Here is a 43,632-nt window from a genome sequence, read left to right as displayed (position 1 = left end):
GTTCCGGCCGGCCGTCTCAGTGGCCGTCTGGTGATTTCGGCCTCCGGCCTGCTCGGGTGTGGTGGTTGCGGGCTCTTTTGAAGCCGGCCGGAACACCCGCCCACCTCCGCTGCACGCGCTCTGGCCGTATGTGGTGCGCGCCGTAGTCGCTCACTTTCGGTGGGCCGGGCTACGCGCCGTCGCTGAAGCGTTCCTTTGGAAGCCGTTCAGGGTGGGTCGCCGTAGCTGAAGCGCCCCCGCATGACCCAGCCCAGGGCCGGGGTCCTACCGGTTCGAGGTTGGGGACCGTTCAAGGCTGATCGCCGTAGCTGAAGCGCCCCCGCATGACCCAGCCCAGGGCCGGGGTCCTACCAGTTCGAGGTTGGGGACCGTTCAAGGCTGATCGCCGTAGCTGAAGCGCCCCCGCATGACACCCAGCCCAGGGCCGGGCGCCGTACCCCATCCAGGGCCGGGGGCCTACCGGTTCGAGGTTGGGCGTTGTAGCCAATCCGGGGTTGGGGTCCTATCAGTTCGAGGTTGGGCGTTGTAATCGGTCCGGGCTGGGGCTTTCAGGGGCAGTCGTTCATCGCGGTGCGTGTCTGGGAGGGGGGCATGGGTGGGGTGGGGAGGGGGTGGGCGGCAGTGACGTGTAGGCCGTCGAGGGTCAGGGCGAGGTGCCATCGCCAGACTCCGGGAGCGACGCGGAACGTCGCGCGTACGGTAGCCGCGACTCCCCAGATCACGAACGCCATGTCCTCAAGCGTGACGTCGTCCCGCAGGGCGCCCGACTCCTGGGCGCGCTCGATGATCTGCCGCATCAACGCGTAGCCCGTGTCCGTGCCGGCCGTTCCGCCGCGTATGGCGAGGTCGTTGTAGCCGAGGTCGGCCGCCTGCAGCTCGCACACGCCGGTGATGAACACGACGAACCCCTCCCAGGCGTCGTCCATCGCGAGCGACCACTCGGCCAGCTCCGCGACCGTCACCACCCGGTCCTCGAACACCGCCTCCACCAGCTCGCTGTTCGTGGCGACGGGGATGTTCAAGCCCTTCCGGCAACCGGTACGCGGCCTTGTCCGGCTGATGTCGGCGGTGTTCGCCCAACCGGTGGCCAGGGCCGTACCCCCGATCGCCGCCCTCATCGACCGTCCGCCGGTCGGCCCGCTCACCGCCTACCGGAAGGGCAGGCCCGTCGGGCTCACCGTGGACCGCGATCTGGCCCTGAGATTCGAGCAGACCGTCCACACGATGGCATCGTCATTCCCCGAATGATCCAGACATTCCGGGTTCTCGACCTCCCCACAACCGGCTACCGGCAGCCATTCGACGACGGCCGGTGCTCGTCGCCGAATAGCTGCCGGTAGCCGCCCTGTGCCGGTCAAGGGTCACAGGCTCCACAGCCCCTTACCTATCGTGGTGAACCCGCCCACCAGCGCGAGCAGCAGCACCAGCACCCGGGCCCGTCGCTCCGGCACTCGTTCCGCGAGTGCCTTCCCCAGCACGGCGCCTGCCGCTATCCCAGCCGCGACCAGCAGCCAGAGCGGCACCGTGAGCTTCGGCACGCCCTTGGCCGTAACGGAGAGCGCGTTCACCACCACCCCGTAGAACTGCGCGTTCGGCACGAACTCCCGTACCGTCCAGCCCGCGTTCACCGCATACAGGGAAACCGCCGGACCGCCCACCCCCGCGGAGGAGTTCATGAACCCGCTCGCCGCACCGGCGGCCACCGCACCTCCGGCCCCGCGCAGAGCGGGCACTCGGCTGCCCCACATCACGAGCAGTACGGCCACGCTCACCAGCACCCCCATGCCGACCAGCAGCATCGGTTCGGGCAACCAGGCGGCCACCCAGGCCCCGGCCGGCACGGTGCAGGCGGCCGCGGCGACCAACGGAACCATCGCGGTCAGGCGGACCTCCCGCCAGGTGCCGACCAGCCCGATCGCGCTGATGGCACCGGCCGCGCAGTTCGCCAGCACCACACCCTCGGCCGGGCCGAGAAGCAGCACCAGAGCGGGCACCGCCACAAGCGCGAACCCGATCCCCGCCAACCGCTGCACGGACGCGCCCAGCAGGACGATGCCCCCCAGCAGAAGACCGGCGGTCCAGTCATCCAGCACAGACGCTCCTCGCGGCTTCTCCCCATGAGCGATCCGCACAACACTCACCCACGCGGCAGGCACAATCATGCAGGCCGACGGGAGAGCGGGCAGCAGGTCACTCGAACGGAAAAGCCAGAACATGAACGCCTGCCCCCAAATCAACCCACCTGGAAGCCAAAACCCGCCCCCCAACCCCGGACCGTCACAACGCCCAACCCCGGACCATAAGACCCCCAGCCCTGGACCGGTCACGACACCCCGTCAACTTCTCGGCCGTAAACGACCGAGCTTGCAGCTCCTCGCCGTCGATGGGTTCGACGGTTCAGGCCGCGTCGTCGGCAGCGTGACTCACTGCCCAGCCCGCCACACCGCGCGAGGCGATGTTGCGGGCCGCGTTGACGTCGGCGTGCTCAGCGAAACCGCACGACGTACAGGCGAAGCCGGCCTGGTCGGGCCGGTTCTTCTTGTCCACATGCCCGCAGGCCGAGCAGGCCTGCGAGGTGTAGGCCGGGTCCACGTACACCAGAGCGACACCGGCACGGGCCGCCTTGTAGGCGATGAACCGGCCGAGCTGGTGAAAACTCCACGAATGCAACGTGACCCGCTGGGGCTTGCGGAGCCGTACCCGGTCACGGATGCCCTGGAGATCTTCCAGGGCGATGCCTTGCCCGGTGCGTGCAGCCTCGGTCACGATCTGCTTGGCGATGGTGTGGTTGGTGTTCGCGGCGAACCGGGCCTCGGCCCGGCGGCGCCGTTTCAACAGCCGTTTGGCGGACTTGGTCTGCTTGGCCTGCAGGCGGCGACGCAGCTCGCGGTGGCGGTGGCGGACCGCGTTCAGGCCCTTGCCGCTGTGGCGAACCCCGCCACTGGTGGTCGCGATGTTGGCGATCCCCAGGTCCACCCCCAGGAATCCGTCCGGGGCGGCGACCGGCCGGTCGGGAACGTCGCAGGTGGCGATGAGGAACCACATGCCATCGCGGTACAGCAGGTCCGATTCGCCCTTGCGGTAGGCGGCCAACGTCGTGAGCTGATCGGCCGAGGCGGTGAACGCCACGCTCTTCATTCGCCCGCGCGTGGTCCAGATGCTCACTGTGCGCGCGTCCATCCGCCAGGACAGACAGCGGTCGTCGAACGGCTGGGCCGCGCCGGGGCGAAAGACGATCGGCTTGGCCAAGGCCCGCTCGCGCCGCGCGGAGCCGGGTTTGCCCATATTGCCGTTGCGGAGATTGGCGTGCAACGTGGCGTAGGCGTCGGTGACCTTCTTGATGACATGCTGCGCGGCCTGAGCCGCCAGCCCGTAGGTGTCCTTGATCTGCCCATAGGCGTGCCTGCGCAGGTCGTAATTGCGGAATACCCGCTGGTGGTGGGCGAGTCCCGAGACCCAGGTGGCCGCGTCGTTGACCGCGCGCAGGGTCGCCTCCAGCGCCGCCGCCTGCTCGGGCGTCGGCAGGAGTCTCACCTGCACCACCAGCTTCACATCGCCCAAAATATCGTTTGGTCCATGTCACTGCGGTGGGAACCCAACTTTGACATCCGCCGGGGCCGAACCGTTGTCTACCCGCTGCACGCGCATTCGGTCTTCACACCCAGGTATTAGTGCGGGGTCTTCACCGACGAACTGCTGTGCCGCTGCGAAGACATCATGATCGAGGTGTGCGACAGCTTCGGCGCCCGGCTCGTCGAGTTCAACGGCGAGCACGACCATGTCCACCTGCTCGTCTGCTACCCGCCCAAGGGCGCCTTCTCGACCCTGGTCAATTCCCTCGAGGACGTCTCGGCCCGCCTGCGGGGCAAGGAGTACTCCGCTCACGTCCGCAAGTACCTGTGGGGCGGCCGTTTCCGGTCGCCGTCCCACTTCGCCGCCTCCTGTGGCGGCGCACCCTTGAGCATCATCAAGGAGTACATCGAAAACCAGAAACGCCCGGACCAACGACCAGACGTTCACAACCCCAGGACCGGGGAGCGATTCCTCCCGGGCGTGAACGCCCGGGGTTCCTCGCTAGATAACGCTGAAACGGCAGGACCTCCCGGACCGGCAGGACCCCCAACCTTGGACCGGTTACGGCGCCCGGCCCTGGACTGGGTCATGCGGGGGCGCTTCAGCTACGGCGACCCACCCTGAACGGCTTCCAAAGGAACGCTTCAGCGACGGCGCGTAACCCGGCCCACCGAAAGTGAGCGACTACGGCGCGCACCACGTACGGCCAGAGCGCGTGCAGCGGAGGTGGGCGGGTGTTCCGGCCGGCTTCAAAAAAGCCCGCAACCACCACGCCCGAGCAGGCCGGAGGCCGAAATCACCAGACGGCCACTGAGACGGCCGGCCGGAACACCCGCCCACCGCAGCGGGCACAGCGAACAACCCGCGCAGCACACAGCGCAAAACCCGCACCTGGAGAACCCCCAGGCCCTCGCCGAAAAGCTCCAGATCAGTCATTCACCGGGAAACCGGACACCCACCTGCGCGCGGACCTCATCCAGGATGCCCATCACGTCCAACGTCGCCTGCCACGGCACCAGCGGGCTCTCCAGCAGCCCCTCGCGCAGGCAGCGCATGGCCTCGGCCGCCTCGTGCAGCATGCCGGCCCCCTCGAAGGGGACGTGGAAGGTCTCCGGCTCAGCGCCCATGCGGTGCAGGACGAAGGTGTCGGGACGGAAGAACGGGTTCGGCAGCTCGATCCGGCCGAGCGGACCGGAGATCGACGCGGTGACCGGGCTGCTCGCGGTGATACCGCAGGAGAGCAGGGCGACGGCTCCGCTGTCGTAACCGAGCAGCACGCCGGTGTTCTCGTCCACGCCCTCGGGGGTCAGCCGCGCCCAGGACCGCACCCCGGCGGGGACACCGAGCACGAGGTGGGCGAAGGAGATCGGGTAGACGCCCAGGTCGAGCAGAGCGCCGCCACCCAGCTTCGGGTCGCGGAGCCGGTGGTCGGGCTCGACGGAGACGGAGATCGAGAAGTCGGCGTGCACGGAGTCGACCGGGCCGACGGCCCCGCCCTCGACCAGCTCCACGAGCTTGCGGATGCCCGGGACGCAGCGCATCCACATGGCCTCCATCAGGAACAGGCCCCGCTCCCTCGCGAGGTCGACCAGCCTGGCGGCCTCGGCCCGGTTCAGGGTGAACGCCTTCTCGCACAGTACGGCCTTGCCCGCCTCCAGACAGGTCCGTACCGCGGCGTAGTGGGCGTTCTGGGTGTTGGCCACGTAGATGATGTCCACGTCCGGGTCGGCGGCCAGCTCGGCCCAGCTACCGTGGGCTCGGGGGATGCCGTACCGGTCGGCGAAGGCCCGCGCGGACTCCTCCGACCTCGATCCGACCGCGACCACCTCGGCGTCCGGCAAAAGCTTCAGGTCTTCGGTGAAGGTGGCGGCGATGCCACCGGTCGCCAGGATTCCCCATCTAGTCGCACTCATGGCGACAAATTTCACCACAAATGGCAGGTAAACCAACCGGGTACGGCCGGTCAAAAGGCCGTACCCGAACCGGTCAGCCGCGAGTGTCGGCGAGCAGGGCGTTCAGCACCAGGTCAGGGTGGTCGCGCATGACGCCGCGCATCCGCCACTCGTCGGTGAACAGCGCCAGCAGGACCCCGTCCAGCGAGCGGGTGAAGACCTCCACCCCGCGCTGGCGGGCCAGGATCGGCGCCGACTCGGCGTCGGTGAGCCTGGCGATGCCGAAGTCGAGCCGGTCCATCAGGATCTCGGTGTTGAACTCGGTGGCCATCCGGTGCTTGACCACGTCGAACTGCATCGGACCCACTGCGGCGAGCACCGGCGACTGGTCGCCTCTGACATCGGAGCGGAGCACCTGGACCACGCCCTCGGCGTCGAGCTGCTCGATGCCCTTGCGGAACTGCTTGGAACGGCTGGAGTCGCGGACCCTTGCCGTGGAGAAGTGCTCGGGGGCGAAGCTCGGAATTCGGGGGAACTCGACGGGCGAGCCGTCGTACAGCGTGTCGCCCGGACGCAGGGCGCTGGCGTTCACCAGTCCGACCACGTCTCCGGGGTACGCCTCGTCGATCGTGGCGCGTTCCTGGCCGAAGACCGACTGGGCGTACTTGGTGGCGAACGGGCGGGCGGTGGCCGCGTGGACGAGCACCATGCCGCGCTCGAACCTGCCCGAGCAGACCCGGACGAAGGCGATCCGGTCGCGGTGCGAGGGGTCCATGTTGGCCTGCACCTTGAAGACCAGGCCGGAGAACGGCTCCTCCAGCGGGCGCGGGTCGTCGTCGACGTCCGGCCGGGGCGCGGGAGCGGGAGCGATGTCGACCATGGCGTCCAGCAGGCGGCCGACGCCGAAGTTGGACAGCGCGGCCCCGAACAGCACCGGGGTGGACTCGTGCGCCTCGAAGGTCTTCTGGTCGTGGTCGGCGCCGATCGCGGAGAGCAGGTCGATCTCGTCCTTGGCCCGCTCCCAGTCGCCGCCCAGCTCGATCAGGGCCTGCTCGGCGCTCAGGTCGGTCTCGATGGCCTTGGTGGCACCGCCGGGGGTGCGGGTGTAGCGGACGATCCGGTCGGCGGTGCGGTCGGCCACCCCGTGGAAGAAGCCGCCGGTGCCGATCGGCCAGGTGATCGGCGTGGGCTTCAGACCGGTCTTCTCCTCGATCTCGTCCAGCAGTTCCAGGGCCTCGCGGCCCGGCCGGTCCCACTTGTTGACGAACGTGATGACGGGGATGCGGCGGTGCCGGCACACCTCGAACAGCTTCAGCGTCTGCGGCTCCATGCCCTTGGCCGCGTCGAGCAGCATGACCGCGCAGTCGACGGCGGCCAGCACCCGGTAGGTGTCCTCGGAGAAGTCCGCGTGGCCGGGAGTGTCGACCAGGTTGAACATGTGGCCGCGGTATTCGAACCTGAGCGCGGCGGAGGTGATGGAGATGCCTCGGGCCTTCTCCATCTCCATCCAGTCGGAGGTCACCCCGCGCCGTCCGGACTTGCCGTGCACCGCGCCCGCCTGGCTGATCGCGGAGGCGTGCAGCGCCAGTGCCTCGGTCATGGTCGACTTGCCCGCGTCGGGGTGGCTGATCACCGCGAACGTGCGGCGACGTGCCGCCTCCTGCATGATCGCGGTCATTCCTGATCTCCTAGTGGTGCGTAAAGTGGGGAACTCCGGGCACAGTGCGGGGGCACTGAGGAGGCGCTGAGCGGCCACTGAAACAGCTTACGCGCCACTACCGGTGTCAACAGATGTGGCAACACTTCCCCAGGCCGCTTGCGCCACCATGGTGTTACGTGGATCGTGGAACATCTCGGTTCGCCATAGGCCCATCCCAACTGTCCGAAAGCGGCTCAGCTCGTGCAACTCGACGATCTAGTGATGTGCAGATGATCACGCTGCGCTATACGGCAGGGTCCGACGTCGGCCGGATCCGGCAAGGCAACGAGGACGCCGCCTACGCGGGTGCGCGGCTCCTGGCCGTCGCCGACGGAATGGGCGGTCACGTGGGTGGTGAGGTCGCCAGCTCGGCGGCCATCGCCACCGTGGCGTCCCTGGACCAGGAGTGCCCGGGCGACCTCGCCGCCGCCGCCGAGGCCGGGGTCCGCAAGGCCAACCAGCGTCTGCGCGAGCTGGTCGCCGAAGACCCGTCACTCACCGGCATGGGGACCACTCTGACCCTGATGCTCTGGAACGGCTCGCGCGTCGCCCTGGCCCACATCGGCGACTCCCGCGCCTACCTGCTCCGCAACGGCGATCTCTATCAGATCACCTACGACCACACCCTGGTCCAGACGCTGATGGACGACGGCCGGATCACCGCGGAGGAGGCCGCCCGCCACCCGCACCGGTCGATCCTGCTGCAGGTCCTCGACGGCAACGAGAACCTCGAACTCGACCTCTCCCTGCGGGACGCCGAGGTCGGTGACCGCTACCTGCTCTGTTCCGACGGGCTGTCGGGGGTGGTCGATGCCGAGCGGCTTCGCCAGGTGCTCGCCGAGGTCGACGACCTTCAGGAGGTCACCCGGCAGCTGATCGCGCTCGCCTGCGAGGCGGGAGGACCCGACAACATCACCTGCGTGGTCGCCGACGTGGTCGAGGGGGAGATCACCGACAATCCCGTGGTGGTCGGTTCGGCCGTCCCCTCATAAGCGCTCACAGAGGCCTACAGAGGCTCGCGGAAGCCGCCCGCTCGTGGTCGGTCACCGCTCATGCGGACAGGTCACGACACGCCGGGACGCCCCGGCCGCTGCCCGCTGCCCGGTGAGCCCTGGTCACAGCCGGGGGACAGCGGTTATCGTCGGAAACCCACGTTCCTCGCCGACCCACCTTTCGGAGGGATGCCCCCCGTGTACAAGGAATTCGCCATCGAGGCCGTCGTGTGGCTCATCCCCGTCGTGATTCTCGTCGGTCTCGCCTACATGATCACCCGGCCCGCCTGATCTCTCGGGATCACGCCGAGGACGCGAGGCCACGCCTGCGCTCCTCGGTTTCCTCATGCCCTCGGACGACCCCGCGCCGCCGCGCGCACAGCCCCCGGGAACCCGCAGGTGGAGCAGTTAATACGGATATTTTTCCAATTTGGGAACTATTCCCTTTAACCGATCTTTACCTGTATATAGTCACCAACACGCGCTCGGGGGAGCGCGATCCGGTACGCCAGCAGGGGGACCTCACACGCCAATGGGCCAGTTCGTCGACGCCACGCTGTCTTTTCCGACCGTCCTGTTCACGTTCCTGCTCCTGGTGATCATCGCGTACTGGGTGCTCGTCGTGTTCGGCGTGTTCGGGTTCGACGGTGACGGCGACGGCTCCGAAGCCTCGGGAGCCACCGGCTTCCTGAGCGGTCTGGGACTCGGCGGGGTCCCGGCCGCACTGGTCATCTCGCTGCTGGTCGTCGTCGCCTGGTTCGCGAGCCTCGTGGGCGGCACACTGTTCACCGGCACCCCCGCCCTGGTGGCGGTACTGGTCGCGGCGCTGGTCTGCGCCTGGGCGTGCACGCGCCTCATCGTGCTGCCGCTGCGACGTCTCATCCCGAAGGAGCGCGTCCCCTCCCGCGCCGACTTCGTGGGCCGTGCGTGCGTCATCCGCACAAGCCGGGTCGGCAGTGACTTCGGCCAGGCCGAGGTCACCGCTCCGGACGGCTCCTCCGCTCTCGTTCAAGTGCGTCAGACCGGCGACGACGTCTTCGCCGCCGGAAGCACCGCCCTGATATTCGCCTATGACTCCCCCGGCGAGTTCTTCTGGGTGATGCCGTACGCCGCGGAACTCGACCCTGATCGTCCTATTTAACCGAGGGACCATTTTGGACGTCATCTCCACCGGACTCGGCATTTTCCTCGCCGTCGTCCTCCTCGTCGTCGTCGGCCTGCTCATCATGATCAGCCGCCTGTTCAACAAGGTCGAGCAGGGTAAGGCCCTGATCATCTCAAAGATCAACAAGGTGGACGTCACCTTCACCGGGGCCATCGTGCTGCCCATCTTCCACAAGTCGGAGCTGATGGACATCTCGGTGAAGACCATCGAGATCGCCCGGACCGGCCGTGAGGGCCTGATCTGCCGCGACAACATCCGGGCCGACATCCGCATCACCTTCTTCGTCCGGGTCAACAAGACCGTCGAGGACGTGGTGAAGGTCGCCCAGGCCATCGGCACCGCCCGCGCGAGCGACCAGGAGACGCTGCAGGAGCTGTTCAACGCCAAGTTCTCCGAGGCGCTCAAGACGGTCGGCAAGCAGCTCGACTTCGTGGACCTCTACACCCAGCGTGACCGGTTCCGCGACCAGATCATCCAGGTCATCGGCACCGACCTCAACGGCTACAGCCTTGAGGACGCGGCCATCGACTACCTCGAGCAGACCTCGCTGATGTCCCTCGACCGGAACAACATCCTCGACGCGCAGGGCATCAGGAAGATCACCGAGCTGACCGCCATCGAGCACGTACGGACCAACGAGTTCCAGCGTCGCGAGGAGAAGGAGATCACCCGCCAGAACGTGGACGCGCGGGAGGCCATCCTGGAACTTGAGCGCCGCCAGGCCGACGCGGAGATCAAGCAGAAGCGCGAGGTCGAGACCATGCGTGCCCGCGAGGAGGCGGAGACCGCCAAGGTCCAGGCCGAGGAGCGGCTCAAGGCGCACGCCGCGAATCTCCGTACCGACGAGCAGCTCGGCATCCAGCAGGAGAACCAGGCCCGCGAGATCGCGGTGGCGGCGAAGAACCGTGAGCGGGTCCTCGCCATCGAGACCGAGCGGATCGAGAAGGACCGTCTGCTGGAGGTCATCGCCCGCGAGCGCGAGACCGAGCTGTCGCGCATCTCCAAGGACAAGGAGGTGGAGGGCGAGAAGCGCTCCATCGCCGAGGTGATCCGCGAGCGGATCGTGGTGGAGAAGACCGTCGCCGAGCAGGAGGAGAGCATCAAGCGCCTGCGGGTGGTCGAGGAGGCCGAGCGGACCCGCCAGGCCGTGATCATCCAGGCCGAGGCCGAGGCGCAGGAGAGCCTGGTCAAGGACATCAAGGCGGCCGAGGCCTCCGAGGCGGCGTCCAAGCACCGGGCCCGCGAGGCGCTGGTGCTGGCCGAGTCCCGGCAGCAGGCCGCCGAGCTCGACGCCCGCGCCAAGATCCGTCTGGCCGAGGGCATCCAGGCCGAGACCGCCGCCCCCGGCCTGGCCGAGGTGCAGGTGCGCGAGCGGGACGCCGCGGCGATCGAGAAGGTCGGCCGCGCCGAGGCCTCCGTCGAGCGGGAGAAGGCGCTGGCCGTCGCCGAGGGCGAGCAGGCCAAGGCGCACGCCGTGGCCACCGCGGTGCGCGAGAAGCTGAAGGCGGAGGCCGAGGGCGAGCAGGCCATGGCACTGGCCGCCGCCGCGACGGTCGGCGAGAAGCTCAAGGCCGAGGCCGAGGGTCTCACCGAGAAGGCCGCGGCGATGGCCGCGCTCACCGACGCGACCCGCGCCCACGAGGAGTACCGCCTGCGACTGGAGGCCGAGAAGGAGATCCGCCTCGCCGGGGTGAACGTGCAGCTCAAGATCGCCGAGGCACAGGCCTCCGTGGTCTCCGCCGGCCTGTCCAAGGCCAACATCGACATCGTCGGCGGCGACAGCGTGTTCTTCGACAAGCTGATGAGCTCGATCACCATGGGCAAGGCGGTGGACGGCTTCATGGAGCACTCCGACGTCGCCCGCACGCTGGCCGAGCCCTACCTGAACGGCTCGTCGAGCCTCCCCGCCGACCTGAGCAGGGTCCTCGGCTCGATCGACACCGCCGACGTGCGGAACCTCTCGCTGTCCGCGCTGCTGGTGAAACTGATCAAGGACGGCGGCCCCGACGCCGACCGGCTCCGCGGCCTGCTGAGCGAGGCCCAGGCCGCGGCCACCACCACCGAGGTCCCGGTCGCCGCGCTCAACTCCGCCGGCAAGTGACGTCCTCCACGGCGGAGGCCGTCACCGACGCCCCCGGCGCGGAGGGGGCCGGGCTGGACGCGGGCACCTACGAGGTGCTCCGCGCCCGGCTGGCCGAACAGGCCGCCGAGCTGGCCAGGCGGTCCGACGCGCTCAACGCCGAACGCCTGGCGGTGTTCGGCGGAGCCGAGCTGCGCCTGATCGGCACCGAGCGGATACGCACCGAGAACAACTGCGTGCCGCGCGACATCGTCTCGGTCGGCGGGCTCATGCTCTTCGGCTACAACGTGTTCATCGGGCTGAAGCCGGAGACGGCCGTCGCGGACGTCTTCTCCATGCACACGTTCGTACGGGACACGGCGGACGCGTTCCGGTTCGACCCGGCGCCGATGTTCCGTGACCCGCGCTTCGAGCGGGACTTCGCCGAGCTCTACCGGTACTACCGGGAGACCCGGCTGCTCCAGCTCCGCCGGGTCGAGGGCAAGCTGCTGGCCGTCTTCCAGACCGGCCCGCAGGACACCCGGGTGCTGCGCTGGCAGGTCGGGGTGGACGGCACGCTCACCTACATCGACGACCGGGGGGAGCGCGACCACACGTTCCCGCCCTCGCACGACTTCGAGTGGACCCCCGCCACCCGCGACGACCACGTGCTCGGCCGCCACCCGCACATCTCGATTCAGGGCGAGGTGTTCGTCGAGACCGTCGGCGGCGACCTCACCATCAAGATCGAGAACAACACCGAGTCCGGTGAGGGCATCTACCGCGAGCCCGTCACCGAGCCGCTGCAGAGCCTCGCCGACGCGGAGGTCCAGCACGCCAGGATCGGCCCGCTGATCCTGCTCCGGATCCGGCCGTACAAGGAGCCCGAGTGGCGGTACCTGGTCTTCAACACCCGGACCAAGGGCGTGGTCCGCCTCGACGGCATCGGGCAGGCCTGCCAGCGCTTGCCCGAGGACCAGGGGATCATCTTCCCCGGCGGCTACTACCTGTCCACCGGGGTCAGCAAGACCTTCGACACCGACGTGTCCGAGCTGGAGTTCGAGCGGGTCATCCGCTCCCCCAACGGCGAGGACGTGCTGTACGTCTTCCACGCCCGCGCCGAGGGGCGCTCGCTGCTGCTGCCGTACAACGTGATCCGCAAGCAGGTGGCGAATCCGCTCTCCTGCCACGGCTACTCGCTGTTCGACGACGGCACGCTGGTCGTCTTCAGGGCCACCTCCGAAGAGCCCACCCGCGTCCACCCGATGCAGGTCTGGCAGACGGCGTACCAGTCGGACCTCTACGCCGCCGGCCGCCCGGTCGGCACCGGCCCGCTGGAGCGGATCGGCAACGCGGAGCTGGTCCGGGGCATCTCCGACTGCCTCTCGGTGGCCGGGATGGTCGACGAGATGGCGCCGTCGATCCCGGTCTTCGAGGCGCTGATCGCCTCCTGCGTCCGGGTCTTCGACCACTACCACTGGCTGGGCGAGCACGGGTTGCGCGGCCCGCTCGCCGACGTGCGGGCCACCGCCGAGCAGGTGCTGGACGAGTTCGAGAACGTCCAGTCGCTCACCCGGCAGGCCGCCGAGGCGCTGGAGGCCACCGCCGCCGACATCACCGCGCTGGTACGGCACGCGCGGAGCGAGGCGCCCAGGTCCGCCCAGGGCTGGGTGGACCGGCTCTCGCAGCTGCGCCAGTCGCAGGGGCACCTGGTGACCCTGCGCGAGCTGCGCCACGTCGACGTCGCCAGGATCGACGCGCTCGACGCGGAGCTGGCGGCCGAGCTGGACAGCACCGCGCAGCGCGCCGCGGGTTTCCTGCGCGGCGACGACGCCTTCGCCGGCTACCACGCGGAGGTCGAGTCGCTGGTCTCCGAGGCGGGCGCCATCGCGACCGTGGCCGAGGCCGGGCCGATCGGCGAACGGCTGGAGCGGCAGGCGCGGGGCCTGGAGATCGTGGTCGAGGTGGTCGGCACGCTCGACATCGCCGACGCCACCGTACGGACCGCCATCCTGGAACGGGTCGGCGAGGTGCTCGGCGGCGTCAACCGCGCCCGCGCCACGCTGGACGCCCGGCGCGGGGAGCTGCTGGCCGGTGAGGGCAGGGCCGCCTTCGCCGCCGAGTACGCCCTGCTGGGGCAGGCGATCACCGGGGCGCTGGCGATGTCCGACACCCCCGAGCGCTGCGACGAGCAGCTGGGCCGGCTGATGCTCCAGCTGGAGAACCTGGAGTCGCGCTTCGCCGAGTTCGACGACTTCCTGGGGCAGCTGTCCTCGAAGCGGGAGGACGTCTATGAGGCGTTCTCCTCGCGCCGCCAGGCGCTGCTCGACGAACGGGCCCGCCGCGCCGACCGGCTGGCCGACTCCGCGACCCGGATCCTGTCGAGCGTACGACGCCGCCTGGCCGGGCTGAGGTCACTGGACGAGGTCAACACCTACTTCGGGTCCGACCCGATGGTGCTCAAGCTCAAGAGCGTGGCCGGGGAGCTGCGCGCACTGGGCGACCAGGTCCGCGCCGAGGAGCTCGAAGGCCGGGTCAAGTCCGCCCGCCAGGAGGCGGGCCGCGCCCTGCGCGACCGGCTCGACCTCTACACCGACGGCGGCGAGACCATCCGGCTCGGCCGCCACCTGTTCGCGGTCAACACCCAGCCGGCCGACCTGACCCTGGTCCCGCACGAAGGCCGGATGGCGTTCGCCGTCACCGGGACCGACTACCGTTCCCCGGTGCTTGACGCGGCCTTCGAGGAGACCCGGCCGTTCTGGAACCAGCTGACGGTCTCGGAGTCGCCGGAGGTCTACCGGGGCGAGCACCTGGCCGCCGCCATCCTCGCCGCCGCCGAGTCCGGCACCCTGACCCTGGGCGAGCGGCAGGTCTCCCTGGACGCGCTGCACGAGGCGGCGGTGGCCGACGGGGAACTGCTGGAGATCGTCCGCCGGGTGGCGGAGACCCGCTACGACGAGGGCTACGAGCGGGGCGTCCACGACCACGACGCCACCGCGATCCTGCAGGCGGCGCTCCGCCTGCACGCGGGCGCGGGCCTGCTCCGCTATCCGCCGGCGGCGCGGGCCGCCGCCCAGCTCTTCTGGACCTACGGCACCGACGAGGCCGCCCGCGCGACCTGGACCACCCGGGCGACGTCGCTGGCCCGGGCCCGGACCCTGTTCGGCCAGGTGGAGGCGGTACGGGAGACCCGTGCCGCCCTCGGCTCCGCGATCGCGTCCTTCAGCCGGGGTCTCCACGGCCGGCCGGAGAGCCCGGCGGGCGCGCTCGCCGTGGCCGCCGCGAGCACGTCCGGGGCGCCCCGGGCGACCGGGACCCGCGCACAGGAAGACGATGGCGTCTTCGAACTGGCCGGGGAGTATCTCTTCGAGGAACTGGCGGGCAAGCCGTTCGGGTTCGTGACGAGCGCGGGGGCACGGTCGCTGCTCGACCGGTTCGACCGGGCGCTCGGCCCCGCGCGCCAGGAGTTCGAGGACGACCTGCGAGCGCTCGGCGACGACCTCTCCGGGCGTCACCGCCTGGCTGAGGCATGGCTGTCCGCCTTTGACGTCTCGACGCCGGGCTCCGGGCTGGGCTCGGCATCGGCCTCCGGATCGGCGGAGCTGGTGGAGGCGGTTGCCGTACTGCTCTGCGAGGTGGCGCGGCACGACTCGTCCGCGGCGCTGACCGCCACGGTCGAGGGGCTGCTCGGCGCGCACCCCCGGATCTCCGGGCGCGCGCTCCAGCTGCGGCTGGACGAGTTCCTGGCCAGGACCCGGCACTTCCGCGACCACCGCGTCCCCGCGTACCGCGCCTACCAGAAGCGGCGCAACGAGTTGGTCGCGGCCGAGCGTGAGCGGCTGCGTCTTGAGGAGTTCCAGCCGAAGGTGATGACCGCCTTCGTCCGCAACCAGCTGCTCGACGAGGTCTACCTGCCGCTGATCGGCGACAACCTGGCCAAGCAGCTCGGCGCGGCCGGGGATGCCAAGCGGACCGACCAGATGGGCATGCTGCTGCTCATCTCCCCGCCCGGCTACGGCAAGACCACCCTGATGGAGTACGTGGCCAACCGGCTGGGGCTGATCTTCGTCAAGGTCAACGGCCCTGCCCTGGGCCACCTGGTGACCTCGGTGGACCCGGCGCAGGCACCCGACGCGACGGCACGGCAGGAGATCGAGAAGATCTCCTTCGCGCTGGAGATGGGCAACAACGTGCTGCTCTACCTGGACGACATCCAGCACACCTCCCCGGAGCTGCTGCAGAAGTTCATCTCGCTCTGCGACGGCCAGCGCCGGATGGAGGGTGTCTGGGAGGGCAGGACCCGCACCTACGACCTGCGCGGCAAGCGCTTCGCGGTCTGCATGGCGGGCAACCCGTACACCGAGTCGGGCAAGCGCTTCCGCATCCCCGACATGCTCGCCAACCGCGCCGACGTGTGGAACCTCGGTGACGTGCTGTCCGGCCGGGACGAGCTGTTCGCGCTGAGCTACATCGACAACGCGCTGACCTCCAACCCGGTCCTGTCCCCGCTCTCCACCCGCGACCGCGACGACATCCGCCTGCTGGTACGGCTGGCGCGGGGCGACTCGGGGGTCCGGGCCGACCAGCTCTCCCACCCGTACTCCTCGGTGGAGCTGGAACAGGTCCTCGCGGTGCTCCGCAAGCTGCTCCGGATCCAGAAGGTGGTGCTGGCCAACAACCAGGCGTACATCGCCTCGGCCGCCCAGTCGGACGCCTCGCGGACCGAGCCGCCCTACCAGCTCCAGGGCTCGTACCGGAACATGAACAAGCTCGCGGCCCGGGTCGTCCCGGTGATGAACGACGCCGAACTGGAGGCGGTGATCGACGATCACTACCTCGGCGAGGCCCAGACCCTCACCTCAGGGGCCGAGGCCAACCTGCTCAAACTCGCCGAACTACGCGGCACCCTGACCGCCGAGCAGGCCGCCCGATGGACCGAGGTGAAGACCGCCTACCTCCGCTCCCAGGCCCTCGGCGGCGCCGAGGACGACCCGATGACCCGCGCGGTCGGCGCGGTCGGCCTCCTCGCCGACCGAGTGAGCACCGCCATCGAACACGCCGCCGACCGGCTCTCCCCCGAACCGTGAAACCCGCTCACGGGGACAGGGCGGGAAGGGCCGCAAAAGTGTCCTTCCTGTCTTGCCCCCGTGGCCGGTTCTCCGCTCGACCCGCCCGGGGCGCCGGCGCCGGGCGATCAGGCCGTCAGGCCATCAGGCCGGATTCAAGGGAGTGAAGCCGGCACCGGGCCGTCGAGGTCCTTGGAGTCACGGACCAGGAGACGCTCGGGGGCGGACCGGTCGCCCGCGGCGTAGCGGGTGGTCGCCCGGCCGGGACCTCCAACTGATCCACAAGCTGATCCCCAATACCGCCTCCTAACGTCATCGTCAACCTTCGCTCCTGGAGCGGCGCGACAAGACGGCGCATGCCGGCAAGGGCAGATCCAGGCGCGTGCACGACGACGGAGAGGAAGATCTTGACCAGGTCCAAGGACGATCAGCCGATGGAATGCCGCTCGCCGCGCAGCAGCCGCTTTCCACAATTTCGGAAGAAACGCTCTGATGTCGGGTCGGGCGATGTTATTCATCGGGGGGACGGGGGCGCCTTTTCCTTCGGACACCCCGAAACCGGGACCAGTATCCGGCCGGACGACGATCCGCCGATGAGCCGCAATCTTCTAGTGCTCGGTTTCGGCGTAGCCCTGTTCAGCCTGGTTCTCACCGCCTTACCCGCGCAGGCCGGCACCGGCCCCGTTACGGTCTCCCTTACCTCCGGCACCACCCAGGCTCAGCAGGTGGCGAACTTCTGGCTCGGCGACTCCAGGAAAAACCTGCTCCAGGCCACGCCGTACGGGGTGCAGACCGTGATCTCCGGAAGGAGGCAGACCACCGCGGCGAAGCCCCTGGCCGCAGAGCCCACGGCGGTGGAGCCGGTGGGCCGCGCGCGGAAGGCCGCCGGGCTTTCGGAGAACGTCAACCTGCCCACCACCACGGGCAAGGTGTTCTTCGTCGGCGCGGACGGCCGACCGCACTGGTGCAGCGGCACGTCGATGAACTCGGCCCAGCGCAACCTGGTCCTCACCGCCGCGCACTGCGTGTACGACACCGCCGGCAGCGCCACCACGCTGGCCAACTGGGCTTTCGTCCCCGGCTACACCGACGACGCGCTGCCGTGGGGCCTCTACGTGGGCAAGAGCGCCGTCGCTCACCACGCGTTCGACACCTACACCGACCATGACTACGACTACGCGTTCGCCGTCGTCTACAACGGCGTGTCTCAGCCGCCCACCGGCGGGCTGGCCGACACGGGCAGGCTCGGCGACAACGTCGGCGGACAGGGCATCGCCTGGAACCAGCAGCCCAACCGTACGGTCAACATCTTTGGCTATCCCGCCGGATCCCACCCGGACAACACCGCGCCCTACACCGGCAAAACCCTCGAAAACTCTCAGGGCCTGACGTTCCCTTTCCAACCCATCGATTTCTCCGCCAACAACCTCGTCGGGGCCACCTCCCCCTTCACCGACAAAGGCTCCCTCGGCTCGCCCTGGGTGTCGTCGTACCGGCCGGACCGCGGCCTCGGTTACGTCATCGGCGTCACCATGAGCGTCTCCGACATCGACCTCGACAACCGCTACGACACCGCCGTGTCCTCCACCTTCGACGGTGATGTGTCACCCGTCTACTCCAGCGCCACGCAGCTGTGGTCCGGATCCATAGCCGGTTAGCCGATTCGGCCGGCCACTCGGCCCCGGACCGTCACCGGTCCGGGGCCGAGTGGCATACATCGACGGACCGACTCCACCCGGTGGCTGCCATTACCGCCATCTGGGAATGACCACGGCATGGCTAACGAACCAAAAGTACGGGTGCGCCGGGTCTACGAGGAGCCGGAGGCGCAGGACGGTGCCCGGGTGCTGGTCGATCGGGTCTGGCCGCGCGGGCTGTCCAAGGAAAAGGCGCACCTGCAGGAGTGGTGCAAGGCGGTGGCGCCCTCGACCGAGTTGCGCAAGTGGTACGGCCACGATCCGGCTCGGTTCGAGGAGTTCGGCCGCCGCTACCGGGCCGAGCTGAAGGACCCCGAGCGGGCCACCGCGCTGGAGCACCTGCGAGAGCTGGCGAAGCAGCGAACGCTGACGCTCCTGACCGCGACCAGGCAGGCCGACATCAGCGAGGCCGTGGTCCTCGCCGACCTGCTGCGGAGTTGACCGCGGTGTCCTACGTGAGCTCGGCACCGAGGGGAGCGCGCGGCCGACCGGGTGAGTATCGCCGTCGAGTCCCCCGAACCATGAAGGCCGAGGTCGGCGACCGCCTTACCCCCGTGAGCTGTCAGCCAGGAGCGAGCAGGGTGAAGTCGGTGCGGCCGGAGGCGACTCCGTTGACCTGGAGTTCAACCGCGTGGGTGCCGGGGTGGTAGCGCCTGGTGGTGATCTCGCGGAACGAGTGGTCGCGCGAGAGATCGATGGTGTCGCCGGGTGCGAGGGTCCTGGTAGTGAGCTTGAAGGTCTTGCCGCTCTGGCTCCCGTTCGCTCTCCTGTGGTGAACGATGTAGTCGATTGCGAGCCGCACCGGCTCCTGTCCGGGGTTGGTGACGGAGACGGCGAATCTCAGCGTACCGCCGAACGGTACGGTGGTGCCGGCGAGCTTCGGCCCCACGATCTCGACAACCGTGCCCGGAGTGAACCCCATCAGTTCCAGTGCGCCGGGGTGGCCTTTCTTGATCAGTGTCCGCAGTCCGTGCTGGACGAGCCTCCGCGTGTTGCCGTCCGGATCGGCCAGCCAGGCGGCGGCGGTCTCGATCACCAGGTCGGGCTGCTCCCTGCTGAGGTCGTTGAGATGGTTGGCGACCGAGCGTCGTACGTACTCGCTCTCGTCCCGATACAGGGCGCTGATGATCGGCACGGTCGAGTGGGGATTCGCGAGGATGGCCGGAACCCGCTTGGCCCAGGGCAGGAAAGCCCGGGTCCCCTCGGTCGCGAGGCGGCGGACGTGCTCACTGGGATGAACGGTCCAGTCGATGATCTGTGCCATCGCGCGATCGAGATCGCGTTCCAGCAGCAGGCGGATGGCGAACTCGGAGGTCAGGCGTGGAGTGAGCTCCGCGAGCGCGTCAAGGGCGTCATCGAATGCCTCGCCGCTCCCATCCTCGATCGCCTTGGTGGCAACAGCACTGCTCACCGGCCAGATCAGCCAGCCGCTGAAGGGATGTCCCCCGTTCAGCGCGGCCCGGACGGTGCCCGCGAAGGCCCCGTAGTCTCCGGGCAGGTCCCGCAGCAGGGCGTCACGCAGCAGGTCGGCACGCTCGCGCAAGGACAGGGAGCCGAGTTCGGAGGTCGCCGCCCGAAGTGCCGTGAGCCGGGTGTCCGGCACGACCGCCCCGATCGCCTGGGCCAGTGTGCGGGCGGTGTCGGGTCCGATGAGCTCGTCGGCGAAGGGCATGCGTGTTCTCCAATGGAACGTCGCGGCGGCGTGCCCGCCGCCGCGATGGGGTGCGGAGGTCCCTCCTGCTCATCGCGCGGCCCGGCACGCGGCAGGAGAGGCCAGGTCTTCCCGCGTGCGACGCTCCCGGGAACCGCCGCGAGTCGTAGACATGATGACACGACCGTCTTCGGGGCGGGCGCCCGGCGCCGGTCGGCTCATCTGCCGGAGGGGCGGGCGCGGACGTGCAGGCGTTCGCCCTGGGGGCCGAACAGGCTGAGTGCCTCGGCGGGTTCCGGGCCGGGATTGCTGAAGGCGTGCGGGATGTGGGTGTCGAACTCCGCCACCTCTCCGGGCATCAGGACGATCTCCTTCTCGCCGAGCGACAGGCGCAGCCGCCCGGACAGCACGTAGAGCCACTCGTAGCCCTCGTGGACCCGCTGTTCCGGCCCGCAGGCGGGCCGGCTCATCGGAATGATCATTTTATACGCCTGGAGCCCGCCGGGCCGGCGGGTCAGCGGGACGAACGTCATGCCGTTGTGGGTGATCGGGCGCTGGCGGACGCGCGGGTCGCCGGTCTCCGGCGCGCCGACGAGCTCGTCCAGGGGGAGCTGGTGGGCTCGGGCCAGCAGGAGCATGAGTTCCAGGGTGGGACGGCGCTGACCGGACTCAAGGCGGGACAGGGTGCTGACCGAGATCCCGGTGGCCTCGGAGAGCTGCGACAGGGTCGCGCCGCGCTGCTGGCGCAGTGCCCGCAGGCGCGGGCCTACCGCGTCGATGACCCCGTCGAGGGCTTCGTCTGGGGTGAGAGCATCGTCGTTCATGCCACCCATTTGCCATCCCGGCAAAGGCATTTGTCAAATCTGCCGCCGTGCGCGGATAGTTCAGCGACGAGACGGCCGCCGTGATCCCACTCCGGCCGTACGACGAGCAGAGGAGAGCACGCGGTGGAGGAGAAGTACGACGTGGTGGTCGTCGGTGGCGGCGCGGCCGGGCTCAGCGGGGCCCTGACCCTGAGCCGGGCACGCCGCTCGGTGCTGGTGGTCGACGCCGGTGCCCCGCGCAACGCCCCGGCCGGGCATGTGCACAACTACCTGGGCCGCGAGGGCACACCCCCCGGCGAACTGCTGGCCGCCGGCCGCGCCGAGGTGACCGGTTACGGCGGTGAGATCGTGACCGGCACCGCCACCTCGGCCCATCGGCTGGAGGACGGCGAGGGCTTTCGCGTACTGCTCGCCGACGGCCGGGAGGTGCGGGCCCGGCGGCTGCTGGTGACCACCGGCCTGGTGGACGAGCTGCCCGACGTTCCAGGACTGGCCGAGCGGTGGGGGCGCGACGTCCTGCACTGCCCGTACTGTCACGGCTGGGAGGTCCGCGACCAGGCGATCGGCGTCCTGGCCGACAGCCCGATGGCCGCGCACCAGGCCCTGATGTTCCGGCAGTGGAGCCCGCGGGTGACCCTGTTCCTGCACACCGCCCCCAAACCCACCGATGAGGAGTACGAGCAGCTGGCCGCCCGGGGCGTCACCCTCGTGGAGGGCGAGGTCGCCGCCCTGGAGACGACCGGCGACCGGCTCGGTGGCGTCCGGATGCGCTCGGGAGAGCTCGTCCCCTGCCAGGCCGTGGTGGTCGCGCCGCGCTTCACCGCCCGGGCCGGCGTGCTCGCCTCCCTCGGGCTGGAGCCGGTCGAACAACTGACCGGCGGCCACGTCATCGGCAGCTACGTGCCCGCCGACCCCACCGGGGCCACCTCGGTGCCCGGGGTGTGGGTGGCCGGCAACGTCGCGGACCTGCGCGCCCAGGTGATCGTCTCCGCCGCCTCGGCGCTGAACACCGCCGCGGCCATCAACGCCGACCTCATCGCCGAGGACACCCGCCACGCCGTCGCCGCTCACCGCGGCGGGCCCGAACCCCGCTCCGACCACGCCGAGCGGACGCCCGGCGACCACCACCACGCCCCGGCCGAGAGCACCGCGAACATGTTCAGCGAGCAGGCGTGGGAGGAGCGCTACCGTTCCCGTGACGCGATCTGGAGTGGCCGGCCCAACCCCCAGCTCGTGACCGAAACCACCGACCTGTCACCCGGCACGGCGCTCGACGTCGGTTGCGGCGAGGGGGCCGACGCCCTCTGGCTGGCCGAACGCGGCTGGCGGGTCACCGCGGCGGACTTCGCCACCGTCGCCCTGCGGCGCGGCGCCGAACGCGCCGACGCCCTCGGCGCGGAGGTGGCCGGGCGGATCGACTGGGTACACGCCGACCTGACCAGCTGGGCACCCGATGAGGGCTACTTCAACCTGGTCTCCGCCCATTTCATGCACCTGCCGGGGGAGCAGCGCGAGGCACTGCACACCCGGCTGGCCGCCGCGGTGGCCCCCGGCGGGACTTTGCTCATCGTCGGCCACCACTTCTCGGACCTGGAGACCACGATGCCCCGGCCCAATGTGCCCGACCTGTTCTTCACCGCCGAGGAGATCGCGCACTCCCTCGACCCCGATCTGTGGGACATCCTCGTCACCGACACCAGACCGCGCCTCGCCGACGACCCCGAAGGCCGCCAGGTCACCATCCACGACGCCGTCCTGCGAGCCCGCAGGCGCCCGTGACCTGCCACATCTCCCCCGACTTTGGCGGAGTCGGCGTGCCCGGCTGCCAGGTCGCCGCCGGATGTCGAATACGGTGAGCAGGTGTCGGTCAGCGACCGGGTCGAGCGAGAGCAAGGAAAGCCGTGAAGCTTCTTCATTCAGGGAAGGTCCGCGACGTCTACGAGGACCGCGGGGACATCATCCTCGTGGCGTCCGACCGGGTGTCGGTGTACGACGTGATCCTGCCCACGCCCATCCCCGACAAGGGGAGGATCCTCACGCAGCTCTCGCTCTGGTGGTTCGAGCAACTCGCCGACATCGTGCCCAACCACGTGATCTCGGCGACCGACGTACCCGCCGAGTTCGCGGGCCGTGCGGTGCGGTGCAGGAAGCTGGAGATGGCGAAGGTCGAGTGCGTCGCGCGCGGCTACCTGACCGGCGGCGGGCTGAAGGAGTACCAGGCGCACGGGTCGGTCTCGGGCGTGCCGCTGCCGCCCGGCCTGCTGGACGGCTCCAAGCTCCCCGAGCCGATCTTCACCCCGTCCACCAAGGCACCGCTCGGGCAGCACGACGAGCCCATCTCCTTCGACGAGGTGGTCGCCCTGGAGGGGGCCGAGGTCGCCGAGGAGTTCCGGCGGATCACACTGGAGATCTACCTGCGAGGCTCCGAACTCGCCGCGGAGCGGGGCGTCATCATCGCCGACACCAAGATCGAGCTGGGCTGGGACTCCGAGGGCACGCTCGTGCTCGGCGACGAGGTGCTGACCTCGGACTCCTCCCGCTTCTGGCCCGCCGACCGGTGGGAGCCCGGCCACGCGCAGTTCTCCTTCGACAAGCAGTACGTGCGTGACTGGGCGACCAGCACGGGCTGGGACAAGAAGGAACCCGCTCCGGAGGTCCCCGCCGAGGTCGTGGAGGTCACCCGGGCGCGCTACATCGAGGCGTACGAACGCATCACCGGCAGAACCTGGTAAGAACACCTGGAGATCCCCGCCAAGGCCGTGGAGGTCACCCGAGCACGCCGGTGCTTCCCCGACGTTCGGGGAGGCAGCGGGGTCCCTACAGGGAGAGTTTCCTCTCGACCGCGGCGCCCACGATGGTCGGTTCCACCGGGGCGGAGCCGGTGGGCGCCCCGAAGTCGGCCACGATGCAGGTGATGTTGTCGGGGCCGCCACCCCGGTTGGCCAGGTCGATGAGCCAGCGGGCCGCCTCGTCGGGGTCGGAGATCTCGGTCAGCGTGTTGAACAGGGTCTCGGGACCGACCACGGCGGTCAGGCCGTCGGAGCAGAGCAGGTAGCGGTCCTCCGGGTAGGCCTCGCGCAGTGACAGGTCCAGCTCACCGTCGCCAGTGCCCTCAAGGACCCGCAGCACCATTGACCGGCGCGGGTGCTCGGCGGCCTGCTCAGGGGTGATCCGACCCTCGTCCACCAGCGACTGGACCAGGGTGTGGTCATGGGTGATCTGGTAGAGGGCGCCGTCGCGCAGCATGTAGGCCCGGGAGTCTCCGACATGGGCCAGGGCGAAGGTGGCGCCGTCCCAGAGCATCGCGGTCAGGGTGGTGCCCATGCCGCGGAGCGTGGGATCCTGCTCGCTCATGTCGCGCAGTGTGTGGTTGACGTCCCTGGCGGCGCCCTTGAGCGCGGCGAGCAGGTCGACACCACCGGTGGGAAGGGTGTCGTCCAGCGCCGCCATGGCGGTGACGGCAAGTGAGCTGGCGACCTCTCCACCCGCATGACCACCCATGCCGTCCGCTATGGCGAGCAGGCGCGCGCTCGCGTAGCCCGAATCCTCGTTCGCCTCACGGCGGACCCCCACGTCGGAGCGGGCCGCGTAGCGCAGTGCCAGTGGTTGGTTCAGTGCCATGAAGGCAGTAAATCATTGGTTGAAGCACTTCACAAGCAAAGACGTTGTAGACCGTTGCGGCACAGTCAACTACTGTGGCCCAACATGGAGGAGCGCCAGGAGATCACCGTGAACGCGGGCGACATCGCCCGGCTTGCCGGGGTCGGCAGGGCAGCGGTGAGCAACTGGCGCCGCCGCCACGAGGACTTTCCCCAGCCGGTGGGCGGCACCACCTCCAGCCCGCTGTTCTCGCTGCCGGAGATCGCCGTGTGGCTGCGCGCGAACGGCAAATCCTTCGAGGTCTCGCTCGGCGACCTGGTCTGGCAGCGGATGCGCACCTCGGTCGACGACCTCAGGCTGGGCGAACTGGTGGCCAAGGTCGGCGCGTTCCTGCTGTTCCTGCGCCGCGAGCCCACCGCCTGGCGTGATCATGGAACGAAGTCTCTCACCCGCATGGCCGAGGTGACGACCGATCTCCCCGGCTCCGCCGATCTTCGCCTGGACGATCTGGCCCTCGTCCGGCTGGTCGCCGAACTGGCCACCGAACGCGACCCGCTGGAGGTCTTCGAGTTCCTGTGCGAGCGCTACGTCGAGGCGCACTCCCGCCAGCTCTCGGTCACCAGGGACGATGTGGCCGAGCTCATGGTCCGGCTGGTGGTGCGGGAGGGGGACGTCGTCCTGGACCCGGCATGCGGTGTCGGAACGCTGCTGCTGGGCGCGGACACCTTGACGGCCCGGCGGGGAGGCGCTTCGACCGGCGGGAAGACCGTCCTGATGGGGCAGGAGGTCAACGAGACGAACGCGCTGCTCAGCGCGGTTCGGGTGCTGCTGCGCGGGACCGAGGCGCGGATCGTCGCCGGTGACTCGCTCCGCGAGGACGGCCTGGCCGGTGACGTGGCCGACGCCGTGGTCTGCGACCCGCCGTTCAACGAGCGGGTCTGGGGTCACGAGGAGCTCGCCGGCGACCCGCGCTGGGAGTACGGCCTGCCGCCGCGCGGTGAGTCCGAGCTCGCCTGGGTGCAGCACTGCCTCGCCCGCGTGCGGCCGGGCGGCCTGGTGGCGATCCTGATGCCCACCGCCGCCGCCAGCCGGCGTCCGGGCAAGCGGATCCGCGGCAACCTGCTCCGGGCGGGAGCGCTGCGGGCCGTGGTGACGCTGGCGCCCGGCGGCCCCGACCTGTGGATACTCCGCAGGCCCGACGGCGGGCGCCCGCCGTCCCAGCTGCTGGTGGTGGACGCCGGCGAGGACCTGTCGGTCGTGGAGCCCTCCTGGCGCGCGTACCTGGAGAACCCCGAGGCCGAGCTGTCCGGCGAGAGCCGCACGGTGCGCATCATCGACCTGCTCGACGACGAGGTCGACCTCGCCCCGGCCAGGCACCGCCCGCAGCACAGCGGCCTCGACTTCCCGCGCGACTTCACCGAGGCCCTGGCCAGGTTCATGGAGACCTCGGCCACGCTGTCGGAGGCCACTCCCGCCCTGGAGCTGCTCGCCGAGCGGCAGGACCTGCCGACCACCACGGTCGGCGAGCTGGCCAAGGCGGGACTGATCACGATCCTGCAGGCGCCGCCGAGGATGTCGGCGGACGAGGGCCCTCTCCCGGTGCTGACCGCCGACGACACCGCGGCGGGCGCCTCACCCTCCGGCCGTACCACCCTCGACCCGGCACTGATCATGATCAGGCCCGGCGACGTGGTGACCACGGTGCTCGGCGCGGTCAGGGTGATCACCCAGAGCGGAGCGGCGCTCGGCCCGCAGCTCACGCTGTACCGGGTCGACCCGCAGCGGCTCGACTCCGGGTTCCTGGCCGGTTTCCTGCGCTCGGCCGACGCGGCCAGGGTCCATCCCAGTTCCAGCCGCCTCGATGTGCGGCGGGCGAGGGTGCCCATGCTGCCCCTGTCCGACCAGCGGATGTACGGCACGGCCTTCCGCGAGCTGTTCGAACTGGAGGACAGACTGCGCGCGACGAGGGCGCTGGGGGAAACGCTGATCCGGCTAGGCTTTGACGGACTGGTCGACGGCCATCTCCGGCCGTGCGACCAAGGGGCGTGATGCCCGCACGTCCAGGGGAGGGTCGATGGTCATCGGCGACCGATACGTGCTCGACGACCTCCCTCTCGGCCAGGGGGGCATGGGGGCCGTCTACGGCGGCCATGACAGGCATCTCGACCGCAGGGTGGCCGTCAAGTTCCTGAGGTTCCTCACCGGCCCCGACGAGGAGCTGAAGCGGCGTTTCCTGCGCGAGGCCCGCATCCTGGCCAGACTGGAGCATCCCGGCGCACCGGTCCTGTACGACTTCGGCACCTTCGACCAGCGGCTGTTCCAGGTGATGCAGTTCATCGAGGGCGTCACCGTGGCCGACGTGGTCAGCGAGCACGGCCCGCTCCCCGTGCCGTGGGCCGCGGCGATCGCCGCCCAGGCCTGCGCGGTGCTGACCGCGGCCCACGCGCTGTCCGTCTGCCATCGCGACCTGAAGCCGACCAACCTGATGCTCTGCCCCGACGGGAGCGTCAAGGTCCTCGACTTCGGCCTGGCGGTGCTCCGCGAGGCGGACTCGACGCAGTTCACCCGGGTCGGCCAGATTCTCGGCACCCCGTCGTACATGGCACCCGAGCAGATCCAGCGCGGCCTGTCCGGTCCCCGCAGCGACCTCTACGCCCTCGGATGCGTGCTCCACGAGATGCTGACGGGCCGCCAGCTGTTCACCGGTCCCACCGAGTACGCCGTGTTCGAGCGCCAAGTGAAGGAGCGCCCGCCCGAGGTCCCGGGGGTTCCCGCCGAGCTGAACCGCCTCGTCGCCGACCTGCTGGAGAAGGATCCCGACAACCGTCCCGCGGGCGCCGACGTCCTCTACGAGCGGCTGCAGCCCTTCGCGGTGGACCTGCCGATGCTCCCTGGCTTCCTGCACCCGTCGTCGGTGCCGAGCCCCGGCCGGATGTACGCACGGATGGTCGGCCGGGTCCTGGCCTGACGGTCCTGCCGAACCGTCCCCGCGAAAGCGTGTCCCGGCGGTCTGCGGTCTCCCGGCCCGTCCGGGCCATCGCCGCGCCGGGTGCCCACCGGCTTCCACGGCTCCTGGTTCGCCGACACCGAGCGGGCCGGGTGGGTCGGTCACGAACGGCGCGAGCGGGACCCGGTCCCGGGGAACCCTCAGGGAGGCGGGAGAACGGGGACCGTCGGTCTGCGGCACACGTACGCCACTCCGGGGGGCAGGTTGCGCCAGATGGGCCCGGTGGTCAGCACCTCGTCGAAGGCCGACCGCAACCGCAGGCGCAGGGCCCTGGCCCCGGCGAGCGGCAGGGCCGACAGGTAGGTGACGGTCGTGAACGCCCCGGACGGCGCGAGCGCCCGGCCGACGCCCGCCAGGATCCGCTCCTGCTGCTCGCCGGGGAACAACGACCAGGGCAGCGTGCTGACGACCGCGTCCACCCGGTCGACCCCGGCACCGGCCAGGAGCGCGCCGAGGTCGGCGGCGTCGCCCTCGATCGTCTCCATCCAGGGTTTCGTCCGGCGCAGGTGCGCGGCCATGCCGGGGTCGATCTCCACGGCCAGCTGGCGGGACCCCGGGGCCAGCCTCGCCCGGATGGCCTCGCTGATCGGACCGGTGCCGGCCCCCAGCTCCACGACCACCGACGGGCCCAGCGCGGGGACCACCGCGCTGAGCGCCCTGCCCAGCGCCGGGGAACTCGGGGCGATCGCGCCCACCACGCGCTGCCTGCGTACCGCCGCCGTCAGGAATGCCCGCAGGTCCGCGGGCGCCGCCGTCTTGTTCATGGTCCCCATCAGACCGCCGCGGGGGCGCGGCCCACAGGGCACCGGAGCCTAGTCTTCCGGGTATGGCCGGCCATACCGTCGGAGTAGGCCAGGCCCGGTAGAGGCCATGCCCGCACGGACCGTACTGTCGGTTGATGCGATCGCGGGCGGCCTGGCAGGCACTCACCCGATGGAACCTGCTCGCCACGTGGTGGCCGTGGCGCTCGTTGGCGTACCTGCTGACGAGCATCCTCGTCGGCGCGGTCATCCTCGTGGTGGTCCTGGTCTGCCTGGCCGGCGGCGCGGTGCTGGCGCTGGTGGTGGTGGGCATCCCGTTCCTGGTGGTGCTGGGGCTCAGTGGCATACCGGTCGCCGCGCTGGAGCGCCGCCGCCTGCGGATCATCGACTCGGAGCCGGTGGAGTCGCCCCACCGCGAGCCCGACCGGCCGGGCCTGCGCGCGTGGGCGCGGCTGCGCTTCAGCGAGCAGGCCACCTGGCGGGAGCTCGCCTACACCGGCCTGCTGGTCATCGTGCTCTGGCCGATGGAACTGATCTCCCTGGCGTACGGGATCGCCGGGCCGGTGCTGGCCATGTGCGCGCCCATCATCCTGGAGGAGGTCGGGCAGGTGCGGCTGTTCAAGTTCTGGCTGATCGACAGCCGTCCCGAGGCGTTCCTCGTGGCGCTGCTCGGGGCCGTCCTGCTCGTGCTGTTCACGTACCCGCTGACGGCACTCGCGGTGCTGCACGGGCTGGTGGCCCGCGCGCTGCTCAGCCCCCGGCAGAGCGACGAGGCCAGGCGGGTCGTCGAGCTCACCCGGTCCAGGTCCCGGCTGGTATCGGCCTTCGAGGCAGAACGCCGAAGGATCGAGCGGGACCTGCACGACGGCGCCCAGCAGCGGCTGGTCTCGCTGACCATGACGCTCGGCCTGGCCAAGCTCACCCGGGGGGACGAGACGGCCGAGCTCGTCGGCAGGGCGCACGAGCAGGCGAAACTCGCGCTGGCCGAGATCCGCGACCTGATCAGAGGGATCCACCCGCAGATCCTCACCGACCGGGGACTGCCCGCCGCCGTGGCCGACGTCGCCGACCGCTCGCCGGTGCCCGTGGAGGTCACCATGGCGCTGCCCGCGCGGCTGCCCGAGGTGGTGGAGTCCACCGCGTACTTCGTGGTGTGCGAGGCGCTGGCCAACGTGGCCCGGCACAGCGAGGCCCGGCGGGCCTCGGTCACCGGGCGGCTGGACGGCGCCCGCCTCGTCGTGGAGATCGGCGACGACGGCGTGGGCGGCGCCGACGCCGCGGAGGGGAGCGGGCTGGCCGGGCTGGCCGACCGTGTCTCGGTCGTCGACGGGAGACTGGTACTTTCCAGCCCGGCCGGTGGGCCGACCCTGCTACGCGTGGAGATACCGTGCACTCCGATCGATCCCTCAAGGTAGTCATCGCCGAGGACGGCGTGCTGCTCCGCGAAGGGCTGGCCGGGCTGCTCGCCCGGTTCGGGCACCGGGTGGTGGCCACGGCGGGTGACGCCGTACGGCTCGTGGAGGCGGTGCGCGAGCACACCCCCGACATCGTCGTGACCGACGTGCGGATGCCGCCCGGCTTCACCGACGAGGGCCTCAGGGCCGCGGTCGCGCTCCGCGCGGCGGACCCGCGCCTGCCCGTGCTGGTGCTGAGCCAGTACGTCGAGCAGACCTACGCGGCCGAACTGCTGGACTCCGGTGACGGCACCGGGGTCGGCTACCTGCTCAAGGACCGGGTCGGCGATGTGGAGGAGTTCGTCGACGCGCTGTGCGGCGTGGCCGGCGGCGGGACGATCGTGGACCCCGAGGTGGTCAGGCAGCTGCTGCGCCGCCGCCGCGATCCGCTGGAGCGGCTGTCCCCCCGCGAGCGGGAGGTGCTGGCCCTGATGGCCGAGGGCAGGTCCAACGCGGCGATCGCCAGGGCCCTGGTGGTGTCGGAGGCCGCGGTCGGCAAGCACATCGGCAACATCCTGACCAAACTCGACCTGCCCCCGGCCGAGGACGACCATCGCCGGGTACTGGCGGTGGTGACGTACCTGCGCGGTTGAGCGCTCCTCCGGGGAAGGAACCTCCCCGCCGGGTCGCGGGTTCTGCCCATGGAGGGCACCGGCCGGATTTCCCGCCAGGGCGCGGCGTGGAAAACCGGCTTCCGCCACGGGTGAGGATCGACGCCGCGAGGATCGCGACCGGAGAGAATACGACCCGTGGAAGGTCGATGGGTCGAGGTGGCGGACCGGGTGCTGGTGCGGCGATACGCCGAGCTGGACCTGTCGGTGGGGCTGGTCGTGGGCGACGGCGGTTGCCTGGTGGTCGACACCCGGGGAGACGAGCGGCAGGGGGCCGAGCTGGTCTCGGAGGTCAGGCGGGTGACATCCGCCCCGTGGGCGGTGGCGATCACCCACTCGCACTTCGACCACAGCTTCGGTACCCGGCCGTTCCTCGACTGCCCCGTCTGGGCGCACGAGGACTGCCGGACCGACCTGGCCGAGAACGGCGGCCGGGCCAGGGACGAGTGGGCCCGCCACTACCGGGATCGGGGACGCGCGGACATCGCCGGTGACATCGCGAAGACCGGGATCGCGCTGCCGGACCACCTGGTGACCGGCCGGGCGGAGCTGGCCGTCGGTGGTCGCCCGGTCGTCCTGGCCCACCTCGGCCGCGGCCACTCCGGCAACGACCTGGTCGTCCACGTGCCCGACGCCGGCGTGGTCTTCGCCGGGGACCTGGTGGAGAACGGTGCCCCACCTGCCTACGAGGACGCCTATCCCCTCGAATGGCCGGCCACCCTCGCCGGGCTGCTCGACCTCCTCGGCGGCGGCAGTGGCGGCAGTGGCGTCGTCGTCCCCGGCCACGGCGACCCGGTCGACCGCGCGTTCGCCGCGGCCCAGCACGCGGAGATCACCGCCCTCGGCCGCCTGTGCGAGCGGGTGGCGGCGGGCCTGCTCTCCCCCGCCGACGCCGTACGCCTGTCGCCGTACCCGGAGGAGACCACCAGGACCGCCCTCGGCCGCCCCTGTTGAGCGCGGCTCAGATCTCCTCCTGAAGCCCGGCTGTCGGGTCGAGCTGGCGCGGCTGGTCCCCGATCCTCGGGTGATGCAGGTCGAAGGCCGGCCGCTCCGAGCGGATGGCCGGGATCGAGGTGAAGTTGTGCCGGGGCGGCGGGCAGGAGGTGGCCCACTCCAGCGAGTTGCCGAAACCCCACGGATCGTCCACGGTCACCCGCGGGGCGCGGCGCGCGGTGTGCCAGATGTTGTAGAGGAACGGCAGCGTGGAGGCGCCGAGCACGAACGCGCCGATCGAGGAGATCAGGTTGAGCGTGGTGAACCCGTCGATCGGGCTGTAGTCGCCGTAGCGGCGCGGCATGCCCTGCGCGCCCAGCCAGTGCTGGACCAGGAAGGTCACCTGGAAACCGATGAACAGCAGCCAGAAGTGCAGCTTGCCCAGCTTCTCGTTCAGCATCTTGCCGGTCATCTTCGGCCACCAGAAGTAGAAGCCCGCGAACATCGCGAACACCACGGTGCCGAAGACCACGTAGTGGAAGTGCGCGACCACGAAGTACGAGTCGTGCACCTGGAAGTCCAGCGGCGGGGAGGCCAGGATGACCCCGGTCAGCCCGCCGAGCAGGAAGGTGACCAGGAAGCCGACCGCGAACATCATCGGTGATTCCATCGATATGTGCCCGCGCCACATGGTGCCGGCCCAGTTGAAGAACTTCACCCCCGTCGGGACGGCGATCAGGAACGACATGAAGGAGAAGAACGGCAGTAACACATGGCCGGTGGCGAACATGTGGTGTGCCCACACCGTCATCGACAGGCCCGCGATCGCGATGGTCGCGCCGACCAGGCCGATGTAGCCGAAGATCGGCTTACGGCTGAAGACCGGGATCACCTCGCTGATGATGCCGAAGAACGGCAGCGCGATGATGTAGACCTCCGGATGGCCGAAGAACCAGAACAGGTGCTGCCAGAGCATCGCTCCCCCGGTCTGCGGGTCATAGATGCGGGCGCCGTGACTGCGGCTGGCCTCCAGGGCGAGCAGCGCGGCGGACAGGATCGGGAAGGCGATCAACACCATCAGACCGGTCAGCAGCACGTTCCAGGTGAAGATCGGCATGCGGAACATCGTCATCCCGGGAGCCCGCATGCAGATGATCGTGGTGATGAAGTTGACCGAGCCGAGAATCGTGCCGAGACCCGCCATCACCAGGCCGACGATCCACAGGTCACCGCCGACCTGCGGGGAGTACGGCGCCGCGGAGAGCGGCGTGTACGACGTCCAGCCGAAGTCGGCGGCACCGCCGCTGGTGATGAAACCGAACAGGACGATGACGCCGCCGAAGAGGAAGAGCCAGTAGCTCACCATGTTGAGCCGGGGGAACGCCACGTCGGGCGACCCGATCTGCAGCGGCATGATCACGTTGGCGAACCCGGCGAACAGCGGGGTCGCGAACAGCAGCAGCATGGCCCCGCCGTGCATGGTGAACATCTGGTTGTAGCGCTCCAGGCTCACCACCTGCATGCCCGGCTGGATGAGCTCCGCCCGGATGATCATGGCCATGAGCCCGGCGAACATGAAGAAGACGAATGAGGTGATCATGTACAGGTAACCGATCACCTTGTGGTCGGTGCTGGTCAGCCAGTTCACGACCAGTGAGCCCGGCACTCGGTTGGGCGGCGCCGGCGGTGAGATCGGCGGCTCCTCACGTGACTGCTCGGAGGTCGTCACAGCCCACCCCCCTCGGGAACCGGCTCGTCCACGAACCGGCCCGTCCTCGAACCGGCGCGGCATCCGATCCCCGCCGCCTTCCATCCCGCCATCCCCAGGAAAGGCCGCTCCCACTCGCCCCCTTCCGCCATCTTGCCCGCGCGCTGACCTGGCGATTAATCGCCCTCATCCGGACCTCGCCGGCCCGAGTGGGCAACCTCGGACGACCCGCCGTGCTTGACCCGGAGCAGAGAGGGCACTCCGCTGGAATACGGAGCGTCGAAAGGAACCACCTCATGACCCAGCGACAGCGAGTCGTCGTGATCGGAGGAGGGTTCGCGGGCTTCACCGCGGTTCGCACCCTTTCCAGGATCGCGAAGGGCGCGATCGAGATCGTCCTGATCAACCCGACCGACTACTTCCTCTACCTGCCGCTGCTGCCCGAGGTCGCGGCGGGGATCCTCGACCCGCGCAAGGTGGCGATCCCGTTGGCGGGAAGCCACCCCGGCGTGCGGCATCTGCTCGCCACCGCGGGCACCGTCGACATCGAGGCGCGCCGCCTGAGGTGCACGGACGCCGAGGGCAACCCCCGCGAGCTGAGCTACGACCGCCTGGTGATCGCGGTCGGCAGCGTCAACAAGCTGCTTCCCATACCCGGCGTCGCCGAGCACGCCCATGGTTTTCGCAGCATCGCCGAGGCCCTCTACCTGCGTGACCACCTGATCCGCCAAATCGAGCTCGCCGCCATCTCCGACGACCCCGAGGAGCGCAGGGCCCGGTGCACCTTCGTGGTCGTGGGCGCCGGATACACCGGTACCGAGGTGGCGGCTCAGGGCCAGCTGCTCACCCTCGACACCCGCAGGAGGCTGCCGGAGCTGCGTGACCAGCCGGTGCGCTGGCTCCTCGCCGACGTCGCCCCGCGCATCCTCCCCGAGCTCGACGAACGCCTGTCTCGGACCGCGCACCGGACGCTGTCGGAGCGGGGCATGGAGATCCGCACCGGTACCAGCGTGGTCGAGGCGACGGCGGACGGTGTCCGGCTCTCCGACGGGGAGTTCGTGGCGACCCGGTCGCTGATCTGGTGCGTCGGCGTGCGCCCCGACCCGATGGTGGAGTCGCTGGGGTTGCCGACCGAGAAGGGGCGGCTGCTCGTCGACGAATACCTGCGGGTGCCGGGACACCCGGAGATCTACGCCTGCGGCGACGCGGCCGCGGTGCCGGACCTCACCCGCCCCGGCGAGTACACCGCGATGACCGCCCAGCACGCCGGCCGCCAGGGCAGACGTGCCGCCCACAACATCGCCGCCTCGTACGGTCGCGGACGGCTCCGGCCGTACCGGCACAACGACCTGGGGTTCGTCGTCGACCTGGGCGGGGCCGCCGCCGCCGCGAACCCACTGGGCGTGCCGCTGTCGGGCATGGTCGCCAAGGCGGTAGCCCGGGGTTACCACCTACTGGCCGTCCCGCACGGCCGGGCGCGCATCGCCGGGAGCTGGCTGCTGGACCTCGTGCTGCCTCGCCAGACCGTCCAGCTGGGCATGGTCAGCGGCGCGGAGGTCCCACTCACCTCCACCGCCCCCGAGCGCCCACCCGGCGTGAGCGCCCCGGAGCCCGAGCCGGTGAAGCAGGCCTGAGCGGGTGAAGCGTAAAGGACGGCGAGATCTTCGACCCTGCCGACGACGCCTCACCGGAGTGGGGTAAGGGGCCGGGTATGGCAGAAATCGGTTACACGATGATGTGCGAGCAGACGCCCGCCAGGCAGCTGGTCGAGGACGTCGTCACGGCCGAGCGGGTCGGCTTCGACTACGCGGTCATCTCCGACCACTACTTCCCGTGGCTGGAGGAGATGGGGCACTCCCCGTACGCCTGGTCGGTGCTCGGCGCGGCCGCGCAGGCCACCGCGCGGCTGCCCCTGATGACGTACGTGACCTGCCCGATCATGCGCTACCACCCGGCGGTGGTGGCGCAGAAGGCGGCGACCATGGGGGTGCTGAGCGAGGGCCGCTTCACGCTGGGGCTGGGCGCGGGGGAGAACCTCAACGAGCACGTCATCGGGGAGGGCTGGCCGTCGGCCGACACCCGGCACCTGATGTTCAGGGAGGCCATACAGATCATCAGGGAGCTGTTCGAGGGCGAGTACGTCAACTACCGTGGCGAGTTCTTCGACGTCGACTCGGCCAAACTGTTCGACCTGCCCGAGCAACCCGTCCCGCTGGCGATCGCCGCCTCCGGTGCTCGTTCGGGAAGCATCGCCGCCGAACACGGGGACGCGCTGGTCGCGATCGACCCCGACCCGGACCTGGTGCGCCTGTTCGCCGGCGGGGGCGGCGCGGGCAAACCCGTCTACGGCCAGCTCGCGATCTGCTACGACCCCGACGTGGCGGCCGCCACGGAGCGGGCACACCGGCTGTGGCGCTGGTCGACGGCCGGCTGGAAGGTCATGGCCGAGCTCCCCGGACCCGTCAACTTCGCCGCGAGCGCCCGGACCGTACGGCCGGAGGACATCGCGGCGAGGGTGCCGTGCGGTCCCGACGTGGACGCCGTGGTGGAGGCGGTGCGCGCCTACACCGACGCCGGTTTCACGCACGTCGCCCTGGTCCAGATCGGCCACGAGCAGCAGGGCATGTTCTTCGACTGGTCCGAGAAGGAACTGCTTCCCGCCCTGAACCGTCTCTAGCGGCTCCTGGCCGGATGATTCCCGCAGGAGCGGGCGGGGTGGTCCGGGGACCATGCCGGATCTCCGGCACGCCCGGCGGCGAGACCGACGGCGAGACCGACGGCGAGACCGACGACGGTGTCCGTGCGAACCCGATCCGAGCCGGCGAGCCCTCTGGTCGGAGGGAGTGATGGCCAGGCGGTTCCGCAGGGGCGTACAGGGAAGGGTCACCCAGATGAACGACGTGTGGGATCTGGCGGTCGTCGGCGGTGGGCCCGCGGGGGCGGCGGCCGCGCTGCGCGCGAGGCAGCTCCGGCCTGACGCGCGGGTGCTCCTGCTCGATCGGGCCGACTTCCCCCGCGACAAGGCCTGTGGTGACGGCATCGCCGCCCACTGCCGTGACGAGCTCGCCCTGCTGGGCATCCCCGACCTCATCGCCGACTACCGGCCGACGCAGCGCCTGGCGGTGGTCTCCCCCGGCGGCGCGCGCGTCTCGGCCACCTCCGCCCGGCCCAACCACGTCGTTCCCCGCCGGGTCTTCGACGCCCGCCTCGTCGATGCCGCCCGTGCTCTCGGTGTCGAGGTCCGCCGCCACCACGTCCGCTCGCTCGCCGTCCTCGACGGCCACATCGTCCTCGACGGCACCGTCACCGCCCGCGCCGCCGTCGCCGCCGACGGGGCCAACTCGACGATGCGGCGCCTCATCGGCGTCTCCCCCGCTCCCGACAGGCACACCGCGATCGCCGTACGCGGCTACGCCGACGTGCCCGCCGACGACGACGTGCAGTCCATCTTCATGCAGCAGGACGGATGGCCCGCGTACGCGTGGTCGTTCCCCATCGGCGACGGCACCGCCAACGTCGGCTTCGGGATGCTCCTGCCCAGGCTGCGCGCCACCGGCCGGCCGGGCCGCGAGGTGCTGCACGGCCGGCTCGCCGAACTGCTGCCCCACCTGAGCGCCCACGACCTGCGCGCCCACCACCTGCCCCTGTCCCCGGGGCGGCCGAGGCCGGGCTCGGGGCGGGTGCTGCTCGCCGGTGACGCCGCCGGTCTCATCAACCCGCTCACCGGCGAGGGCATCTACTACGCCCTGGTCTCCGGCCGTCTCGCCGGCGAGGCGGCCGTGCGGGCCGCCGCCGACCCGCTGCCCGCCTACCGGCGCGAGCTGAGGAAGGCACTCGGGCGGCACCTGCGCACCACGGACGTGCTCGCCCTCGCCGCCCAGTCGCCCGGCTTCATCGACGCGGCGATCGACACGGCCGCCCGCCGCAAGGAGGTGTTCGACCTGCTGGTCGACGTGGGTCTCGGCGCGGGCACCGTACCGCTCCCGCTGGCGCTGGCCGTGGTCCGCCGCTGGATCGCGAGCGGCGTCCGACGGCGCTGAACACCGCAGGCGCACGCTCCCCAGACCACGTGAGAAGCACCGAACGGGTCAGGTCGCCTACCTCGCCGACGACGCCGATCCGCGCGTCGTGGTCCTCATCGGTTACGTGAGAATCACCGAACGGCTCAGGTTGCGTGGACTGTCCGGGTCGAGACCGCGCGATCGGGACAACTCGACCGCCAGGCGCTGGGCCCGGACGAGGTCGGCCAGCGGGTCGAGTTCCGCGGCCGTGGTCAGGGCCCCGGTGCGGGTCAACTCCTCACGCAGTTCCTTCGGACCGCCGAAGAACCACACCAGGCTGTTCTCGTCGGCGATGCTGATCGGCCCGTGCCGGTACTCCATCGCGGGGTACGCCTCCGACCAGGCCAGGGCCGACTCCCTCAGCTTCAGTGCCGCCTCCTGGGCCAGGCCGTTGGTCCACCCGCTGCCCAGGAAGGTGAACTGCCGCCGGGAGAGCGCCCCCTCGGGGAGCGGCGCGGCGAGCGCGGCCTCGGCCTGCGCGGCCAGATCGGCGGGAGCCTCCCCGAGGTGCGCGCGGAGCAGGGCGAGCCCGCTGGTGGCGAACCTGGTCTGCACCACGGAGCGCTCGTCGGCGAACTCCAGCGCGATCACCGTCTCCGCCAGGCCGGACACCGGGGTCGCGGGGTCGGCGGTGACGGCGACCGTCGGGATGTCCCCGGCCGCGCCGAGGGCGTGCAGCACCTCCGTGGTGGTCCCGGACCTGGTGATCGCCACCAGCCGGTCGTAGCGGCGCGCGGGCAGCTCGGAGGCGGCGAACGCGTCGGTCTCCCCCTGCCCCGACCGCTCGCGCAGGACCGCGTAGGCCTGTGCCATGTAGAGCGAGGTGCCGCAGCCGATCACGGCGACCCGCTCGCCCGCCTCCGGCAGGCCCGCCGGGCCCGCCGCGCCGAGCTCCAGCGCCCGCCGCCAGCACTCGGGCTGGCTGGCGATCTCCCGCAGGACGTGCTCCATGCGCGCCTCCCCATCGATGCTTGTTCATCTTCGCGACATGCCGTACACGAGCGGGCCCGGCGTACGCGGGCACGTCACGCCGGTGACCGTCGGAGGCGTCGCCGTGCCCGTGTCGCACCGGCCAACCGGAGCACCTTCGCCGACCACTGTGGATCATCGCATGCCGGTGCGGCCCCGAGGAAAGGGAGCGCGCGGAGGAACGGCGGGAGACCGGGACGCGGGATCCCGCCGTTCCTCGCAGGATCATCCGCCGGCGATCACCTTGTCCGAGCCCAGCGCCTCGGCACGGGTCTTGAGGGTGGTACGGAGCGACGTGGCGTCGGCCTCTACCTTGGCGGTGTCGGCGCCCTCGTTCAGCCGGTAGGACTTCACGATGTCGTCGAGCAGCGTGGCGGCGGCCCCGCCTCCCAGGAGCTTCTGGTACAGGTTCCGGTACTGCTCCTCGTAGACCTTCTTGAAGGCGGGCGTCTTCAGGAACCTGTCCTTCAGCACGTGGCCCATCCGCGGCCCGCCCATCGGGTTGCCCTGACGGGCGCCGCCCTTCTGACCGGCACCCTCCCGACCGGCACCGTCCTGCGGCTGACCGCTCCGCGTCGGCTGAACCTGCGGTTGCGGCCCCTGGGTCGGCTGAACCTGGGTCGCCGCCCCCTGGGTCGGCTGAACCTGCGGCTGCCCGCTCCCGGTCGGCTGGGATTGGGACTGCGAGCCCTGTGCCGGCTGAGCCTGGGAGCCCGCCCCCCGCATCGGGCCGCCCCCGCCGAACCCCATGCCGATCGCGTCGTTCGGCCCCGCCGTGGCGTTGCCGTTGAAGGCGAAGTTGAGGTCCCAGGTGATGACGGTGAACTTCTTGCCGTCCAGGTCGTACCACAGGTAGTAGTTACGCCCGGGACCGCTCATGTCATCGAAGTTGACCATCAGGTTCTGCAGGACGAGATAGCGGGCGAAGGACTCCACGTCCACCCGGTCGGCCAGCCCTGCGGCGAACTCCTCGTCGGAGGCTTGCTCCACCCACTTGACCAGGTCGATGACCGGTTGCAGGTCCTTACCTCCCACCTTGTTGACCTGTTTGAAGTCGGTGCCGTAGGCGGTCTGGTCCTCCCCCTTGTAGCTGAAGCCACTTGAGGCGAGCGACTTGTACAGCACGCCGTCGCCGAGCCTCTCCGCGTATCCCTCGTCGAGATACTCCACCAGCAGACGTGGAGACGAGGAACGGCCGTTGACCGTGAACGAGCTGTAGGTGTACCGCTGGGTCGGCTCGCCGGCCGCGCCGACCAGCGAGATCGCCAGTGCCTCGTTCAGCAGGGTCGAGGACTGCCCGGTCGCGGGACGCACGGCCAGCTGCGAGTGCCCCTGGTAGCGGCGCCCCTCCACGAACTCGTCAAAGCTGATCAGCCAGGGCAGGTTCTCGGGCTCCTCCGCCTTGAGCGCGGTCATCGGACCACCCGGACCCCGCCCGGGTCCTGCCCCGCCACCACCCGCACCGCCGTCCGGAGGCTGGAAACCGTCCAGTGGCTGGAAATCCTCCGGCGGCTGGAAGCCTTCGGGGGGCTGAAAACCCTCCCGAGGCTGGAAGTTCCCCGGGCGCCCGCCGCCGGGGGCGCCGCCCCGCCCCCCGGTGCGGGACTTGCCGTTCCAGGTGAGCCCCATCAGCGTGGAGTTGCCCTTCAGCCGGATGCCCACGCTCGGCAGGGTGGTCCCGTCGATGACCAGATCGGCCTCTACGTACTTCTTCTCCCCCTCCTTGAAATACTCCTCCAGCATGTCCCGATAGGCCCCGTCCTTGAACGTGATCTGGACGCTGTGCGAGATCGCGGTGTCGAAGACGTCCTGGGTACCCGCGATGTCCTGGGTGACCGTCCGCGCCGCGCTGACCTGCCCGGTGGTCACGTAGGGCCGGATCGTCCCGGTGCCGAAGCCCGCACCCACCACCAGCAGGAACACGGCGAAGAGGGCGACCACCCTCCAGTGGTGCCGGAGCCTGACCGGAATCCGGTGCCGCAGCCGCGGCCGGTTCTTGGGAATGGTCACGGCGGCCTACAGGTCGGTCTGGTCGTACCCGGTCAGAACCGTGACCGGCTGGCCGCTGTTGCGCTCCCGCAGGGCCGAGATCAGGCTCGCGGGCTCGCCACCCTTCTTGATCTTGACCGTGTACATCAGCTCGGTCAGCGCGCCACCGCGGATCGACTCCATGCTCACCAGTTCGAACTCGTCGGTGTGCCGGATCAGCACGTCCTGGATCGTGTGGGTGTAATCCTCGTCCGAGGGCACCTGGACCTTGACCACCTGGCGCTGGACGTTCAGATGGAACCAGTTGAAACGATTCATGATCATGATGACCAGCGAGATCGCCACGGCGGCGACGGCGGCCAGAACGTAGAAGCGGGTGCCCACGGCCATGCCGACGGCCATCACCAGGAAGATGAAGCCGACATCCCGGGTCTCCTTGATCGCGTTGCGGAACCGGACCACGGAGAGCGCGCCGACCAGCGCGAACGCGCGCGCGATGTTGGAACCGACGACCAGCATGATCAGCGAGATGATCATGCCGAGGATGACCAGCGTCTGGACGTAGGACTGACTGTAGGAGACGTTGCGGTGCGTCGCCCGGTACACCCAGCCGATCATCACGCTGAGCACGAACGACAGCGACATCGCGATGGCGATGTCCATCACGCTGAAGGTGCCGGACAAGTCCTGAAAATCAAAGTTCATGGGGGTTACGCCTCCATCAGGCGGAGTGGGGGTCACGGTCGGGGACGTGGAAGATCGACCGAGGGGTCCGGCCGAAGGCCTCCACGCTCTGGCAGTACTTGGAGACCCGCACCACCTGCAGGTTCCGCTTGGCGGTCAGATCGGTGAGCCAGTAGGGAACCCGCTCGTTCGCCTTGACCTCGATGATCGATTTGGTGGGCGGGACGATGAACCGGTTCTGGGCGTCGGCACCGATGTGGAAGTCCCGGTCACGGCCCCGTACGCGCTGGTCGAAGGTGACCCGGAGGCCGACATCGGCGTCCCGGCCCACATAGGCGTGCCGCTGGTAGCCGGTCATCGCGGTGGCCCGCAGATCGAGCCGGCAGACCAGGTCCAGAACCTCCTCGACGAAGGGCCGCTCCGCCTCGGTGTGCTCGACCGGCTCACGCCCGTCGCACAACCGCAGCGCGTCGGCGTACGGCAGGCAGACCCGGCGCTTCTGGGTGACGCGGTTGACCCGCTGCTTGATCTCGACGAACACCGGGGTGTCCGCGGTGACCTTGAAACGGTCGCCGTAGTGCCTGATCCGCAACTTGCGCCGGAACTTCAGGCCCTCGATCTTCTCCCAGTAGAAGCGGAGCCCGCGGGTGTCGTAGTAGACACTCCAGATGCCGTACCCCTCGTCCCCGCTGTGAGCGTCCCGGTCGAGTCGCCGCTCCATCTCGCCCCGGAGCTCGTCCACCAGAGCGGTGTCGACCAGATACTTGATCTCGTAGCGGTTGAACGCGTGCAGCCTGCTCGGCGCACGCAGCGCGCGCCCGGCATCGGACACCCGCCCCTCCCCGCCACCGCCCCCGGGATCTGCGGGGCTGTCTGCGATCGCGGACGACCTGCGGAGTCTGCGCAGCATGTTGCTCCATTCGAGAGAGCGTCGGCGGACATGTCATGGTGCGAACCCGGGAGCGACGTGTCCGAGCCCCCGGCGTGGGACGCCCCGGACGCGCACGTCCCGTGAGCGGCGGTCCTCGTGGCGAGGCCGCCCGGCCGGAGCGCCAGGAACGGCGGCTCACGGACGTCAGGCACGTCACCGGCGACCAGCGCCTTCACGGCGACCGAACCGTTCATGACGTCGTTCTACGTGCCCTCGATGAGAGTCGTCTGAGAAGCGGGTCAACTTCCGTTCATTCAGCGGACGAACGGCAGTAACCCACCGTTAAGCACGGATCGCGAACAGGGCCGGGCCTCTCCCCCATGACGGATACCCGATCGTCGCGTTTCATCTGGAAATTTCCGCCCATCACCCCAAAAAGTTGTGACTCTAATTCACAATATGTTTCACTGTGTTGCAGCGCAGTAGCACCTCTCTACTTCCCCCATACCGAGGAGAGTGCGTTGAGTCAGCCCCCCAGCACCGAGTTCACCGGAAATCCCGATGTCGTCAGGCTGTCGGCGAGCCTGCTCGACCGCCGGGACGGCGACTGCGGAGACTTCGCGGCGGTCAAGGCTCGCCCGAAGCTGTGGCCGCGGGTCTCCGAGAGGCGTAGGTACGCGCCCTGGGAGACCTTTCCGCTCGGCCTGGTGATGGACGTGCTCAACGCTGTCGAGTTCGAGGCCGTCCCGATCGACGAGGCGCTGCCGAGGACCCTCGGAAACGCCCGCGACACCGTGCATCCGGGGGTCGCCAACTGGATCGAGCACGCCTGCCACACCTATCTGGAGGTCTCCGAGAGCCTGGCCGCCACACTCGCCTCCGAGGGGGTGGAGCTCCGGCCCGAGCATCGGCCGCGGATCGTCCAGGGCGGCCGGTCCCCCGCGGAGATGCGATCCCTCACCGTGTGGGGCCGGTGGTACGGCACACCGGACGGTACGACGGTGGAGTTCCGGCGGATGCGCCTGCGCCGCCCCCTGGGCGGCACGGATATTCCGTCCACCCAGGCGATGGCGTACGTGGCGGCGGTCGGCAAGCAGGTGACGGACCCATCGGAGTTGCATCGCGCCATCCCCGTCCCGGTACGGCCCGTTCCCGTCCCCCGGCGAGTGCGGGTGGTCGAGGTCGGGTTGACCACCGGCACGGACCGGGTCCTTGTCGACACGACGGATCTGGAGGAGATCCGCGGCGCCTACACCTCGAACGTCAGACCCGCGACGGCCCGGCTGCTGGCCGGTGGCGACCGGACCCCGGGACGGGACTGTGCCGAGTGCAAGGCACGGGCCTCCTGCGGGGACCTCGCGCACGCGCCAGGCCTGCTCGGCCTCGACGACCGGGGCACGCACCGGCGGACATGGTCGATCACGACATCCCGGTACTACCAGGTCTGCCCGGCACAGGCTCACCTGCGAGAGCTCCGGCTGCCCGGCGACTGGGAGACGAGCCCGGCGGCCGAGCGCGGCCAGCACGTGCACGCGTGGCTTGAGGCCGCACACGGCCGGGGAAGGGCCTGCGTTCCCGCGGACCTGCCGGAGGTGGACGCCGATGACTGCGGCCTCGCCGACGAGTTGATGGAGCGCCAGGAGTACCACCGGGCCCGGCCGTACCTGTTCCGGCATCTGGCGGTATGCCCGCTGCGCGGCCCGGACGAGGTCACCGAGGTCAGACCCGAGCCGAAGATCGCCGCGTACGACGCGCGGGCCGATGTGATGGTGCTCGCCCACCCGGATCTCCTCCGCCGGGTGGGCGGACGCCTCGTCTACCGCGAGCAGAAGACGTCGGCCGTACCGCGCGGCATCACCGCGGGAAACGCTCTGGAGATGGTCCCCCAGCTCGCCCTGGCGGTCCGCCTGATCGCCGCCGGCGTCTTCGGGGACACCGACGGGCTGGTCGAGTTGGAGCAGCTCACCCCGGACTCTGCCGAGGTGCTCACCTTCGACGCGACCGACCCGGCGACCGTCTCGACCGCTCAGGCGGTCGTCCTTGACCGGATCCGGCCCTGGCATCGCGATGTCGCCTTCCATGCCACCCCGGGAGCCTGGTGCCGGTTCTGCCCGGTTTCCCGCTGGTGCCCGAGCGCCTCCGACACCCCCGCACACGTCACGGACGGGCTCGCCTTCGACCCCCGCACCGGGGAGATCCTGGCAAGCCCCGGCCGGTTGGACAGTCGCGTCGAGGCGATCGCGGCCACCCTCGCCGACCCCGAACCCGACGACGAACCTCCGTTCTGAGCCGCTGGAGAGCAACACCAGGAGGCCCCTGGGGCGTGTCCTGTGGATCTCCCTGTCGCGGGGAGATCCACAGGACAC

32 protein-coding genes and 1 pseudogene are annotated in these 43,632 nt (G+C 70.1%); 19 read left to right on the top strand and 14 right to left on the bottom strand.

Annotated elements, in window-relative coordinates:
• Positions 1-548: 548 nt before the first annotated feature.
• On the bottom strand, positions 549-1,022 hold the full coding sequence (locus ABT130_RS31530; protein ID WP_350961505.1) for an SbtR family transcriptional regulator: 474 nt from the start codon (positions 1,020-1,022) through the stop codon (positions 549-551).
• On the opposite strand from ABT130_RS31530, the gene ABT130_RS31525 reads away from it, so the two are divergent.
• A complete protein-coding gene (locus tag ABT130_RS31525) occupies positions 1,015-1,248 on the top strand; it encodes a hypothetical protein (RefSeq protein ID WP_350961502.1) in 234 nt (77 codons plus the stop codon). The two genes, ABT130_RS31530 and ABT130_RS31525, sit on opposite strands and share 8 nt — an antisense overlap.
• A 113-nt stretch (positions 1,249-1,361) precedes the next feature.
• Here the strand turns inward: ABT130_RS31525 and ABT130_RS31520 are convergent, their stop codons facing one another.
• Both ABT130_RS31520 and ABT130_RS31515 read right to left on the bottom strand, forming a co-directional pair.
• Positions 1,362-2,093, bottom strand: coding sequence for a TSUP family transporter (locus ABT130_RS31520; protein ID WP_350930436.1), 732 nt, complete (start codon positions 2,091-2,093; stop codon positions 1,362-1,364).
• Positions 2,094-2,397: 304 nt separating this feature from the next.
• Positions 2,398-3,552, bottom strand: coding sequence for an RNA-guided endonuclease InsQ/TnpB family protein (locus tag ABT130_RS31515; protein WP_502992231.1), 1,155 nt, complete (start codon positions 3,550-3,552; stop codon positions 2,398-2,400).
• 24 nt (positions 3,553-3,576) lie between these two features.
• Here ABT130_RS31515 and tnpA point away from each other — a divergent pair.
• A pseudogene (tnpA, locus tag ABT130_RS31510) lies at positions 3,577-3,999 on the top strand (IS200/IS605 family transposase); the annotation flags it as partial.
• Between the two features lie 506 nt (positions 4,000-4,505).
• Here tnpA and ABT130_RS31505 read toward each other — a convergent pair.
• Both ABT130_RS31505 and ABT130_RS31500 read right to left on the bottom strand, forming a co-directional pair.
• On the bottom strand, positions 4,506-5,486 hold the full coding sequence (locus tag ABT130_RS31505) for a Gfo/Idh/MocA family protein (protein ID WP_350961496.1): 981 nt from the start codon (positions 5,484-5,486) through the stop codon (positions 4,506-4,508).
• A gap of 73 nt (positions 5,487-5,559) precedes the next feature.
• The gene (locus tag ABT130_RS31500; RefSeq protein WP_350961493.1) at positions 5,560-7,143 is read right to left on the bottom strand and encodes a peptide chain release factor 3; all 1,584 of its coding nucleotides are present in this window, start codon (positions 7,141-7,143) and stop codon (positions 5,560-5,562) included.
• A 251-nt stretch (positions 7,144-7,394) separates the two neighbouring features.
• On the opposite strand from ABT130_RS31500, the gene ABT130_RS31495 reads away from it, so the two are divergent.
• The 6 genes from ABT130_RS31495 to ABT130_RS31470 all read left to right on the top strand — a co-directional run bounded on the left by ABT130_RS31495 (position 7,395) and on the right by ABT130_RS31470 (position 18,584).
• A complete protein-coding gene (locus ABT130_RS31495) occupies positions 7,395-8,156 on the top strand; it encodes a PP2C family protein-serine/threonine phosphatase (RefSeq protein WP_350928015.1) in 762 nt (253 codons plus the stop codon).
• A gap of 532 nt (positions 8,157-8,688) precedes the next feature.
• Complete coding sequence (locus ABT130_RS31490) at positions 8,689-9,297, top strand: hypothetical protein (protein ID WP_350928017.1); 609 nt, start codon at positions 8,689-8,691, stop codon at positions 9,295-9,297.
• 13 nt (positions 9,298-9,310) lie between these two features.
• Entirely contained in the window at positions 9,311-11,422 is a 2,112-nt protein-coding gene (locus ABT130_RS31485; protein WP_350928019.1) for a flotillin family protein, read from the top strand.
• Positions 11,419-16,467 carry a DNA repair ATPase gene (locus tag ABT130_RS31480; protein ID WP_350961490.1) on the top strand — a complete coding sequence of 1,683 codons (5,049 nt, stop codon included), beginning with the start codon at positions 11,419-11,421 and terminating at the stop codon, positions 16,465-16,467. Before ABT130_RS31485 ends, ABT130_RS31480 begins: the two co-directional genes overlap by 4 nt.
• Positions 16,468-17,039: 572 nt before the next feature.
• The gene (locus ABT130_RS31475) at positions 17,040-18,104 is read left to right on the top strand and encodes a trypsin-like serine peptidase (RefSeq protein ID WP_350961488.1); all 1,065 of its coding nucleotides are present in this window, start codon (positions 17,040-17,042) and stop codon (positions 18,102-18,104) included.
• A gap of 117 nt (positions 18,105-18,221) precedes the next feature.
• Positions 18,222-18,584 (top strand): DUF488 domain-containing protein, encoded by a 363-nt coding sequence (locus ABT130_RS31470; RefSeq protein ID WP_350961485.1) that lies wholly within the window; start codon positions 18,222-18,224, stop codon positions 18,582-18,584.
• A gap of 121 nt (positions 18,585-18,705) precedes the next feature.
• Here the strand turns inward: ABT130_RS31470 and ABT130_RS31465 are convergent, their stop codons facing one another.
• Together ABT130_RS31465 and ABT130_RS31460 are read right to left on the bottom strand one after the other, a co-directional pair.
• Positions 18,706-19,815, bottom strand: a complete 1,110-nt coding sequence (locus tag ABT130_RS31465; RefSeq protein ID WP_350961483.1) for a DNA alkylation repair protein — start codon at positions 19,813-19,815, stop codon at positions 18,706-18,708.
• A 197-nt stretch (positions 19,816-20,012) separates the two neighbouring features.
• Positions 20,013-20,627: a helix-turn-helix domain-containing protein gene (locus tag ABT130_RS31460; protein WP_350961480.1), complete on the bottom strand. Its 615-nt coding sequence runs from the start codon at positions 20,625-20,627 to the stop codon at positions 20,013-20,015.
• Between the two features lie 114 nt (positions 20,628-20,741).
• Between ABT130_RS31460 and ABT130_RS31455 the strand changes: the two genes are divergently transcribed.
• Entirely contained in the window at positions 20,742-22,397 is a 1,656-nt protein-coding gene (locus ABT130_RS31455) for an FAD-dependent oxidoreductase (protein WP_350961477.1), read from the top strand.
• Between the two features lie 122 nt (positions 22,398-22,519).
• Positions 22,520-23,350, top strand: coding sequence for a phosphoribosylaminoimidazolesuccinocarboxamide synthase (locus ABT130_RS31450; protein ID WP_350961475.1), 831 nt, complete (start codon positions 22,520-22,522; stop codon positions 23,348-23,350).
• A gap of 85 nt (positions 23,351-23,435) precedes the next feature.
• Here ABT130_RS31450 and ABT130_RS31445 read toward each other — a convergent pair whose 3' ends face one another.
• Complete coding sequence (locus tag ABT130_RS31445; protein WP_350928034.1) at positions 23,436-24,239, bottom strand: PP2C family protein-serine/threonine phosphatase; 804 nt, start codon at positions 24,237-24,239, stop codon at positions 23,436-23,438.
• 84 nt (positions 24,240-24,323) lie between these two features.
• Here ABT130_RS31445 and ABT130_RS31440 point away from each other — a divergent pair, with 84 nt between their 5' ends.
• Complete coding sequence (locus ABT130_RS31440) at positions 24,324-26,267, top strand: N-6 DNA methylase (RefSeq protein ID WP_350961472.1); 1,944 nt, start codon at positions 24,324-24,326, stop codon at positions 26,265-26,267.
• Positions 26,268-26,292: 25 nt separating this feature from the next.
• Complete coding sequence (locus tag ABT130_RS31435; RefSeq protein WP_350928038.1) at positions 26,293-27,186, top strand: serine/threonine-protein kinase; 894 nt, start codon at positions 26,293-26,295, stop codon at positions 27,184-27,186.
• Between the two features lie 179 nt (positions 27,187-27,365).
• Here the strand turns inward: ABT130_RS31435 and ABT130_RS31430 are convergent, their stop codons facing one another.
• Entirely contained in the window at positions 27,366-27,989 is a 624-nt protein-coding gene (locus ABT130_RS31430; protein WP_350928040.1) for a class I SAM-dependent methyltransferase, read from the bottom strand.
• Between the two features lie 134 nt (positions 27,990-28,123).
• Between ABT130_RS31430 and ABT130_RS31425 the strand changes: the two genes are divergently transcribed.
• The 3 genes from ABT130_RS31425 (at position 28,124) to ABT130_RS31415 (ending at position 31,005) form a co-directional block, all read left to right on the top strand.
• Positions 28,124-29,401 (top strand): sensor histidine kinase, encoded by a 1,278-nt coding sequence (locus ABT130_RS31425; protein WP_350961470.1) that lies wholly within the window; start codon positions 28,124-28,126, stop codon positions 29,399-29,401.
• Positions 29,374-30,033: a response regulator transcription factor gene (locus tag ABT130_RS31420; protein ID WP_350961467.1), complete on the top strand. Its 660-nt coding sequence runs from the start codon at positions 29,374-29,376 to the stop codon at positions 30,031-30,033. Before ABT130_RS31425 ends, ABT130_RS31420 begins: the two co-directional genes overlap by 28 nt.
• Positions 30,034-30,189: 156 nt before the next feature.
• Complete coding sequence (locus tag ABT130_RS31415; protein ID WP_350961464.1) at positions 30,190-31,005, top strand: MBL fold metallo-hydrolase; 816 nt, start codon at positions 30,190-30,192, stop codon at positions 31,003-31,005.
• A gap of 7 nt (positions 31,006-31,012) precedes the next feature.
• On the opposite strand, the gene ctaD is transcribed toward ABT130_RS31415, so the two are convergent.
• Positions 31,013-32,677 (bottom strand): aa3-type cytochrome oxidase subunit I, encoded by a 1,665-nt coding sequence (gene ctaD / locus ABT130_RS31410; protein WP_350961508.1) that lies wholly within the window; start codon positions 32,675-32,677, stop codon positions 31,013-31,015.
• Between the two features lie 311 nt (positions 32,678-32,988).
• Here ctaD and ABT130_RS31405 point away from each other — a divergent pair, with 311 nt between their 5' ends.
• The 3 genes from ABT130_RS31405 (at position 32,989) to ABT130_RS31395 (ending at position 36,732) form a co-directional block, all read left to right on the top strand.
• Positions 32,989-34,326: an NAD(P)/FAD-dependent oxidoreductase gene (locus tag ABT130_RS31405; RefSeq protein ID WP_350961462.1), complete on the top strand. Its 1,338-nt coding sequence runs from the start codon at positions 32,989-32,991 to the stop codon at positions 34,324-34,326.
• Positions 34,327-34,403: 77 nt separating this feature from the next.
• A complete protein-coding gene (locus ABT130_RS31400; RefSeq protein ID WP_350961459.1) occupies positions 34,404-35,369 on the top strand; it encodes a TIGR03557 family F420-dependent LLM class oxidoreductase in 966 nt (321 codons plus the stop codon).
• 169 nt (positions 35,370-35,538) lie between these two features.
• Complete coding sequence (locus ABT130_RS31395) at positions 35,539-36,732, top strand: NAD(P)/FAD-dependent oxidoreductase (RefSeq protein WP_350961456.1); 1,194 nt, start codon at positions 35,539-35,541, stop codon at positions 36,730-36,732.
• A gap of 102 nt (positions 36,733-36,834) precedes the next feature.
• Here the strand turns inward: ABT130_RS31395 and ABT130_RS31390 are convergent, their stop codons facing one another.
• From ABT130_RS31390 to ABT130_RS31375, 4 genes are all read right to left on the bottom strand, one after another.
• Positions 36,835-37,704, bottom strand: coding sequence for an SIS domain-containing protein (locus ABT130_RS31390; protein ID WP_350928052.1), 870 nt, complete (start codon positions 37,702-37,704; stop codon positions 36,835-36,837).
• Between the two features lie 243 nt (positions 37,705-37,947).
• Positions 37,948-39,732, bottom strand: a complete 1,785-nt coding sequence (locus ABT130_RS31385) for a CotH kinase family protein (protein ID WP_350961453.1) — start codon at positions 39,730-39,732, stop codon at positions 37,948-37,950.
• A gap of 6 nt (positions 39,733-39,738) precedes the next feature.
• Positions 39,739-40,416: a DUF4956 domain-containing protein gene (locus ABT130_RS31380; protein WP_350928056.1), complete on the bottom strand. Its 678-nt coding sequence runs from the start codon at positions 40,414-40,416 to the stop codon at positions 39,739-39,741.
• 16 nt (positions 40,417-40,432) lie between these two features.
• On the bottom strand, positions 40,433-41,305 hold the full coding sequence (locus tag ABT130_RS31375; protein ID WP_350961451.1) for a polyphosphate polymerase domain-containing protein: 873 nt from the start codon (positions 41,303-41,305) through the stop codon (positions 40,433-40,435).
• A gap of 482 nt (positions 41,306-41,787) precedes the next feature.
• On the opposite strand from ABT130_RS31375, the gene ABT130_RS31370 reads away from it, so the two are divergent.
• On the top strand, positions 41,788-43,554 hold the full coding sequence (locus ABT130_RS31370; protein WP_350961449.1) for a PD-(D/E)XK nuclease family protein: 1,767 nt from the start codon (positions 41,788-41,790) through the stop codon (positions 43,552-43,554).
• The last annotated feature ends 78 nt before the right edge of the window (positions 43,555-43,632 follow it).

It is taken from the genome of Streptosporangium sp. NPDC001681, assembly GCF_040298085.1.
Lineage (GTDB): Bacteria > Actinomycetota > Actinomycetes > Streptosporangiales > Streptosporangiaceae > Streptosporangium.
This window is presented reverse-complemented; position numbering and strand designations above follow the sequence as displayed.

Excerpts from the sequence above, each read along its gene's own strand:
- ABT130_RS31525 (WP_350961502.1), top strand. The coding sequence starts at position 1,015 with ATGTTCAAGCCCTTCCGGCAACCGGTACGCGGCCTTGTCCGGCTGATG.
- ABT130_RS31505 (WP_350961496.1), bottom strand. The coding sequence starts at position 5,486 with ATGAGTGCGACTAGATGGGGAATCCTGGCGACCGGTGGCATCGCCGCC.
- ABT130_RS31500 (WP_350961493.1), bottom strand. The coding sequence starts at position 7,143 with ATGACCGCGATCATGCAGGAGGCGGCACGTCGCCGCACGTTCGCGGTG.
- ABT130_RS31495 (WP_350928015.1), top strand. The coding sequence starts at position 7,395 with ATGATCACGCTGCGCTATACGGCAGGGTCCGACGTCGGCCGGATCCGG.
- ABT130_RS31490 (WP_350928017.1), top strand. The coding sequence starts at position 8,689 with ATGGGCCAGTTCGTCGACGCCACGCTGTCTTTTCCGACCGTCCTGTTC.
- ABT130_RS31475 (WP_350961488.1), top strand. The coding sequence starts at position 17,040 with ATGAGCCGCAATCTTCTAGTGCTCGGTTTCGGCGTAGCCCTGTTCAGC.
- ABT130_RS31470 (WP_350961485.1), top strand. The coding sequence starts at position 18,222 with ATGGCTAACGAACCAAAAGTACGGGTGCGCCGGGTCTACGAGGAGCCG.
- ABT130_RS31465 (WP_350961483.1), bottom strand. The coding sequence starts at position 19,815 with ATGCCCTTCGCCGACGAGCTCATCGGACCCGACACCGCCCGCACACTG.
- ABT130_RS31460 (WP_350961480.1), bottom strand. The coding sequence starts at position 20,627 with ATGGGTGGCATGAACGACGATGCTCTCACCCCAGACGAAGCCCTCGAC.
- ABT130_RS31445 (WP_350928034.1), bottom strand. The coding sequence starts at position 24,239 with ATGGCACTGAACCAACCACTGGCACTGCGCTACGCGGCCCGCTCCGAC.
- ABT130_RS31440 (WP_350961472.1), top strand. The coding sequence starts at position 24,324 with ATGGAGGAGCGCCAGGAGATCACCGTGAACGCGGGCGACATCGCCCGG.
- ABT130_RS31435 (WP_350928038.1), top strand. The coding sequence starts at position 26,293 with ATGGTCATCGGCGACCGATACGTGCTCGACGACCTCCCTCTCGGCCAG.
- ABT130_RS31430 (WP_350928040.1), bottom strand. The coding sequence starts at position 27,989 with ATGAACAAGACGGCGGCGCCCGCGGACCTGCGGGCATTCCTGACGGCG.
- ABT130_RS31425 (WP_350961470.1), top strand. The coding sequence starts at position 28,124 with ATGCGATCGCGGGCGGCCTGGCAGGCACTCACCCGATGGAACCTGCTC.
- ABT130_RS31405 (WP_350961462.1), top strand. The coding sequence starts at position 32,989 with ATGACCCAGCGACAGCGAGTCGTCGTGATCGGAGGAGGGTTCGCGGGC.
- ABT130_RS31400 (WP_350961459.1), top strand. The coding sequence starts at position 34,404 with ATGGCAGAAATCGGTTACACGATGATGTGCGAGCAGACGCCCGCCAGG.
- ABT130_RS31395 (WP_350961456.1), top strand. The coding sequence starts at position 35,539 with ATGGCCAGGCGGTTCCGCAGGGGCGTACAGGGAAGGGTCACCCAGATG.
- ABT130_RS31390 (WP_350928052.1), bottom strand. The coding sequence starts at position 37,704 with ATGGAGCACGTCCTGCGGGAGATCGCCAGCCAGCCCGAGTGCTGGCGG.
- ABT130_RS31380 (WP_350928056.1), bottom strand. The coding sequence starts at position 40,416 with ATGAACTTTGATTTTCAGGACTTGTCCGGCACCTTCAGCGTGATGGAC.
- ABT130_RS31375 (WP_350961451.1), bottom strand. The coding sequence starts at position 41,305 with ATGCTGCGCAGACTCCGCAGGTCGTCCGCGATCGCAGACAGCCCCGCA.